This window comes from Streptomyces sp. NPDC001663 (assembly GCF_042893105.1).
Taxonomy (GTDB): domain Bacteria; phylum Actinomycetota; class Actinomycetes; order Streptomycetales; family Streptomycetaceae; genus Streptomyces.
In genome coordinates, this window is record NZ_JBIAUR010000018.1 from 113159 (window position 1) to 169755 (window position 56597).

The 56597-nt window shown below is 69.9% G+C and carries 52 protein-coding genes and 3 pseudogenes (2 of these 55 running past the window's edge); 36 read left to right on the plus strand and 19 right to left on the minus strand.

The features are described 5' to 3' along the window. Together ACFY1L_RS43500 and ACFY1L_RS43505 are read left to right on the plus strand one after the other, a co-directional pair. Positions 1–94, plus strand: partial view of a 5-dehydro-4-deoxyglucarate dehydratase gene (locus tag ACFY1L_RS43500; protein ID WP_388838077.1) — the 3' end only. It extends 848 nt beyond the left edge of the window; 94 of the gene's 942 nt are visible here — the last part of the coding sequence; its start codon lies beyond the left edge, outside the window; the stop codon is at positions 92–94. Next, positions 91–1254, plus strand: a complete 1164-nt coding sequence (locus ACFY1L_RS43505) for a hypothetical protein (RefSeq protein WP_388838080.1) — start codon at positions 91–93, stop codon at positions 1252–1254. Before ACFY1L_RS43500 ends, ACFY1L_RS43505 begins: the two co-directional genes overlap by 4 nt. On the opposite strand, the gene ACFY1L_RS43510 is transcribed toward ACFY1L_RS43505, so the two are convergent. Beyond that, positions 1191–2435, minus strand: coding sequence for an MFS transporter (locus ACFY1L_RS43510; RefSeq protein ID WP_388838083.1), 1245 nt, complete (start codon positions 2433–2435; stop codon positions 1191–1193). The genes ACFY1L_RS43505 and ACFY1L_RS43510 overlap by 64 nt on opposite strands. Before the next feature lie 145 nt (positions 2436–2580). Between ACFY1L_RS43510 and ACFY1L_RS43515 the strand changes: the two genes are divergently transcribed. The 22 genes and pseudogenes from ACFY1L_RS43515 to ACFY1L_RS43620 all read left to right on the plus strand — a co-directional run bounded on the left by ACFY1L_RS43515 (position 2581) and on the right by ACFY1L_RS43620 (position 25629). Then, positions 2581–2988 (plus strand): DUF6010 family protein, encoded by a 408-nt coding sequence (locus tag ACFY1L_RS43515; RefSeq protein ID WP_388838086.1) that lies wholly within the window; start codon positions 2581–2583, stop codon positions 2986–2988. Between the two features lie 55 nt (positions 2989–3043). Further along, positions 3044–3631: a TIGR03086 family metal-binding protein gene (locus tag ACFY1L_RS43520; RefSeq protein ID WP_388838090.1), complete on the plus strand. Its 588-nt coding sequence runs from the start codon at positions 3044–3046 to the stop codon at positions 3629–3631. Between the two features lie 40 nt (positions 3632–3671). Next, positions 3672–4043, plus strand: a pseudogene (locus ACFY1L_RS43525) (MBL fold metallo-hydrolase); the annotation flags it as partial. 148 nt (positions 4044–4191) lie between these two features. Continuing rightward, entirely contained in the window at positions 4192–4848 is a 657-nt protein-coding gene (locus ACFY1L_RS43530) for a GntR family transcriptional regulator (protein WP_388838093.1), read from the plus strand. After that, positions 4845–5756 carry a dihydrodipicolinate synthase family protein gene (locus ACFY1L_RS43535; protein ID WP_388838096.1) on the plus strand — a complete coding sequence of 304 codons (912 nt, stop codon included), beginning with the start codon at positions 4845–4847 and terminating at the stop codon, positions 5754–5756. Before ACFY1L_RS43530 ends, ACFY1L_RS43535 begins: the two co-directional genes overlap by 4 nt. Next, positions 5753–7474 (plus strand): L-arabinonate dehydratase, encoded by a 1722-nt coding sequence (gene araD, locus ACFY1L_RS43540; protein ID WP_388838099.1) that lies wholly within the window; start codon positions 5753–5755, stop codon positions 7472–7474. Before ACFY1L_RS43535 ends, araD begins: the two co-directional genes overlap by 4 nt. Before the next feature lie 111 nt (positions 7475–7585). After that, the gene (locus ACFY1L_RS43545; protein WP_388838102.1) at positions 7586–8521 is read left to right on the plus strand and encodes a carbohydrate ABC transporter permease; all 936 of its coding nucleotides are present in this window, start codon (positions 7586–7588) and stop codon (positions 8519–8521) included. Beyond that, positions 8518–9402, plus strand: coding sequence for a carbohydrate ABC transporter permease (locus ACFY1L_RS43550; protein ID WP_388838105.1), 885 nt, complete (start codon positions 8518–8520; stop codon positions 9400–9402). Before ACFY1L_RS43545 ends, ACFY1L_RS43550 begins: the two co-directional genes overlap by 4 nt. Before the next feature lie 26 nt (positions 9403–9428). Next, positions 9429–9626 (plus strand): hypothetical protein, encoded by a 198-nt coding sequence (locus tag ACFY1L_RS43555; RefSeq protein ID WP_388838108.1) that lies wholly within the window; start codon positions 9429–9431, stop codon positions 9624–9626. Continuing rightward, complete coding sequence (locus tag ACFY1L_RS43560) at positions 9623–10909, plus strand: polysaccharide lyase family 1 protein (protein WP_388838111.1); 1287 nt, start codon at positions 9623–9625, stop codon at positions 10907–10909. Before ACFY1L_RS43555 ends, ACFY1L_RS43560 begins: the two co-directional genes overlap by 4 nt. Next, positions 10906–12048, plus strand: a complete 1143-nt coding sequence (locus ACFY1L_RS43565) for a Gfo/Idh/MocA family protein (protein WP_388838114.1) — start codon at positions 10906–10908, stop codon at positions 12046–12048. Before ACFY1L_RS43560 ends, ACFY1L_RS43565 begins: the two co-directional genes overlap by 4 nt. After that, complete coding sequence (locus ACFY1L_RS43570; protein WP_388838473.1) at positions 12048–12893, plus strand: PmoA family protein; 846 nt, start codon at positions 12048–12050, stop codon at positions 12891–12893. The genes ACFY1L_RS43565 and ACFY1L_RS43570 overlap by 1 nt, the downstream gene beginning before the upstream one ends. Further along, positions 12890–14398 carry a family 43 glycosylhydrolase gene (locus ACFY1L_RS43575; protein ID WP_388838117.1) on the plus strand — a complete coding sequence of 503 codons (1509 nt, stop codon included), beginning with the start codon at positions 12890–12892 and terminating at the stop codon, positions 14396–14398. The genes ACFY1L_RS43570 and ACFY1L_RS43575 overlap by 4 nt, the downstream gene beginning before the upstream one ends. A gap of 50 nt (positions 14399–14448) precedes the next feature. Further along, positions 14449–16467 carry a pectinesterase family protein gene (locus tag ACFY1L_RS43580; protein ID WP_388838120.1) on the plus strand — a complete coding sequence of 673 codons (2019 nt, stop codon included), beginning with the start codon at positions 14449–14451 and terminating at the stop codon, positions 16465–16467. Positions 16468–16532: 65 nt separating this feature from the next. Further along, positions 16533–17870, plus strand: coding sequence for an ABC transporter substrate-binding protein (locus ACFY1L_RS43585; RefSeq protein ID WP_388838123.1), 1338 nt, complete (start codon positions 16533–16535; stop codon positions 17868–17870). A gap of 108 nt (positions 17871–17978) precedes the next feature. Next, positions 17979–18788, plus strand: coding sequence for a rhamnogalacturonan acetylesterase (locus ACFY1L_RS43590; protein WP_388838126.1), 810 nt, complete (start codon positions 17979–17981; stop codon positions 18786–18788). A 17-nt stretch (positions 18789–18805) separates the two neighbouring features. Next, entirely contained in the window at positions 18806–20137 is a 1332-nt protein-coding gene (locus tag ACFY1L_RS43595; protein ID WP_388838132.1) for a polysaccharide lyase family 1 protein, read from the plus strand. A 77-nt stretch (positions 20138–20214) separates the two neighbouring features. Further along, on the plus strand, positions 20215–21381 hold the full coding sequence (locus tag ACFY1L_RS43600; RefSeq protein WP_388838135.1) for a pectinesterase family protein: 1167 nt from the start codon (positions 20215–20217) through the stop codon (positions 21379–21381). Between the two features lies 1 nt (position 21382). Beyond that, a complete protein-coding gene (locus tag ACFY1L_RS43605) occupies positions 21383–22414 on the plus strand; it encodes a pectinesterase family protein (protein ID WP_388838138.1) in 1032 nt (343 codons plus the stop codon). Next, on the plus strand, positions 22401–23561 hold the full coding sequence (locus ACFY1L_RS43610) for a dienelactone hydrolase family protein (RefSeq protein ID WP_388838141.1): 1161 nt from the start codon (positions 22401–22403) through the stop codon (positions 23559–23561). The genes ACFY1L_RS43605 and ACFY1L_RS43610 overlap by 14 nt, the downstream gene beginning before the upstream one ends. A 37-nt stretch (positions 23562–23598) precedes the next feature. Next, positions 23599–24711: a chondroitinase-B domain-containing protein gene (locus ACFY1L_RS43615; RefSeq protein ID WP_388838144.1), complete on the plus strand. Its 1113-nt coding sequence runs from the start codon at positions 23599–23601 to the stop codon at positions 24709–24711. Positions 24712–24831: 120 nt separating this feature from the next. Then, entirely contained in the window at positions 24832–25629 is a 798-nt protein-coding gene (locus tag ACFY1L_RS43620) for an HAD family acid phosphatase (protein ID WP_388838147.1), read from the plus strand. On the opposite strand, the pseudogene ACFY1L_RS43625 reads toward ACFY1L_RS43620, so the two are convergent. Beyond that, positions 25630–27837 (minus strand): annotated as a pseudogene (locus ACFY1L_RS43625) (family 43 glycosylhydrolase). Between the two features lie 199 nt (positions 27838–28036). On the opposite strand from ACFY1L_RS43625, the gene ACFY1L_RS43630 reads away from it, so the two are divergent. Then, positions 28037–29191, plus strand: a complete 1155-nt coding sequence (locus ACFY1L_RS43630; RefSeq protein WP_388838150.1) for a right-handed parallel beta-helix repeat-containing protein — start codon at positions 28037–28039, stop codon at positions 29189–29191. Positions 29192–29286: 95 nt separating this feature from the next. Here the strand turns inward: ACFY1L_RS43630 and ACFY1L_RS43635 are convergent, their stop codons facing one another. The 4 genes from ACFY1L_RS43635 to ACFY1L_RS43650 all read right to left on the minus strand — a co-directional run bounded on the left by ACFY1L_RS43635 (position 29287) and on the right by ACFY1L_RS43650 (position 33338). Next, entirely contained in the window at positions 29287–30987 is a 1701-nt protein-coding gene (locus tag ACFY1L_RS43635; protein WP_388838154.1) for a rhamnogalacturonan lyase B N-terminal domain-containing protein, read from the minus strand. Between the two features lie 14 nt (positions 30988–31001). Beyond that, entirely contained in the window at positions 31002–31832 is an 831-nt protein-coding gene (locus ACFY1L_RS43640) for a pectate lyase (protein WP_388838157.1), read from the minus strand. Positions 31833–31938: 106 nt separating this feature from the next. Then, positions 31939–32775: a hypothetical protein gene (locus ACFY1L_RS43645; protein ID WP_388838160.1), complete on the minus strand. Its 837-nt coding sequence runs from the start codon at positions 32773–32775 to the stop codon at positions 31939–31941. Further along, entirely contained in the window at positions 32772–33338 is a 567-nt protein-coding gene (locus ACFY1L_RS43650) for a SigE family RNA polymerase sigma factor (RefSeq protein WP_388838163.1), read from the minus strand. Before ACFY1L_RS43650 ends, ACFY1L_RS43645 begins: the two co-directional genes overlap by 4 nt. A 232-nt stretch (positions 33339–33570) precedes the next feature. On the opposite strand from ACFY1L_RS43650, the gene ACFY1L_RS43655 reads away from it, so the two are divergent. Continuing rightward, a complete protein-coding gene (locus ACFY1L_RS43655; protein ID WP_388838166.1) occupies positions 33571–35022 on the plus strand; it encodes an NCS2 family permease in 1452 nt (483 codons plus the stop codon). A gap of 10 nt (positions 35023–35032) precedes the next feature. Here ACFY1L_RS43655 and ACFY1L_RS43660 read toward each other — a convergent pair whose 3' ends face one another. The 6 genes from ACFY1L_RS43660 to ACFY1L_RS43685 form a co-directional block, all read right to left on the minus strand. Then, positions 35033–36484: a peptidoglycan D,D-transpeptidase FtsI family protein gene (locus ACFY1L_RS43660; protein WP_388838477.1), complete on the minus strand. Its 1452-nt coding sequence runs from the start codon at positions 36482–36484 to the stop codon at positions 35033–35035. A 55-nt stretch (positions 36485–36539) separates the two neighbouring features. Continuing rightward, a complete protein-coding gene (locus ACFY1L_RS43665) occupies positions 36540–37199 on the minus strand; it encodes a response regulator (protein WP_388838169.1) in 660 nt (219 codons plus the stop codon). Positions 37200–37399: 200 nt separating this feature from the next. Next, positions 37400–38656: a sensor histidine kinase gene (locus ACFY1L_RS43670; protein ID WP_388838172.1), complete on the minus strand. Its 1257-nt coding sequence runs from the start codon at positions 38654–38656 to the stop codon at positions 37400–37402. Next, a complete protein-coding gene (locus ACFY1L_RS43675) occupies positions 38653–39666 on the minus strand; it encodes a hypothetical protein (protein ID WP_388838175.1) in 1014 nt (337 codons plus the stop codon). Before ACFY1L_RS43675 ends, ACFY1L_RS43670 begins: the two co-directional genes overlap by 4 nt. An 80-nt stretch (positions 39667–39746) precedes the next feature. After that, positions 39747–40217 carry a GNAT family N-acetyltransferase gene (locus ACFY1L_RS43680; protein ID WP_388838178.1) on the minus strand — a complete coding sequence of 157 codons (471 nt, stop codon included), beginning with the start codon at positions 40215–40217 and terminating at the stop codon, positions 39747–39749. An 18-nt stretch (positions 40218–40235) separates the two neighbouring features. Further along, entirely contained in the window at positions 40236–41009 is a 774-nt protein-coding gene (locus ACFY1L_RS43685; RefSeq protein ID WP_388838181.1) for an IclR family transcriptional regulator, read from the minus strand. A gap of 121 nt (positions 41010–41130) precedes the next feature. Here ACFY1L_RS43685 and ACFY1L_RS43690 point away from each other — a divergent pair, with 121 nt between their 5' ends. Further along, positions 41131–42660: an aldehyde dehydrogenase (NADP(+)) gene (locus ACFY1L_RS43690; protein WP_388838183.1), complete on the plus strand. Its 1530-nt coding sequence runs from the start codon at positions 41131–41133 to the stop codon at positions 42658–42660. 47 nt (positions 42661–42707) lie between these two features. After that, positions 42708–43316 carry a DUF1349 domain-containing protein gene (locus ACFY1L_RS43695; RefSeq protein WP_388838186.1) on the plus strand — a complete coding sequence of 203 codons (609 nt, stop codon included), beginning with the start codon at positions 42708–42710 and terminating at the stop codon, positions 43314–43316. A 33-nt stretch (positions 43317–43349) separates the two neighbouring features. On the opposite strand, the gene ACFY1L_RS43700 is transcribed toward ACFY1L_RS43695, so the two are convergent. After that, entirely contained in the window at positions 43350–44717 is a 1368-nt protein-coding gene (locus tag ACFY1L_RS43700) for an MFS transporter (protein WP_388838189.1), read from the minus strand. A 70-nt stretch (positions 44718–44787) separates the two neighbouring features. Here ACFY1L_RS43700 and ACFY1L_RS43705 point away from each other — a divergent pair, with 70 nt between their 5' ends. The 6 genes from ACFY1L_RS43705 (at position 44788) to ACFY1L_RS43730 (ending at position 49924) form a co-directional block, all read left to right on the plus strand. Beyond that, a complete protein-coding gene (locus ACFY1L_RS43705) occupies positions 44788–45783 on the plus strand; it encodes a GlxA family transcriptional regulator (RefSeq protein WP_388838192.1) in 996 nt (331 codons plus the stop codon). After that, on the plus strand, positions 45780–46286 hold the full coding sequence (locus tag ACFY1L_RS43710; protein ID WP_388838195.1) for a GNAT family N-acetyltransferase: 507 nt from the start codon (positions 45780–45782) through the stop codon (positions 46284–46286). The genes ACFY1L_RS43705 and ACFY1L_RS43710 overlap by 4 nt, the downstream gene beginning before the upstream one ends. A gap of 68 nt (positions 46287–46354) precedes the next feature. Further along, entirely contained in the window at positions 46355–47071 is a 717-nt protein-coding gene (locus tag ACFY1L_RS43715; RefSeq protein ID WP_388838198.1) for a DsbA family oxidoreductase, read from the plus strand. Between the two features lie 95 nt (positions 47072–47166). Continuing rightward, positions 47167–48222, plus strand: coding sequence for an aminotransferase class V-fold PLP-dependent enzyme (locus ACFY1L_RS43720; RefSeq protein ID WP_388838201.1), 1056 nt, complete (start codon positions 47167–47169; stop codon positions 48220–48222). A 45-nt stretch (positions 48223–48267) separates the two neighbouring features. After that, on the plus strand, positions 48268–48882 hold the full coding sequence (locus tag ACFY1L_RS43725) for an RNA polymerase sigma factor (protein WP_388838204.1): 615 nt from the start codon (positions 48268–48270) through the stop codon (positions 48880–48882). Between the two features lie 37 nt (positions 48883–48919). Continuing rightward, the gene (locus ACFY1L_RS43730) at positions 48920–49924 is read left to right on the plus strand and encodes a maleylpyruvate isomerase family mycothiol-dependent enzyme (RefSeq protein WP_388838207.1); all 1005 of its coding nucleotides are present in this window, start codon (positions 48920–48922) and stop codon (positions 49922–49924) included. Between the two features lie 42 nt (positions 49925–49966). Here ACFY1L_RS43730 and thpD read toward each other — a convergent pair whose 3' ends face one another. The 6 genes and pseudogenes from thpD to ACFY1L_RS43760 all read right to left on the minus strand — a co-directional run bounded on the left by thpD (position 49967) and on the right by ACFY1L_RS43760 (position 55113). Next, positions 49967–50863: an ectoine hydroxylase gene (gene thpD / locus ACFY1L_RS43735; protein WP_388838211.1), complete on the minus strand. Its 897-nt coding sequence runs from the start codon at positions 50861–50863 to the stop codon at positions 49967–49969. 6 nt (positions 50864–50869) lie between these two features. Beyond that, positions 50870–51274, minus strand: coding sequence for an ectoine synthase (locus ACFY1L_RS43740; protein ID WP_388838214.1), 405 nt, complete (start codon positions 51272–51274; stop codon positions 50870–50872). A gap of 52 nt (positions 51275–51326) precedes the next feature. Next, complete coding sequence (gene ectB / locus ACFY1L_RS43745) at positions 51327–52598, minus strand: diaminobutyrate--2-oxoglutarate transaminase (RefSeq protein WP_388838217.1); 1272 nt, start codon at positions 52596–52598, stop codon at positions 51327–51329. Between the two features lie 68 nt (positions 52599–52666). Further along, positions 52667–53173, minus strand: coding sequence for a diaminobutyrate acetyltransferase (gene ectA / locus ACFY1L_RS43750; protein ID WP_388838220.1), 507 nt, complete (start codon positions 53171–53173; stop codon positions 52667–52669). A 330-nt stretch (positions 53174–53503) separates the two neighbouring features. Beyond that, positions 53504–53927 (minus strand): annotated as a pseudogene (locus ACFY1L_RS43755) (DUF664 domain-containing protein). An 85-nt stretch (positions 53928–54012) separates the two neighbouring features. Beyond that, positions 54013–55113 (minus strand): pyridoxal-phosphate-dependent aminotransferase family protein, encoded by a 1101-nt coding sequence (locus tag ACFY1L_RS43760; protein ID WP_388838480.1) that lies wholly within the window; start codon positions 55111–55113, stop codon positions 54013–54015. A 186-nt stretch (positions 55114–55299) separates the two neighbouring features. Between ACFY1L_RS43760 and ACFY1L_RS43765 the strand changes: the two genes are divergently transcribed. Further along, positions 55300–56151, plus strand: coding sequence for an ABC transporter substrate-binding protein (locus ACFY1L_RS43765; protein WP_388838223.1), 852 nt, complete (start codon positions 55300–55302; stop codon positions 56149–56151). A 3-nt stretch (positions 56152–56154) separates the two neighbouring features. Then, a protein-coding gene (locus ACFY1L_RS43770; protein ID WP_388838226.1) for an amino acid ABC transporter permease crosses the window boundary here: on the plus strand, positions 56155–56597 show its 5' portion. 391 nt of this gene lie beyond the right edge of the window; 443 of the gene's 834 nt are visible here — the first part of the coding sequence; it begins with the start codon at positions 56155–56157; the stop codon falls past the right edge of the window.

Here is a 56597-nt window from a genome sequence, read left to right on the forward strand (position 1 = left end):
CCGGCCGCCGCTGCACGAACCCGCCGAGGACCATGTCAAACAGCTCGCCGAGCTGATCGAGCGCGGGTACGCACTACTGGAGGACGGCAAGTGAAGGCGTCGACTTTCGTCTACCCCTGGGACGTCAACGGGGACCCGGAGGCCGCGAGCCGTATCGCCGCGCTCGGCGTCCAGCAGGTGACGCTGGCCTCCGCGTACCACTCCACGCGCGCGCTCACACCCCGCCACCCGCGCCACCGCATCGTCACCGCCGAACACGCCGCCGTGCTGTACCCCACGGACGCGCGCTGGGAGGGCCGGGAGCTGCGCCCGTACGCGGCCGGCGACTGGGCGCCCGGAGACGCGTACGGCGAGGCCGCCGCGGCCCTCGCGGACGCCGGCCTCGAGGTGCACACCTGGGTGGTCCTCGCGCACAACTCCCGCCTGGGCGCCGAACATCCGGACACCTCCGTCGTCAACGCCTACGGCGACCGCTACCCGTGGGCGCCGTGCATCGCCCGGCCCGCCACGCGCGCGTACCTCGTCGACCTGGCTGCCGAGGCAGCCGTACGTCCCGGGGCGCGCGGCACCGAGCTGGAGTCCCTCGGCTGGTACGGGCTGCAGCATCTGCACGCCCACGACAAGACCGGCGGGGTCGGCCTCGGGGACGTCGGGATGTACCTCATGGCGCTCTGCTTCTGCACCGTCTGCCGGGCGGGCTACGGCGAACAGGGCCTGGACGCCGACGAGTTTGCGGCCGCCGTACGGGACGCGCTGGAGCCGCTGTGGCAGGGGGCGCCCGACGACGGGGGCTGGGCCGGGGTCGAGAAGCTGCTCGGCGAGGCGACGGCATCGGCCACGCGCGCGTGGCGTGACGAAACCGCCCGCACGCTCCAGGAGACGGCGGTCCGGGCGGTGCGCGAGGCGGCCCCCGAGGGCTTCCAGGTGCTGCTGCACGCCGACCCGGTGACGTACCACGTCGGCGCCAACCCGGGTGTCGACCCTGAGCACATCCTGTCCGTGGCGGACGGCGTGGTCGTGCCGTGCGCGGGCGGTGCGGAGCTGCTGACGCCGTTCGCCGAGCAGGGCCGCGAGGCGGCCGTCATCGCCGCCAACTTCCCCGTGGTCTCGGGCATGGGCGGCAGCCCGGCCACCCTGGCCGCGGACGCGGCGGCGGCCCGGGACCGGGGTGCCACCCAACTGCGGCTGTATCACGCCGGGTTGGCGTCGGACGGGGACCTGGAGGCGGTGCGCTCGGCGCTCGCCGGATTCTGAAGGAGCGAAGCCGCGGGTACCACCAGGACCGCTCCCAGGGCGATCAACACCAGCCGGTAGTCGGCCAGTTCTACCAGCGCGGCCCCTACGGCCAGCCCGAGCACGTTCGGCGTGAACAGGAGCGTGTTCGCCGTGGCGGCCGTACGGCCGAGCAGCGCGTCCGGGGTCTCGCGCTGCACGGCGGTCAGCGCGGCGATCAGGACGCAGGGCAGCCCCACGCCGCTCGCCGCGCTGCAGGCCAGGGCCACCGGGTCGGACGGGACCGCCCGCGTTGCTACCGCAACCGCCGTGAGGGCGATGCCGTACGTGGCGAACCGGCGTTCCCCCAGCCGCCGCAGCGCGGGCCCCGAGACCAGCCCGACCGCGACCGAGCCGGCGCCCTGGACGGCGTACAGGACACCGGCGTAGGCGGGGGAGTGCCCGAGGCCGTCGATGACGGCGTAGAGCAGCGCCCCGCCGATGCCCGCGCAGAGCATCGTCGTGCCGCCGGCCAGGACCAGCCGGCGCAGCCGGGGGTGCGCCCACAGGAACCGGGCGCCCTCGGCCGTCCGCTCCCACCAGCCGCTCGTGGGCGGCTCCGGCTTCTCCTCGCGGACGCGCAGCAGGGCGTACACGCCCGTGGCCAGGACGAACGTGACGGCGTCCAGCAGGGCGACGGCCGGGCCGCCGTACGCCGCGAAGAGGCCCGCGCCCGCGAGCGGGGCGACCAGCTTCATGCCCTCGGTCGCCGTCATGCGCAGCCCGTTGAAGTCGCCCAGCAGGGCACGGTCGACGGCGGCGGCGACGAGCGCCGACTCGGCCGCGTCGTGGACGACGCCTGCGGCGCCGTACACGAAAAGGACCGTGTAGAGCAGCCACAGGCGGCTCGGGGAGTCGACGGTGAAGAGGGTGAGCAGAAGGGCGGCCAGGAGGAGGTTCGCGCCGATGAGGAGCGGTTTGCGGCGGACGCGGTCGGCGAGCGTGCCGAGCAGGGGGCCGACGAGCGTGGGGGCCCACATGGCGAGCAGGCACAGCGCCGCCAGTCCGTCCGAGCCGGTCAGCTCCTTGACCCACACGCCCGAGGCGAGCCACAGCGCCGAGGTCCCGAAGCCGGAGACCACCACGCCCGCCAGATACAGCCCCGCGTTGCGGTCCCGCAGGACCCGCAGCACCGCCCATGTCGTCCCTGCCGATGTCGTCATGCCTGGCCATCGTGGGTCTAAGGACCCGGGCGGGGGATGGGGCAAGTGCCGTATCCGCGGCTGCGGAAGCGGCGGCGGGAACCCGTTGGAACCTGTCGGTAATCCCCATGGGAGGCGCACCGGGCCGGCCATAGCGTCGACGTCCATGAGCTACGTTGCCCCGATCCTCATCGGCATCGCCTACGTCCTGCTGATGTCCCTCGTCCGCGAACCGCACCGGCGCCGGCTGAACGCCCTCATGGTCGCCGGGGCCGGCGCCGCCTACCTCAGCGGCGGCGGTCTCGGCGGCTGGGAGTTCGCGTTCACCGCCCTGTCGACGTACGTCGCCTACCGGGGCCTCGACTCCTGGAGCTTCATCGGTATCGGCTGGCTGCTGCACACCGCGTGGGACGTCGTGCACCACCTCAAGGGCAACCCGATCGTGCCGTTCGCGCACAGCTCCTCGCTGGGGTGTGCGATCTGTGATCCGGTGATCGCGCTGTGGTGCCTGGGCGGGGGGCGGACGCCGGCCGAGCTTGTGCGGGTTGTGCGGGTCGAGCCCGGCGTGCGATGAGTTTCCGGGTCGTGGTCGGTCTACCTCTCACAGACACGACTGTGAGGAGCAGTGCATGACTGACACGACCCTCGACCTCGGACCGCAGACGCGCGTGATCGCACGGCTCGCGGAGGGGGTGCGCGAGGAGCAGCTGGCGGACGGGACGCCCTGTCCGGACTGCGCGGTGCGCAACATGCTGGGCCACCTGCTCGGCCTGTCCGCCGCCTTCCGGGACGCCGCCCGCAAGGACCTGGGCGCGACGACCGACACCAGTCCGGGAGACGTCACCCCGGACATCGGCCCCGGCTGGCGCGAGGAACTCCCCAAGGTGCTCGACGAGTTGGCCGACGCCTGGCGCGACCCGTCCGCCTGGACGGGCATGACCCGCGCGGGCGGCGTGGACCTGCCGGGCGAGGTCGCGGCCGCCGTGGCCGTCGACGAACTGGTCATCCACGGCTGGGACCTGGCCCGTGCGACCGGCCAGGACTACACCCCCGACCCGGCCGCACTCCAGACGTCCCACGACTTCCTGCTGGCCGCGGCCGAGGACCCGAGCCGGGGCGGCGGCATCTTCGGCCCGGTGGTGCCGGTACCGGCGGAGGCCTCGCTGCTCGACCGGGCGGTGGGGCTGAGCGGGCGCCACCCGGGCTGGACGCCGTAATCCCAGGGGCAGGGGGCTACGGCGGAACATACGCCGGTGCGCGGAGGTGTCGGTGGACGCCGGTCCCGGCACCTTCGCGGAGTTGCAGCGGCACACCGATCCGGCGCGGCTGACGGCGATCTGGACCTCGCACCTCCACGCGGACCACAACGCCGATCTGCTCGCCGCCGTCTACGGCCTCGCGTACGGCGGTCTGACCCCGCCCGCGCCCATCCCCGTCCACGCACCCGGCGACTGCGCCAGGCATCTCGCCGGGTTCTTCGGGCGCCCGGACGCCGGTTTCCTGAGCGGCATCCTCGACTTCCGTCCCCTGCACGACGGCCACACCGCCCGACACGGCGACCTGCTCCTCGCCTCCCGGCTCGCCCAACTCGCGGCCGACGCCGACCTGTTCCTCTGCGAAGCCGACATCTGACCAGGACCGTCTGACCCGTCCGCCCCCGCAACCCCAACTTCCTTTGTCAGAAGCATTGACGAAACATGCGGCCCCTCCTACCTTCAACGCGTCGTACTTCGTACGTCATATATGAGACGCGATACGCGAGATCCGAGAGGCGCGCATGACCTCTGTGCCCACGCCGATCCCCTCCCGCACGCAGTACGTGCTGGAGGAGATCAAACGCCGCATCCTCACCGGGCGGTTGACGCCGGGTCAGGCCCTGGTGGAGACCGAGCTCGCCGCGCAGTTCGGGGTGTCCAAGACCCCGGTGCGGGAGGCGCTCAAGACCCTGGCCGGCACCGGACTGGTCGTCATGAGCCAGTACAAGGGCGTCACGGTGCGCATGGTGGACGCGGACATGGCACGCGAGGTGTACGACGTGCGGCTGCTCCTCGAGCCCGAGGCGCTCAAGCGGGCGGTCAAGCGGGGCGCCTCCCTCGACGCCGCCCGCGACGCCCTCACCCGCGCCGACGACGCCACCGACACCGCCGAACGCTCCCTCGCCAACCGGGAGTTCCACCGCGCCCTCTACCTGCCGTGCGGCAACCCGCTGCTCGGCCGGATGCTCGACGAGGTCCGCGACCAGGCCGCCCTCGTCTCCGCCGTCGCCTGGGCCGCCGACCCCTCCTGGGAGCGGGAGGCGAACGAGCACCGGGAGATCCTGCGGCTCGCCCTGGACGGCGACGCCGGCGGCGCCGCACGCGCCCTCCACGACCACATCGCGTCCTTCGTGCAGCGAGCGTTCCCCCAGGCCATGGAAGAGGAAGGGCAGGCATGAGCAGCGCGACGTTCGAGACCCGACGGGCGGCCCTGGCCGACGTGGTGGCGATCCCGGTGACCCCGTTCGCCGAGGACGGCACCGTCGACCAGGACGCCCACCGGGCCCTGCTGCGTCGGCTGCTCGAGGGCGGGGTGCGGATCCTCACCCCCAACGGGAACACCGGCGAGTTCTATGCCCTCACCCCCGAAGAGCGCCGCCTCGTCACGGAGTTGACCATCGACGAGGCCGGCGAGCGGGCGGCCGTCCTCGTCGGGGTCGGCCACGACGTGCCCACCGCCGTCGCCTCCGCACGCCACGCCCGCGAGCTCGGCGCCCAGATGGTGATGGTCCACCAGCCCGTCCACCCGTACGTCTCCCAGGCCGGCTGGGTCGACTACCACCGCGCCGTCGCCGCGGCCGTCCCCGAGCTCGGCGTCGTCCCGTACATCCGCAACGCCCAGCTCTCCGGCTTCCGCCTCGCCGAACTCGCCGACTCCTGTCCGAACGTCATCGGGGTCAAGTACGCCGTCCCCGACGCCGCCAAGTTCGCAGCGTTCGCGCGCGACGCGGGGCTCGACCGCTTCGTCTGGGTCGCCGGTCTCGCCGAGCCGTACGCGCCCTCGTACTTCTCCGCGGGCGCCACCGGCTTCACCTCCGGACTCGTGAACGTCGCCCCGTCCGTTTCGCTGAATATGATCGAAGCGCTTCGATCCGGCGACTACCCGGCCGCCATGAAGGTCTGGGAACAGATCCGCCGCTTCGAGGAGCTGCGTGCCGCGAACGGCTCCGCCAACAACGTCACGGTCGTCAAGGAGGCCCTCGCCTCCCTCGGCCTGTGCCGCCGCGACGTCCGCCCGCCGAGCAGGACGCTGCCCGAGGACGAACGGGCCGAGGTCGCCGCGATAGCCGCCGGGTGGTCGATATGAAGTCACCGGAAGAGCTCAGAAGCCACCAGTGGTACGGCACGGACGGCCTTCGCTCCTTCAGTCACCGGGCACGGACCCGCCAGCTCGGCTACCTCCCCGAGGAACACCTCGGCAAGCCCGTCATCGCCGTCCTCAACACCTGGTCCGACATCAATCCCTGTCATGTGCATCTCAGGGATCGTGCCCAGGCCGTGAAGCGCGGAGTGTGGCAGGCCGGGGGCTTCCCGCTCGAGTTCCCGGTCTCCACCCTCTCCGAGACCTTCCAGAAGCCGACCCCGATGCTCTACCGCAACATGCTCGCGATGGAGACGGAGGAGCTGCTGCGCTCGTATCCGGTCGACGGGGCCGTGCTGATGGGCGGCTGCGACAAGTCCACGCCCGCGCTCCTCATGGGGGCCGCGTCGGTCGACCTGCCGACCGTCTTCGTGCCCGCCGGACCCATGCTGCCGGGCCACTGGCGCAACGAGGTCCTCGGCTCCGGCACCGACATGTGGAAGTACTGGGACGACAAGCGCGCCGGCCTCATCGGCGACTGTGAGATGACCGAGCTGGAGAGCGGCCTCGCCCGATCGCCCGGCCACTGCATGACGATGGGTACGGCGTCCACGCTCACCGCCGCCGCGGAAGCGCTCGGCGTCACTGTCCCCGGTGCCTCCAGCATCCCGGCCGTCGACTCCGGGCACGACCGGATGGCCGCCAAGGCAGGCCTCCGAATCGTCGAACTGGTCCACAGGGACCGGAAGTTGAGCGACATCCTCACCCAGGACGCCTTCGAGGACGCCGTCACCACCGTCCTCGGCCTCGGCGGCTCCACCAACGCCGTCATCCACCTGATCGCCATGGCCGGACGGGCCGGAGTCCGCCTCACCCTCGACGACTTCGACCGCATTGCCCGCACCGTGCCGGTGCTGGCCAACGTCCGGCCCGGCGGACAGACGTACCTCATGGAGGACTTCCACTTCGCCGGAGGCCTCCCCGGGTTCCTCTCCCGCATCCCCGACCTGCTCCACCTGGACCGGCCGACGGTCTCGTACGACACCCTGCGCGAGCAGATCGACGGCGCGCAGGTCCACAACGACGACGTCATCCGGCCCCGCGACAACCCGGTCGCGAACGAGGGCGGCGTCGCCGTCCTGCGCGGCAACCTCTGCCCCGACGGCGCCGTCATCAAGCACATCGCCGCCGAGCCGCACCTGCTCAAGCACACCGGTCCCGCGGTCGTCTTCGACGACTACAGGACCATGCAACGCACCATCAACGACCCGGAGTTGAGCATCACCGCCGACAGCGTGCTGGTGCTGCGCAACGCCGGACCCAAGGGCGGCCCGGGCATGCCCGAGTACGGCATGCTGCCCATCCCCGACCACCTGCTGAAGCAGGGTGTGCGGGACATGGTGCGGATCTCCGACGCCCGGATGAGCGGCACGAGTTACGGCGCGTGCGTGCTGCACGTGGCGCCCGAGTCGTACATCGGCGGCCCGCTGGCCCTCGTACGGACCGGGGACCTCATCACCCTCGACGTCGAGGCACGCACCCTCCATCTCCACGTGGGCGACGAGGAGTTGGAGTGCCGCAGGGCGGACTGGACGCCGCCGCCCACCCGTTACGAGCGCGGCTACGGCGCGCTCTACAACGAGCAGATCACCCAGGCCGACACCGGCTGCGACTTCGAGTTCCTCGCCCGTCCGGGCCGGGTCGCCGACCCGTACGCGGGCTGAACCACAGCACCACCCAGGCACGGCCAAGAACGCACCACGCACTACGAGAAAGCGCTTCCTGCGCGACGCATGCACGACGCAAGCACGACGTACCGAGAACGGAGACCAGTCATGGCCCAAGCCGCAGCCGTGGCGAAACCGCCCGCGCCACCCCGGCGGCGCCGTGCCTCCGCCACGCCGCGCAGGCTGCCGTACCTGCTGATCGCGCCGGCGGCCCTGCTGATGCTGGGTTTCATCGCCTACCCGGTCATCAGCGTCTTCTACTACAGCCTGCAGAACTACAACCCCACCAAGCCGTGGCGGAACGGCTTCGCGGGCTTCGACAACTTCGTCCAGGCCTTCACCAACGACCCGCAGTTCTGGGACACGCTGACCTTCAGCGCCAAGTGGGTCATAGTCGAGGTCGGTCTGCAGCTGCTCTTCGGTCTCGCCCTGGCGCTGATCGTCAACCAGACTTTCGTCGGGCGGGCGTTGGGCCGCGCGCTGGTCTTCTCCCCGTGGGCCGTCTCCGGTGTGCTGACCTCCGCGATCTGGGTGCTGCTCTACAACTCCCAGACGGGCATCACCCGTTACCTCGCGGACATGGGCATCGGTTCGTACGGCACGAGCTGGCTCTCGGACACCTCGACCGTCTTCCCCGCGGCGATAGTCGCCGACCTCTGGCGAGGCGTCCCCTTCTTCGCGATCCTCATCCTCGCCGACCTGCAGTCCGTCTCGAAGGACCTGTACGAGGCCGCCGAGGTCGACGGGGCGAGCCGCCTCAAGCAGTTCTGGCACATCACCCTGCCGCACCTGAAGGACGCGATCGTCCTGTCGACACTGCTGCGCGCGGTCTGGGAGTTCAACAACGTCGACCTGCTCTACACCCTCACGGGCGGCGGTCCGGCGGGAGAGACCACGACGCTCCCGCTCTACATCGCCAACACCAGCGTCGACGCCCACAACTTCGGCTACGCATCGGCCCTGACCACGGTGGCGTTCGTGATTCTGCTCTTCTGCTCGATGGTCTATCTGCGGCTGAGCAAGTTCGGAGGTGAGGAGAAGTGATCACCGAGATCGCACCCGCGCCGGAGCGCGTGGCGCCCGAGCCGGCCCGGCCGAGGAAGAAGCGCCGCGCCTGGGACGAGGCCCCGCGCTGGCAGATCTACGTCCCCCTGTCGATCTACCTCCTCTTCACCCTGATCCCCTTCTACTGGATCCTGCTCTTCGCTCTCCGTCCGGCCGGCTCGACCTCCCTCGTGCCCTGGCCGATGACCTTCGAGCACTTCGAGAAGGTCTGGAACGAGCGGGCGTTCGGCACCTACTTCCAGAACAGTGTGCTCGTCGGCGTCGCCACCCTGGTGATGACGACCCTGGTCGCGCTGGCCGGCGGTTACGCCCTCGCCCGGTTCAACTTCAAGGTCAAGCGGGCCTTCATGCTCGCCCTGCTCTGCACCCAGTTCGTGCCGGGGGCGCTGCTCCTGGTTCCGCTCTTCGAGATCTTCGCCAACCTGCGGATGATCAACTCGCTCGGCAGCGTCGTCATCGCCGAGACGGTCTTCCAGCTGCCGCTGTCGATGATCCTGATCAGCGGCTTCATCCGGAACGTGCCGTACTCGCTGGAAGAGGCCGCCTGGGTCGACGGCTGCAATCGCTTCACGGCCTTCCGCATCGTCGTGCTCCCGCTGCTGCGGCCCGGGTTGATCGCCGTCGGCTCCTTCGCCTTCGTGCACGCCTGGAACCACTTCCTGTTCGCCCTGATGTTCCTGAGCGACCAGAGCAAGCAGACCATCCCGGTCGGCCTCAACACCCTGATGAGCGCGGACAGCGTCGACCTCGGTGCGCTCGCCGCGGGCGGCATCATCGCGGCCGTACCCGTCGTGATCGTGTTCGCCTTCATCCAGAAGTGGCTGATCACCGGCTTCAGCGCGGGGGCGGTGAAGGGATGAGGCGCCGTCGGACGCAGGTGAGATGCGTGAGGGCGGACTCTCCGGCCGTCGTCGACCGGGCCGCTGCCCGGGATGCCGGCTGCCGCGTCCGGATCGCGGGTGACGGCCGACCGTCCGAAGAGGCCGGGGCGTTCGGCGGCGCTGCCGAAACGGCTGCCGACCGCGTCGCGGACGTACGGGAGCGGTTGCTCCTTCCTTCCCGCGCAAGGGCGGTGACGACATGAGGTTCCGTCAGATCGCCGTCACCACCGCCCTGTTGGGACTCTTCTGCCTCCCCGCCCACGCCGAGCCCCGCGACATCAGCCGCGACACCCTGCCCGCCGACGACGGCTGGGCCGCCTACGGCACCGGCACCACCGGTGGCTCGGCCGCCGACGACGCCCATGTCCACACCGTCACCGACCGCGCCGGCCTGGTCCGTGCGCTCGACGGCGGCAGCGACACCCCGAAGATCATCAGGATCGCGGGGACGATCGACGCCAACACCGACGACGACGGCCACCACCTGGACTGCGCCGACTACGCCACCGACGGCTACAGCCTGAAGAAGTACCTGGCCGCCTACGACCCCCGCACCTGGGGCTCCGCCAAGCCGAGCGGCGCGCAGGAGGAGGCCCGCCAGGCGTCCGCCGCCGAGCAGGCCGCGCGGGTCACGCTGCCCGTCGGCTCCAACACCACCATCGTCGGGCTCGGCAACGCGGTCCTGAAGGGCGCCAACCTCCAGGTCAAGAACGCGGACAACGTCATCGTCCGCAACCTCGACCTGCGCGACGCCTACGACTGCTTCCCCGTCTGGCAGCCCAACACCGGAGGCCTCGGCGACTGGAAGACGTCGTACGACAACATCTGGCTGACCGGCGCCACGCACGTGTGGATCGACCACGTCACGGCGAGCGACAAGGGTCACCCCGACGCGAAGGAGCCCACCTACTTCGCCCGCAACTACCTGCGCCACGACGGCCTGTTGGACATCACCAACGGCTCCGACCTGGTCACCGTCTCCTGGAGCCGGTTCGAGGACCACGACAAGGCGATGCTCATCGGCAACAGCGACTCGGCGACCGGCGACCGCGGCAAGCTGCGGGTCACGCTCCACCACAACCAGTTCGAGTCCGTCGTCCAGCGTGCGCCCCGCGTCCGCTTCGGGCAGGTGCACGTCTACGACAACCGGTACGTCGTCCCGGAGGGCGCCGAGTACCGCTACTCGCTCGGCGTGTCCACGGAGTCAGGCATCTACGCCGAGAACAACTCCTTCCGCACGCCGGGCCATGTCGAGGTCGCCGACCTCGTGAAGAGCTGGAACGGGACCGCCCTGCACCAGACCGGCACCCTCTTCAACGGCCGTCCGGTGGATCTTCTGGCGATCTACAACGCCTACAACTCCGGCAGCGAGCGCGACCTCACCGCCGACGTCGGCTGGACGCCTACCCTGCACGCACAGATCGACAGCGCCGCGGTGGCCGACCGAGAGGTGGCGCGCGGCGCGGGCGCAGGGAGGATCCCATGAGCACAGACATCGTCCTGGCGGGCGCGCGCGGCCACGGCCGCTGGCACCTGGACAACATCCGCCGGCTCCAGGACAAGGGGATCGTACGGCTGGCAGGCATCTGCGAGCTGACCCCGCTGGCCGCCGACGAGATCCCGGAGGGCCTCGGCACGCCCGAGCAGTCCGCCGACTTCGGCGCGCTCCTCGACTCCACCGGCGCCCGCATCGCGGTGATCTGCACGCCGATCCCCACCCACACGGACCTTGCGCTGACCGCCGCGCGCAAGGGCGTTCACCTCCTCCTGGAGAAGCCGCCCGCGCCGTCGTACGCCGAGTTCCGGCGGATGGCCGACGGGGTCGCCGAGGCGGGCGTGGTCTGCCAGATCGGCTTCCAGTCGCTGGGCTCGCACGCCGTGTCCGCGGTCCGGCAGATGGTCGCCGAGGGCGCGATCGGCGAGGTCGTCGGCATCGGCGGGGCCGGCGCCTGGGCGCGGCCGGAGTCGTACTACCGGCGTGCGCCCTGGGCCGGGAAGCGGCGCCTGAACGGCGTCGACGTGATCGACGGTGTGCTGACCAACCCCCTCGCGCACGCCGTCGCCACCGCCCTCGCGCTGGACGGCTCCACGCGCGCCGAGGACGTCACCGACATCGAGCTCGAGCTGCTGCGTGCCAACGACATCGAGTCCGACGACACCTCCTGCGTCCGCGTCACCACCGCCCAGGACCGCCCGATCACCGTCGCGGCGACCCTGTGCGCCGAGGACCCCGACGACCCGTATGTCGTCGTGCACGGCACCAGCGGGCGGATCACCTTCTGGTACAAGCAGGACCGCGTCCTGCTCCAGCGCGCCGACCACGGCCCTCAGGAGTACGAGTACGGCCGCACCGACCTGCTGGAGAACCTGGTCGACCACCTCACCGACGGCGCCGAGCTGCTGGTCACCCCGGACGCGACGGGCGCCTTCATGAGGGTTGTTGAAGCGATTCGACTGGCCCCGGACCCGAGCCCGCTGCCGGACGGGGCCTGGCACCTGATCCCCGGCGAGGACCGCAGAGTCGTGGACGGCATCGACGGACTCGTCGCGGCCGCCGCCGACACCCTCGCCCTCTACTCCGAACTCGGCGCCACCTGGGCCCTACCGAAAGAGGAGAGCACATGATGACGACGACCGACTCGCCCGTCCTGCGCGTCGCCGGCCGCCCGGTCGGCCGCTACGTCACCCGGCCCGAACTGCCGGCCAGGCTCTCCCCGCGCCCCTATCTGCACCCCGTCACCACCCTGGCCGGCACGGCGGTCACCGAGCTGAGCCCCGCCGACCACGTCCACCACCTCGGCGTCGGTGTCGCCGTTCCCGACGTCGAGGGGCACAACTTCTGGGGCGGGCGGACGTACGTCCGCGACCAGGGGCCGACCGAGCTGGACAACCACGGCGCCCAGCGCCACAGCTCCTTCCAGCTGCGCGATCCCGACGGCTTCGTGGAGGAGCTGCGCTGGGTGGCGTCGGGAGCGGAGCTGCTGCGCGAACGCCGTACGGTCGCAGCCACCGAACTCACGGACGCCGCCTGGGCGTTGGACTTCACCTTCTCCCTCACCAACGTCACCTCCGGCCCGCTCTCCATCGGCAGCCCGGCCACCAACGGGCGCCCGGGTGCCGCCTACGGCGGCTACTTCTGGCGCGCCCGCAAGGAGCAGGAAGCCCCCGACGTCTTCACCCCCGACCGCGAGGGCGAGCCGGAGGTGCACGGGTGCCGCGCCGACTGGCTCGCCCTCGCGGGCACCACCTGGACCCTCGTCTTCGCGGGCGCCACGGAGCAGACCCGCCGGGACCCGTGGTTCGTGCGCACCGCCGAATACCCGGGCGTGGGCTCGTCGTTGGCGTACGAGGAACGGCTGCCGATCGAGCCGGGCGACACCGTCGTACGGCGCATCGTGACCGTCGTCGCCGACGGCCGGCTGTCGCGGCACGAGGCGGCGGCGCTGGTTCGCAAGGCGGTGAGCCAGTGACGGACGACGTCTACACGAACCCGATCCTCGACGCCGACTGGTCCGACCCGGACGTCGTCCGCGTCGGCGACGACTTCTACCTCACCGCCTCCAGCTTCGGCCGCGCCCCCGGCCTGCCGCTGCTGCACTCCCGCGACCTCGTCAACTGGACCCTGGTCGGCCACGCCCTCCAACTCCTCGAACCGGCCGCCGAGTTCAGGACCCCGCGCCACGACTGCGGGGTCTGGGCACCCTCGCTGCGCCATCACGACGACCGCTTCTGGATCTTCTGGGGCGATCCCGACCAGGGCATCTTCCAGATCAATGCCCCCGGGATACGCGGCCCTTGGACCCGCCCGCACCTGGTGAAGGCGGGCAGGGGACTCATCGACCCCTGCCCCCTGTGGGACGACGAGACCGGCGAGGCCTATCTCGTGCACGCCTGGGCCAGGTCCCGCTCCGGCGTCAAGAACCGCCTCACCGGCCACCGTATGCGGCCCGACGGCACCGAACTCCTCGACGAGGGCAAGCTGATCGTCGACGGCGACCGCATCCCCGGCTGGTTCACCCTCGAAGGCCCCAAGCTCTACCAGCACGACGGCTGGTTCTGGATCCTCGCCCCCGCGGGGGGAGTCGAGACCGGCTGGCAGGGCGCCTTCCGCTCGCGCGGCTTCTTCGGGCCGTACGAGGAGAAGGTCATCCTTGAGCAGAAGGACACCACCGTCAACGGGCCCCACCAGGGCGGCTGGGTGCGCACCCCGGCCGGCGAGGACTGGTTCCTGCACTTCCAGCAGCGCGGCGCGTACGGCAGGGTCGTGCACCTCCAGCCGATGCGCTGGGGTGCGGACGGCTGGCCCGTCCTCGGCGACGAGGGCGCCCCCGTCGCCGTACACAAGAAGCCCGACCTGCCGCCGCAGCCGCCCGCCGCGCCCGCCACGGACGACGACTTCCCCGGCGGACGCTTCGGCCGCCAGTGGTCCTGGACCGCCAACCCGCGGGAGGGCTGGGCCACCCAGCACTCCGGCGACGGACTGCGCCTGTCCTGCGTCCGCTCGGCCGACGCCCAGGACCTGCGTAAACTCCCGAACGTCCTGACCCAGCGGCTGCCCGGCACGCCGTCCGCGGTCGAGGTGGAGCTCGCGCTGCACAGCGAGGAGCCGGGCGCCCGGGCCGGACTCGCCGTCCTCGGAGACGCGTTCGGCTGGATCGGGCTGCAGCGCGGGGCCGACGGAGCGGTGCATCTCGTGCACCGGTTCGCGGAGGCCGTCGCCGAGAAGGAACGGGACGCCGACCATCCGCGGCTCGCGCCGGAGGGGCGCGTACGGCTGCGGATCGAGATCCGGGCCGGGGCGCGCTGCCGGTTCCTGTACGACATCGGCGAGGGCCTGCAGCCGTCCGGTCCCGTCTTCGCCGCCACCCCCTGGCGCTGGGTCGGCGCGCTGCTCGGCCTGTTCGCGCTCACGCCCGCCGGCTCGGGTCACGCCGGCGCGGCAACCTTCACGCACTTCAGGATCGACTCCTTGTAACCACCGCACTCGTGCAACGCACCGCACCCGTACGCCTGTTGGGAGCCGCAATGACGCAGCACCTTCATAGCAAGCGCTTGCCAGGGCCGAGACCGGGGGCCGGCAAGGTACTGGCCGCCGTGATCGGCCTAGTGGCCGCGTTGAGCCTGGGGGCGATCGGGCAGGCCAAGGCCGCGAACCCGGTGGGGACTTCGGGCTCGGCGAGTTCTGTGGGGACCTCGGCCGCCGCCGATCGATGGACCGACAAGCCGCACGGCTTCGCCTCCCTCGCCGGCGGCACCACCGGCGGTGCGGGCGGCAAGGTCGTGACGGTCACCGACCAGGCCTCGCTGGCCAGGTATGCGGCGGCCGAGGAGCCGTACATCATTCGGGTCTCGGGATCGATTGCCGTCGAACCGTTCGGCTCGAACATCATCGTCGGCTCCGACAAGACCATCATCGGCGTCGGCGACACCGGCGAGATCGTCCACGGCGAGCTGCATCTCGACCCCGGCACGCACAACGTGATCATCCGCAATCTGACGATCCGGGACTCGTACGTCGAGGGCGACTGGGACGGCAAGACGCAGGACTTCGACGCGATCCAGATGGACACCGTCGACCACGTCTGGATCGACCACAACCGCCTCACGCACATGGGCGACGGACTGATCGACCTGCGCAAGGACAGTCAGTACATCACCGTCTCCTACAACCGGTTCAGCAACCACAACAAGGCGTTCGGGATCGGCTGGACGTCCAACGTGGTCACCCAGGTCACCATCGACCACAACTGGTTCACGGGCACGAAGCAGCGCAACCCGTCCGCCGACAACTGCGCCTACGCCCACCTCTACAACAACTACCTGTCGGCGCAGGTGTCCGACGGCGACCCGGTGTGGACGTACGGGAACTGGTCGCGGGGCCACACCAGGATGGTCATCGAGAACAGCTACTACGACGGTGTCCAGCATCCCTACCAGGCCGACGCCACCGCGGAGTTGGTGCAGCGCGGGTCGATCCTGAAGAACACCACCGGGCGGACCGACGAGTGGGGTGCCGCCTTCGATCCTCGGGAGTTCTACGACTACCGGCTGGATCCGGCGGCTGCGGTGCCGGCGCTGGTGACGAAGTTCTCCGGGCCGCAGAAGCGGATCGGGGTCGTGCTCCATGTCCCGGGCGACTACCCGACCGTGCAGGCCGCCGTCGATGCCGTGCCCGACGGGAACGCCGTGCCGGTGACCATCGCCGTCGCTCCCGGCACGTACCGCGCCAAGGTCTACATCCCCGCGACCAAGCCGGACATCACGCTGGCCGGGATCGGCCGGGACCGCTCGGACACCGTCATCGTCCACGACACGCCTGCCGCGTACGGCGGTTCGACGGGCAGCGCGACGGTGCGGATCGCCGCGAACGACGTCACCGCTCGCAACCTCACCTTCAGCAACGACTTCGACGAGGCTGCGGTCGAGCTGAATGGTGAGCAGGCGCTCGCGATGAAGACGACCGGTGACCGGATCGTCTTCGAGGACACCGCGTTCCTGGGCAATCAGGACACGCTCATGACCGACAGCCCCAAGCTGACCACCGTCAGCCGGGTCTACATCCGCGACTCGTACATCGAGGGCGATGTCGACTTCGTCTACGGGCGGGCCACGACCGTGATCGAGCGTTCGGTGATCCGGCTGCTGAGCCGGGGCTCGACCACCAACAACGGCTACATGACGGCCGCTTCGACGTGGACCGGCAACCCGTACGGGTTCCTGATCACGCGGTCGAAGGTCGTGAGCGACGCGCCCGAGCAGTCCTTCCACCTCGGGCGGCCGTGGCATCCCGGCGGTGAACCGGCAGCCGTGGCACAGGTGTTGATCCGGGACAGCGAACTGCCCGCCGCGGTCAAGTCCTCGCCGTGGACCGACATGAGCGGGTTCTCGTGGAAGGACGCGCGGTTCTCGGAGTACCGGAACCACGGGCCGGGAGCCGCGGTGACTGCGGACCGGCCGCAGATGAGCGACGCCGACGCGAAGACCCACACCGTCGCCGACTACCTCAAGGGCAACGACAACTGGGCTCCCCACAGCAGCCGTTGAGCTGTGCCCTGCATACCCCCCACAACTTCATGTCTCAGTTGGATCCAGAAGAAGAGAGCCGACCAATGAAGAGCAGCATCCGCAGAAGCAGGCGCGCGGCCGTCGCCGTCGCCCTGGGCTCCGTGCTCGCCCTGACCGCCACCGCCTGCGGCGACGACGGCAGCGGCAGCGCGGGGGACAAGGGCAACGAGGGCTCCGGCAAGGGCGAGATCACCTTCTGGGACAACAACGGCGGTGTCCGTACCGACATCTGGAAGGAGATCATCGCCGACTTCGAGAAGAAGAACCCGGACATCAAGGTCAACTACGTCGGCATCCCCGCCGCGAGCGCCCAGTCCAAGTACGACACCGCCATCCAGGGCGGCGGCCTGCCCGACGTCGGCGGCGTGGGCACCGCGATGCTCGCCGAGGTCGCGGTCCAGGGCGCCCTCGATCCGCTGGACAGCCGGCTCGAGAAGAGCTCGCTGAACGGCAAGCTGAGCCAGAACCTGCTGGACAGCAGCCGGGCCGCGGGCGGCGGCGACAAGCTGTACCAGATCCCGACCTCGTCCAACAACGGCACGCTGTGGTACCGGACCGACCTGTTCAAGAAGGCTGGTCTGGACGCGCCGACGACGTGGTCGAAGTTCTACGAGGCCGCCGACAAGCTCACCGACAAGAAGAAGAACCAGTTCGGGTTCACCATCCGTGGCGGCGAGGGTTCCATTGCGCCGGCTCTGGACGCGTCGTACAGCCAGAGCGGTATCACTTCGTTCTGGAACGGCGACAAGACCACGGTCAACGACCCGAAGATCGTGGCCGCGTTCGAGAAGTACGTCGCCCTGTACAAGAAGGACACTCCGTCCGCCGACGTCAACAACGACTTCACCAAGATGGTCGCGCAGTGGGACAGCGGCACGATCGGGATGCTGAGCCACAACCTCGGCTCGTACCAGGACCATCTGAAGGCGCTGGGCGCGGACAAGTTCCGTGGTCTGCCGAACCCGACGATGGACGACGGTACGCGGGTGCAGATCTCCAACCCCGTCGACGGGCTGAGTGTCTTCAAGTCAAGCAAGAACAAGGCGGCCGCGTGGAAGTTCGTCGAGTTCGCGGTCTCGCACGAGGAGAACTCGAAGTTCAACGAGTCCGCGGGGCAGATCCCTGCGAACACCGAGGCCGCGAAGGATGCGTGGATCCAGAAGGCCGAGCCCACGAAGCTGGCGGCGGAGGCGCTGAATGGTGACGGTACGAAGATTGTGCAGTTGCCGTACTACCTGCCGGACTGGAACACGATCTCCAAGGCGGACAACGAGCCGAACTTCCAGAAGGTGTTGCTCGGGAAGATGACGGCGAAGGAGTTCCTGGACACGCTTGCGGATCAGTTGAACAAGGCGCAGGCGGACTGGAAGAAGAACCACTGAGCTCGGGTGGTTTCGGTTGGTGGGGGACTGCCGGTCGGTCGTGGCTGGTCGCGCAGTTCCCCGCGCCCCTAAAGACATCCCAGTACCCCCTGTTTGAAAGGCACCGCTGTGTCTCTTACCCGCAGACAGGTTTCTCTGGCCGCCCTCGGCGCTGTTCCTCTCGCCTTTGCGGCTGCTGGCACCGCTCAGGCCGCCACCAGGCGGCAGCGCACCCTCTACATCGCCGGTGATTCCACCGCCGCGCAGAAATACGCCGACGCCGCTCCCGAGACCGGGTGGGGTATGGCCATTCCGTTCTTCCTCCGCAAGGAGTTGCCCGTATCCAATCACGCCGTGAACGGGCGCAGTTCGAAGCGTTTCTTCGACGAAGGCCGGCTCGACGCAATCCTCGCGGTGATCCGGCCCGGTGACTTCCTGCTCATCCAGTTCGCGCACAACGACGAGAAGAGCGAGGACCCCACCCGGTACACCGAGCCCTGGACGACGTATCAGGACTATCTGCGGCTGTACATCGAGGGTGCGCGCTCGCACGGTGCCCGGCCTGTTCTCGCCACCCCCGTCGAGCGCCGCAGGTTCGACGCCGACGGGAACGCCGTGCCGACCCACGGGGAGTATCCCGCTGCCATGCGCGCGCTCGCCGAACAGGAGCGGGTGGCGTTGCTCGACATCGAGGCGTTGTCGCTCGCGTTGTGGCAGGAGCTCGGGGTCGAGGAGACCAAGAAGTACTTCAACTGGACCGCCACCGAGCAGGACAACACGCACTTCAATCCGCCGGGCGCGATCGCCGTGGCGCGGCTCGTGGCGCGGGAGTTGCTGCGCACACGGGTGCTCGCACCGCGGGACGTCATCCGGTTGCACGACGACATTCCCACGTCCTGGATCACCTGGCCCGAGGCGACCGACGCCTCGGTTGCGTAACCAAGGAGAGCCGCACAGTGCGTACACAGAAATGTCATGGACGCGTCATAGCGTCCGTCGTGGGTTGCACCGCCCTCGTGCTCGGCGTCACGGGGACGTCCTCCGCACAGCCCCAGCCTCAGGCCCGGTCCCAGGCCGGGGATCTGGCGCGGCAGACGCTCGGGGCCGGTGACGGCTGGGGGGCGTACGGCACCGGTACCACCGGAGGCTCGGCCGCCGACGCCGCGCACGTCTACACCGTCACCGACTGGGCCGGGTTCAAGGCCGCCCTCGCCGACGGCGGCAGTGCGCCGAAGATCATCAAGGTGAAGGGCGTCATCGACGCCGACGGGCCCAGCTGCGACTCGTTTGCGGTGCCCGGGTACGACTTCGACGCCTATCTGAAGACGTACGATCCCGCCGTCTGGGGCCACGACAAGAACCTGGACAGTGAGCCCGACGACTCTCCCGAAGGCCTGCGCCGTGCCTCCGCCGCCAAGCAGGACGCCTACATCAAGGCCGCCGTGCCCGCCAACACCACCATCGTCGGCATCGGCAGGAACGCCGGCTTCAAGGGCGCCAGCCTGCAGATCAAGGCCGTCGACAACGTCATCGTCCGCAACCTGGGCTTCGAGAGCCCCCTCGACTGCTTCCCGCAGTGGGACCCGACCGACACGGCCGACGGCAACTGGAACTCCGAGTACGACAGCGCGGTGGTCTACGGCTCCACGCATGTGTGGATGGACCACGACACGTTCACCGACGGCGACCACCCGGACAGCACGCTGCCCTACTACTTCGGTCGGATCTACGAGCAGCACGACGGTGAGCTGGACATCGTCAAGGGCGCCGACTACGTGACGGCCTCCTGGAACGTCTTCGAGGACCACGACAAGACGATCCTGATCGGCAACAGCGACAGCGCCGCCACGGCCGCGGTGGACAGGGGCCATCTGAAGGTCACCTTCCATCACAACCTGTTCTCGAACCTGGTCGAGCGGGCGCCACGTGTCCGCTTCGGGCAGGTCGACTCCTACAACAACCACTTCGTGGCGGGCGACGGCTTCTCCTACAGCTACGGCATCGGCATGGAGTCCCAACTCGTCGCCGAGCACAACGCGTTCACGCTGCCGGACGGGGTCGGTGCCGGGAAGATCCTCAAGAAGTGGAAGGAGGCGCCGCTCACCGCCGCCGACAACTACGTGAACGGGGCCCTCACCGACCTGATCGCCGTGCACAACGCCGAAGTGCCCGGCGAGATCCTCCAGTCGGGCGCCGGCTGGACGCCGACCCTGCGCACGAAGGTCGATCCGGCGAAGGCCGTCCCCGGGATCGTCGACCACTGCGCGGGCGCCGGACACCTGGGCTGACCGCCACCCCCGAGTGGCCGGGGCCCGGAGGCCCCGGCCCTCGCCCCTCATGAGCCGCACTGCGAAGGAGCACCCGCATGCCCTCGCCCCACCACCGTCAACTGCCCCTGTCCAGAAGGGGATTCCTGCTCGCGAGCGCCGGGGCGGGCGCCGCGCTCGCCCTCGCGTCCGTCCCCGCACGGGCCGCCGGCGCACCCCGCCCGTTCGGCCGGTACGGTTCCCCGGCCGCCCGTCCGACCCCCAAGACGCTCTACGTCGACCAGGGCGGGCGCGGTGACTTCACCACCGTCCAGGCCGCCGTCGACGCCGCAACCTCCGCCGGACACACTCTGGTTCTCGCCCCCGGCGTCTACCGCGAGACCGTGGCCATCGGTGTCGTCGACCCGGCCACCGGCCAACGCACCGAAGCCGCCTCGGAGTTGACCCTGATCGGCGCGAGCGAGAACCCCCGCGACGTCGTCATCGTCCACGACAACGCGGCCGGCACCCAGAAGCCCGACGGCTCGGGCACCTACGGCACCTCCGGCTCGGCCACCACCCTCGTCCGCGCCGACGGGTTCACGGCCCGCTGGATCACCTTTGCCAACGACTGGCTGCGCGCCGATCACCCCGGCGTGTCCGGCACCCAGGCCGTCGCCATCAAGGTGCAGGGCGACCGTTCGGCCTTCCACCACTGCCGGTTCCTGGGTCACCAGGACACCCTCTACGCCGACTCCTTCGCGCTGACCGTCTTCGCCCGGCAGTACTTCTCCCACTGCTACGTCGAGGGTGACGTCGACTTCGTCTTCGGGCGGGCGACCGCCGTCTTCGACCAGTGCCACTTCCGTACGCTGAACCGGACCGACCTGCCGGCGGCGCCGTACGGCTTCGTCTTCGCGCCCTCGACGGCGGGCGCCAACCCGCTCGGCTATCTGGTGACCAGAAGCCGGGTCAGCAGCGAGGCCCCGGACGCCTACTACAAGCTGGCCCGCCCCTGGGTGCCCAGCTCCGACACCACGGCCCGGCCGTCGCTGACCGTACGGGACACCTGGCTGGGCCCCGGCATCGACGCGGTCGCGCCCTACGCCAACATGTCGGACTCCTTCCCCTGGCAGAACCAGCGGTTCGCCGAGTACCGCAACACCGGCCCCGGCGCCGCTGTCACCGTCCCCGAGAACCGGCCCCAACTCACCGCCGCCCAGGCCGAGTCGGCGACCCGCGAGGCCTACCTCGGCGACTGGACGTCGTGGAAGGAGGACTGCTGACATGCTGTCCCGGCGCACTCTCCTCACGAGCGCGGTCGGCGGCCTGATCGCCGCCGGTGCCGCTCCCGCATTCGCCGGCGCCCGCCGCGTCCTGCACGTCCGCCCCGGCGACTCCGTCCAGGCGGCCGTGGACACGGTGGACGGACCCGGCTGGACGATCGTCGTGCACCCGGGGACGTATCGCGAGGTCGTCAACGTCCCCGCCGAGAAGGGCGAGTTGACGATCCGCGGCGCCACCCGCGACCCGCGCGCCGCCGTCATCGTCTACGACAACGCCAACGGCACCAAGAAGCCCGACGGCACGACGTACGGCACGGCGGGCTCGGCGACCTTCACCTCGGCGGCGGCCGGGCTGACCGTCCGTGATCTGACGCTCGCCAACGACTGGCTGCGCGCCGACCACCCCGACATCACCGGCACCCAGGCCGTGGCCGCCTACACCTACGGCGACCGCACCCGCTTCGAGAACGTCCGGCTGCTGGCCCACCAGGACACCCTCTTCGTCGACACGACCGCGCTGGACCTCTTCGACCGGCAGTACTTCCGGCACTGCTACATCGAGGGCGACGTCGACTTCGTCTTCGGGCGGGCCACGGCCGTCTTCGAGGACTGCCACTTCCACACCCTCCAACGGGACGTGACCTTCACTCCCAAGGGCATGGTCTTCGCCCCCTCCACCGCCCGCACCAACCCGCACGGCATCCTCGCCGTCCGCTCCCGGATCACCTCGGGCGCGGAGGACGGCGCGTACAAGCTGGCGCGGCCCTGGGTGCCGTCGTACGAGACGACCGCCTGGCCGTCGCTGGTCGTGCGGGACTCCTGGATCGGCTCCGGGATCGACCCGGTGGCGCCGTACACCAACATGCGGGACGCCTACCCCTGGCAGACCATGCGCTTCCACGAGTACGCCAACTCCGGTCCGGGCGCGGTGATTTCGGTTCCGGAGAACCGGCCGCAGCTGACCGTCGAGGAGGCGGCCGGGCACACCCCGCGCACGTACCTCGGGGACTGGAGGCCCTATGGGCGTCCGTGATCCGGTCGGGCGGCGGGCGTTCGTGGCGGGAGCAGGGGCCGCGCTGATGGCCGGGGGAGTGGCCGCGGGCGACGCGGAGGCGGCGGTGGTCGACGGGCCGCTGCCCGACTTCCACCAGGCCCTCAAGGACGAGCTGAACTTCCCCCTCGCCTGGGGGACTTCAGCCATCCGCGACTTCCGGGCCTGGCGCCGGGCCGCCCGCGCCAAGGTCGAGGAGCACCTTCTCGTCGACCGGCAGGACGGGACGCCGTACGCACCGGAGTTCACCGACGGCCCCCAAGGCGACGGCTGCACAAGGGAGTTGGTCACCCTCTCCCTCACCCGCCACGACCGCGTCCGCGCCGCCCTGCTCACCCCGCACGGAAGCGGACCCTTCCCCGCCGTACTGCTCCTCCACGACCACGGAGCCAAGTTCGACATCGGGAAGGAGAAACTCGTCCGGCCCTGGTACGACGACACACGGCTCGCCTCCGCGCAGGCCTGGGCGGACAGGTACTTCAGCGGACGGTTCGTCGGCGACGAGCTGGCCCGGCGCGGATACGTCGTGCTGTGCGCGGACGCGCTCGGCTGGGGCGACCGCGGCCCGGTCGCCTACGACCAGCAGCAGGCCCTGGCCTCCAACTTCTACAACCTCGGCTCCTCGCTCGCCGGACTCATGGCCCGCGAGGACGCCCGCGCCGCCGGATTCCTGGCCGGCCTCGACCGGGTGGACGCGCGCCGGGTCGCGGCCGTCGGCTTCTCCATGGGCGCGTACCGCGCCTGGCAGACGGCCGCGCTCACCGACGACATCGCGGCCACGGCCTCCGTCTGCTGGATGACCGGCCTGAAGGAAATGATGGTGCCCGGCAACAACACGCTGCGCGGGCAGTCGTCGTACTACATGCTCCACCCCGGGCTCGCCCGGCACCTCGACATCCCCGACGTGGCGAGCATCGGCGCCCCCAAGCCGATGTACTTCCTCGACGGCGAGCAGGACGCCCTGTTCACCGCCGAAGGCGTCCGGGCCGCGTACGCCAAGATGCGCGCCGTCTGGAGTTCCCGCCGCGCCGGGGAGCGGCTTCGTACCGAGACCTGGCCGGGGCTCGGCCATGTCTTCACGCAGCCGATGCAGGACGAGGTCTTCGCCTGGCTCGAAACCGTCCTGTGAACCGTCCCCCCACCCGCACGAGAAAGGACCGCACTCCATGTCTCGTCGTACCGCTCTTACCGCTCTCGCCGCCCTGTCCCTGGGCGCCGGACTCGCCGTCCTCCCCACCCAGGCGCAGGCCGCGACGGTGGTGGTCAGCAACTCGACCGACCTCTCCAACGCCATCAAGAACGCCACCGCCGGCACCGTCATCCAGGTCCGCGGCGGCACCTACTACCCGACGGCCACGCTCCAGTCGACGGCCAACGGCACGTCCTCGTCCCCGGTCACGCTCACCGCGTACGGCTCGGAGACGGTGAAGATCGACGGGTCCTCGCTGCCGTCCGGCTCCTGGATCTTCAAGCTGACCGCCGACTACTGGAACGTCTCCAACATCACCTTCCAGAACTCCCCGGACAGCGCGGTCGTCTGCCAGTCCTGCACCGGCACCAACTGGAACAACGTCAAGACCATCAACGGCGGCGACTCCGGCTTCACGCTCACCGGGGACGGCACGGTGAACAACACCGTGAAGAACCTGGACAGTTACGGCAACTACGACGCCGCCACCCACGGCCAGAACGCCGACGGGGTCGCCATCAAGTTCGGCTCCGGCACCGGCAACCTCGTCACCGGAGCGCGCCTCTACAACAACTCGGACGACGGCATCGACCTCTGGTCGTTCTCGTCACCGGTCACCATCGAGCACACCTGGTCCTTCGGCAACGGCGTCAACCGCTGGGGCGACTCCGCCTTCGAGGGCAACGGCAACGGCTACAAGCTGGGCGGCAACGGCGTGACCGTCGCCCACGTCATCAACAACTCCGCCGCCTGGGGCAACGCCGGCAACGGCTTCACCGAGAACTCCAACACCGGCTCGATCGTCATCAACCGCACCACCGCCTACGCCAACAGCAAGTGGGGCTACTACTTCGCCACCAGCTCCGCCAGGCTCGGCAAGAACCTCGCCGTCAGCAACGGCAGCGGCTCGGTCAGCAAGGGCTCCTCGGTCGTCTCGGCCGGCAACAACTGGGACAGCGGCATAAGCACACCCGCCTTCAAGTCGACGGACGCGAGCAGCACGTACAACGCCCGCAGCTCGAGCGGCACGCTGCCCGCGACGACGTTCCTGACCACGGGGAGCACGACCATCGGGGCGACGATGGACTGATCCGGAACAGAACCGGAATCACCCCGTCCAGGGCGCTTGACCCGTTTTTTGCCTGTGATTGAGGTATCGATCGGGCAACGGGTCTCGCGCCCGCAGGGGTGACGCGCGTAGAAACCTGTCATGCATAAGCCACTGCGTATCGCGGCGATCGCCGCAGCGTGTGCCGTCACCGGTGCCGCTCTCTACGGCGCCGGTGCCGCCACGGCCGGACAGTCCACGGCCAACTCCACCCACGAGCCGTACAACATCGGGCTCCTGGTGAAGGACATCGACACCTACTACGGCACCACGGCCGACGCCAACGGCGTGTACCAGGCGTCCCCGGACAGCCCGTACGCCAAGGACCTGGCGCGGATCGACTCGGCCGCCCGCAAGTACATAGACCAGGCCGCCCGCAAGGCGCACCACCGGGGCGAGAAGGCCGCGGTCGTCTTCGACATCGACGACACGCTGCTGCTCAGCCTCGACTACGAGAAGCGCTACAACTACACGTACAACGCCACCACTTGGGCCGACTACGTGAACAAGGCCGACCGCCCCGGCGTCTTCGGCAGCGCCGAGCTGGTCCAGTACGCCGAGTCCAAGGGCGTCGAGGTCTTCTACAACTCCGGTCTCAGCGAGGCGCAGCGCACCGCCGCCGTTGCCAACCTGAAGAAGATCGGCGCCGATGTGAACCTCGACGCCGACCACATGTTCCTCAAGGACAAGGCCAACCCGCCGGCCTACCTGAGCTCGTGTGCCACCCCGGGCACCTGGACCTGCACGACCGTGCAGTACAAGTCCGGCACGCGCAAGCACATCGAGGACGACCTGGGGTACGAGGTCGTCGCCAACTTCGGCGACCAGTACTCGGACCTGGACGGCGGTTACGCCGACCGCACCTACAAGCTGCCGAACCCGACGTACTTCGTCAGCTGATCACTTCCCGACCGGCCTGACCGACTCCAGGGTCGGTACGACCGGCTGAAGGGTACCGTCCGCGGCGAACCACAGCCGGTCGACGGTCGTCTACCGGTGCATGCCGTCGCCGCCGGGCCTCCCCGGCCCGTTCAGGGCGAACCGGTGGTAGACGATGTACCAGTCGTCGGTGCCGGGGACGTTCACCACGGAGTGGTGGCCGGTGCCGAGGATTCCGTACTCGGGACGCTTGGACAGGATCGTCCCCCGCTTGGTCCACGGGCCGAGCGGGGACGGTCCGGTCGCGTAGGCGACGTGGTAGTTCTCGCTGCGGGTGTCGTCCTCGGACCACATGAAGTAGTAGGTCCCCTTGCGCTTGATCACGAAGGAACCCTCGCGGAAGTTGTCCGGGGTGATGTCCTTCACCTTCGATGCGTCGTACGAGGTCATGTCGTCGTTCAGCGGGACCACGTACCCGTGGCCGTTGCCCCAGTAGAGATACGACGTCCCGTCGTCGTCCGTGAAGACCGCCGGGTCGATCATCTGGCCGCTCAGCGAACCGCCCTTCGCCACAAGGGGTTTGCCCAGCGCGTCCTTGAAGGGGCCGGCCGGGGAGTCGGCGACCGCGACTCCTATCTGCTGCTCGGCGCAGAAGTAGAAGTAGTACTTGCCGTTCCGCTCGGCGACCGCCGGTGCCCACGCGTACTTGTCCGCCCAGGAGACGTCCGGGCCGAGGTCGAGGATCACCCCGTGGTCCTTCCAGTGGACCAGGTCCCTCGACGAGTACGCCTTGAAACTCGTGCTGCCCCAGCCCTGGTTGCCGTCCGTCGTCGGGTAGATCCAGTACTGGCCGTCCAGATAGTGCACGTCCGGGTCGGCGTTGAGCCCGGGCAGGATCGGGCTGCGGGTGGGCACCGCCTCGACGCTCCAGGTGCGGCTCGTGCCGTCGGCCGCCGTGACGGTGTACGTCTGCGGTTTGCGGAAGTCGCGCCGCGTACCGGACTTGGGACTCAGGATCGCGCCCGCACCCACGGCGAACTCCGGCGCGAGGTCCGTGAGGTCGGCGCCCGGCTGCATCGGCAGGACGACCTTCGACGCGGCCTCCGTTACGACGGCGTACCCCTTCTGGTCCTTGGCCGTCGCGTCCACGACCGACGTGGCGGTGGCGGGATACGCGGCCAGCAGCCGGTCGTACTCGGCCTGTGTCACCGGAAGTACCGTGCCGTGCCTCGGACTTGCCGGCAGCTGGTAGTTCTTCGACATCGTCCACTTGCCGGAGTCGAGGTCGGTGGTCTCGAAGGGGACGTAGCCGCGCTCGCCGTACTCGTCGATGAACAGGTACCACTTCTTCTCGGTGTTGGACTTGAAGACCGTGGGCCCCTCACCGCGGTCGATCGAGCCGCTGCCGATGCAGTCGGAGACGAAGTCGTACGTGGTCGACGTGAGGGTCTTCGACTTCTCGCCGGTGATGAACTTCGAGCAGGGGGAGTCGGAGGACTGGTTCCGCTCGTCCTTGGTGTAGCGGTAGTAGGTGTCCTTGTACTTCACGACCGTTGAGTCGATCACCGAGTAGCCGGGGTCGTCCCAGACCTTGGGCTCGCTGAAGGTGCGGAAGTCCTTCGTCGTCGCGTACAGCATCTTGTTGTACGTCGATCCCGTGTGGTCGGGGTCGTCGTCGGCGTACAGCTTCGACGCCCAGAAGACGACGTACTCTCCGAGCGAGTCGTCCCAGTAGGCCTCCGGCGCCCAGGTGTTGCCCGCGTTGTCGGGGGCCACCTTCACCAGGCGCCGGTCGGTCCAGTGGACCAGGTCGGTGGACTCCCAGATCATGATCGACTTGCTGCCGTGCCGCTGGACGTGGTCCCAGCTGCCGCTGCTGTTCTTGTACATCCTGAGGTCGGTGGCGATGAGATAGAACTTGTCGCCCTTGGGGGAGCGGATCACGAACGGGTCCCGCAGGCCCTTCTCGCCGATCGTCGACGTCAGGACCGGCCTGCCCTGGTTCAGCTCGCGCCAGTGCAGCGGGTCGTTGCCGCGGCTGAGGGCGTAGCGGATCTGCTCGCCGTCCGCGGTGCCCTCGCCGGTGAAGTAGGCGAAGAGATAGCCGGCGTACTTGGGGTGGTTCACGGGCGGGGCTCCTGAGTGGGCGGCACGGGCGGTGCTGGGTGGCGCGGTGAACAGAGCGAGGAGGACGGCGAGGCAGACGACGAGCACGGCTCTGGGGCGCATGAGTAGTCCTGTAGAAGTGTGGGGGATTCTGTTGGATGGTGCGCGCCCTCGGAGTGTTGCGAGTGGGAAACAGCACGTCAACCGGTTGGAGCAGGACGGGAGGCGGCGAAAATTTCGAGGGTTTTCGAGGGGAGCGGCAACCTTTTCCCGCCACGGAGGCGACTGGTCTGCGTAGCTTCCCCAAGGAAAGGAACGCCCCGTGCGACTGAGCACCGGACGCCACCGCAGGACGCGCACGCTCTCGATCGCCGCGGCGGTGGCCGTTTCCGCCGGGGCCGGCGGCGTCTACCTCGGCCTCTCGGGCGGCGGCGCCCAGGCCGCCACGACGACGGTCACCGTCTCCACCACGGCCCAGCTGGAGTCGGCCGTGAAGAGCGCCGCCGCGGGCACCGTGATCCAGGTCCGCGCCGGCACGTACTATCCGACGGCCACCCTCAAGTCCACGGCCAGCGGCAGCAGTTCGAACCGGATCACGCTGCAGGCGTACGGCAGCGAGAAGGTGAGGATCGACGGCTCCAAGCTGCCCGCCGGCTCCTGGCTCACCGGCATCTACGGCAGCTACTGGACCGTCCAGAACCTCACCTTCCAGAACTCCCCGGCCCAGGGCTTCGTCGTCACCTCCTCGACGGGCGGTGTCTTCAAGAGCCTGGTCACGGCCGACAACGGCGACTCCGGGTTCACGCTGCGCGGCGACAACACGGTCAACAACCTCGTGCAGAACCTGGACAGTTACGGCAACTACGACCCCTCCGGGCACGGTCAGAACGCCGACGGCATCGCCATCAAGTTCGGCTCCGGGACCGGCAACAAGGTCAGCGGCGCCCGCCTCTACAACAACTCCGACGACGGCCTCGACCTCTGGCAGTTCTCCTCGCCGGTCACCATCGAGCACAGCTGGGCCTTCGGCAACGGCAAGAACCGCTGGGGCGACTCGGCGTTCGAAGGGAACGGCAATGGATTCAAGCTGGGCGGCGGGGGCGTGGCGGTCGCGCATGTCGTGAACAACAACGCGGCCTGGGACAACACGCTGAACGGGTTCACCGAGAACTCCAACACCGGGGCGATCGTCCTGAACCGCAACACCGCGTACGCCAACGCGCAGACCGGCTTCTACTTCGCCACGGGCAAGGCCCGACTCGCGCGGAACCTCGCCGTGAGCAACAAGGGCGGTCTGGACAAGCTGGGTTCGAAGACGGTCTCCGCGGCGAACAACTGGGACAGCGGGGTGTCGACGCCGGCGTTCAAGTCGACGGACGCGACGACGGCCTACGGGGCGCGGAAGTCGGACGGGTCGCTGCCGGCGACCACCTTCCTCACCACGGGGTCCACGACCATCGGTTCGACCATGAACTGACCGGGCAGATGAACGCCCCGCCAGTCGTCACTGGCGGGGCGTTCTTCGTGCCGGCCGAGGGGGGCTCTGACCGGCGGCTGCTGACCGAGGGGGGCTCAGGTCAGCAGGTCCAGGCAGTCGAACGACGTGCCGGCGCTGAGAAACGCCGTGCCGCCCGAACCGCTCACGATGTTGATCTTCAGGACGTTGTACTGCGAGGTGTCCGTCTTCCACGCACTACTAGGGACGTTGAAAGCGAACGTGTGGTTGTTCCCCCGGTACGAACCCGTGGTGAGGGAGCGCGTCTCGGGCTGTGTGATGGCCGAGGGGATGGCCGAAACCCAATCGTTGACGGTCACCCGCGGCCGCCCGCCCGCGAACGCGTCGGTCACCCCGACCCGCAGCGTGTGCGCGGCCGCCGCCTGTGCCTTGGTCAGCTTGAAGTAGACCAGGATGCCGTCGTTGACGTCCTTCCAGACGTACGCCGGGAAGGACGCGGCCTCGCTGCCGCTGCCGATGGTGACGTTGCCGGTCCACTTGGCCGCGCGGCCGTCGGAGGGATGCGCGTACGTCATCAGCTTGGCGTTCTTGAACTCGCCGGGCGTGCCGTCCCAGTCGCCGAGCCGCCAGACCGTCGCGGCGGCGGACGGGTCACCGGTGATGCTCAGGGTGTGCAGGGACGTCGTACCGCCCGCCGTGACCTTCACCGACTCGGTGTGGACGGCGAGTTCGTTCTTGAAGACGGTCAGTGTGTACGTCCCCGGGAGCATCCCCTTGCAGGAGAACGCACCCGTGCCGGCCGCCGCCTTCGCCCAGTACTGCGCGTCCGCGTTGGCGAAGCCCACCGTGTAGGCGTACTTGGCGTCCATGCCCTTGAGGCCGACGCCCGCCACCTTGCCTCGGCCGGCCTTGCCGACCCAGCCGGTGATGCCGAGGCCGTCCACCCACGAGGTGTCGAGGTTCGCCTGGAAGAGCGAGGTCGAAGGTGCGCCGCCGTCCGTGAGGGCGATGACGTACGGGCCCTGGAGGCCGAAGCGCTCGGCCTCCGTCTGGGCCTCGTTGTAGTGCAGGATCTCGTAGAGACCCGCCCCGCCCTCGTTCGAGTGCCGCAGCAGTGAGCGGTAGAAGGGGCCGCCGGAGGCCTTCTCGTGGTTGGAGCGGACCAGCCACAGACCGACCGAACCCGTCGTGAAGCCGACGTAGTCGTAGTCGATGGTCCGCCTGCCCGAGTAGTGCTTGGAGTGGGTCGTGCCGTCCGGGCGCTTCCAGACGTCACCCGCCTCGATGATCTTGTCGGTCGTCGAGTCCCAGGCGTCCGAGCCCGTGTTGGGGAACATTCCGGGCTTGAGGCGGACGATGTAGCGGGTCGCCGTGAAGGACGCGTCCGCCTTGTTGGTCCACAGATAGACGTTGTTCTGGCCGCTGCGGGCCGCGTACCACTGGGTGATCGCCCCGTGCACGACCTTGATCAGGATCGTCGAGCCGGACTGCTTGATCGTGACAGTGGAGGCGCCGAGCCCCGACTCGACGTGCGAGTGCTTGCCGCCGTAGCCCTCGTACTCCTTGCCCTTGTAGGCGAGGGAGGTGATGTCGCCGGTCGTCTTGGAGACCTTGAAGACGAGCGCGGCGCCGGTGTCGACGACGTAGTTCCTGCCGTCGTCCTGGTAGCCGAAGCCCGCGGCGGACGCCGACGAGAGGAGGCCGGTGCCGCCCGCGACAGCGGCGCCGGTGGCGGCGACGCCGATCGCCGAGGCCCCGAGCACACGTCGGCGCGTGAGGTGTCTCCTGTGCGTGCTCAAGGATCGCTTTCCCGTCATGGTTGAAAGTTCACTCAGTTGTGCGTGATGTCAGATGACGAGAACTTGCAGGCGGTTCCGTCGGCGCCGGTGCCGATCTCGGTCGGCTCCTTGCCGGTGTGGTTGCCCTTGAAGCGGACACAGGTCTTGATCTTCTTCTTGCTGTCGCCGTGGATGCGGATCTTCGACAGCGTGGCGGTGTCGCCGTAGTTCGCGTTGACGCCCACGATCGCCTTGCCCGGCGCCGTCACGTCGATGTCGCTGAGCACGATCGTCCGCTTGAACTGCGTCTTGCAGTTGCCGCAACTGCGCACCAGCTTGCCGAAGTTCCGCACCTGGAAGCCGGTCACGGTGAGCTTTCCGGCGCCGTTGAACTGCAGCACCTTGTCGTCGGCGTTCTTCGCACCGCCGCCGATCACCTTGTACGTCGCCGACGACGACTTGCCCTTGAAGCTGGCGGCGTCCTCGCCGACGTCCAGCCACCACACGTTCTGCAGCGTGCACGAGCCCTTGCAGTGGACGCCGTCCGCGGCCGGGGTGCCGATGATCACGTTCTTCAGGGTCGCGCCGTCGGCCAGCTCGAAGATCGGGCCCTGATCCTCGGACTGGTCGTCCGTGCCCAGGTCGCCCGAGCCGTAGAACTTCTTCAGCTTGCCGTCGTAGGTGCCCGACACCTTGATCGTGGACGAGACGGCCTTGCTGCCGGTGGCGGTCGGCCAGGCCGGGGCGGCGCCGGCGGTGGACAGCAGCGTCGTCGTGACGATCGCCGCACCCGTGATGCCGAGTGCGGCGGCGCCGCCGATCACCGCCCGTCGCCTCGTGACCCGGCGACGGTGGCGGACGCGCTGTTCTGCTCGTGCAGTCATGCCCATTCCTTGCGTGGGAGGGGAACCTTGCGCTTCCTGGTCGCCCCCGGTGAGGAAAGGGTTGCCGCGTCTTCAGATTTTTTTCACGAGCCGCCGTCAGGGGGCCTTACGAATCGCCCTCGTCGTCCGCGTGAGCTGCGAAGTCGCCGCCCACCGCACGCTGTTGGCCGTCCGCCGTCGCCGTGATGGTGTACGTGTCGTCCTTCGCGTCCCGGCCGCCGCGCTGGTGGTTGTACTGCCCGGCGAACACCCACTCGCCCTTGGCGACCGTACGGCCCTCCTTGAGCGTCCAGGTGTAGACGAGGAAGCCGTTCTGCTCGCCGACCGTGAGGTCGAAGTCCTGCTCCGGCAGCGAGCGCCAGGCACCGGCGTTGCCGACTCCACCGGTCTGCGCGACCTTCAACTGCACGGTCAGGGCGGTGAGTTGCTCGCTCGTCTTGAGCGTGATGTTGCTCTGCGCCCAGAAGTCGTTGCTGTGCGGGTCCACCGAGCCGTCCGACCACAGCGGGCCGTCCTTCTCGCCGTCGGCGGGCGGCAGCACGGAGGCGGAGGGCTTCGTCGACGGGGTGCTGCTCGGCCGTTGCGTCTTCGGCGGGGTGCTCGGCGTGGTGTCCACCGGCGGCACCGGCGCACGGCTGGTCGCGTCCGGCGACGGGGTGGGCGTCGGCGAGACCGCGACCGTCTGCTGCTGGGGCTTGTCGTCCTTCACCGCGGACGCGACCGCGTAGCCGCCGACCGCGAGCATGCCCGCCACCGCCGCCGTCGCACTCACGACCCGGGCCCAGCCCCACACCGGCGGGCGCGTCGCCCGGTGGTCGGCGCGGTCCTGCTGGGCCATGCCCCGCTCGATCCGCGCCAGGATCCTCGCCCGGTCCGGCTCGTGCGTCTCGGCCGCCTCGTGCAGCCGGGCGCGCAGCTCGTTGTGCACGTCCTGCTGCCTCATCGGTCCGTTCCTCCGGTCTCGCCGCCACGCGCCATCGCCGCGTGCACCTTCTGCGCCACGCCCTGGGAGCCGAGCTGCTTCTGCAGTTCGGCCATCCCCTTGGACGTCTGGGACTTAACCGTACCCACGGAAACACCCAGGGCGAGAGCGGTGTCCTTCTCCGACAGGTCGAACGCGTGCCGCAGCACCACACACGCCCGTTTCCGGAACGGCAGCCTGCGCAGCGCCTCCTGAACGTCGACCACGCCCGCTATGTCCGGGTTCTCGGTCTTCTCCTCGCGCTGTGACCAGAACAGCGAGATCCGCCGGCGTTCGCGTACGGCGCTGCGGATGCGGGTGCGGGCCAGGTTGGCGACGACTCCGCGGGCGTAGGCGGCCGGGTGGTCGGCGGCGCGCACCCGGTCCCAGCGGTGCCACAGGGCGAGCAGCGCGTCCGCCGCCAGATCGTCGGCGGCGTCCGCCTCGCCGGTCAACAGGTGTGCGAAACGCGACAGTTCGGCATAGTGCCGTTCGAAGAAGGCATGGAACTCCACGGAGGCTGCGTCGTCGACGACAGTGCCCACGGGCCAACCTCTCTGTGCGTGTCATGTAGATGACATGTGATCATCCGGAGGAGGCCCGGACGAGATCCGGAAGCGTAGCAGTGATCAACCGCATGGTTCGTACGGGGCTTCGAACGCAGTCTGACGGGTCGGCCCTGATTCCGTAACACGAGGAAAACCTGAAACGCGTTCAACGCGGGAACAATCCAGCCAGCATCCGCACACGATCAATCAGGCACCAAGGAGTACCCGCATGTCCGACACCAAGACGGTGACCGACCGGTCAAGTAGCCCGCCACCGGCGGCGAACGGCGTCGACCGGTTCTTCAAGATCTCCGAGCGGGGGTCCACCTTCGGCCGGGAGATACGCGGCGGCTTCGCCACGTTCTTCACCATGGCCTACATCCTTGTCCTGAATCCCATCATCCTCGGCAGCGCGAAGGACAAGTTCGGCCACAGCCTCGACACCGGCCAACTCGTCACCGCGACCGCCCTGGTGGCCTGTGTGATGACGATCATCATGGGCGTCGGCGGCAACCTGCCGCTCGCCATCGCCGCGGGCCTCGGTCTCAACGCCGTGGTCGCCTTCCAGTTGGCGCCGCTGATGAGCTGGGCCGACGCGATGGGGCTCGTCGTCCTCGAGGGCATCCTGATCTGCGTCCTGGTCGTCACCGGGCTGCGGAAAGCGATCATGGACGCCATTCCGCACCAGCTCAAGCAGGCCATCGGCGTCGGCATCGGGCTGTTCATCGCCTTCATCGGCTTCGTCGACGCCGGGTTCGTCAGTCGTATACCGGACGCCGCCAACACCACCGTGCCGGTGCAGTTGGGCGCCGTCGGCAGGCTCACCGGCTGGCCCGTCCTGGTCTTCTGTCTCGGTGTGCTGCTCACCATCGCGCTGATCGCGCGCAAGGTGAAGGGCGCGATCCTGATCAGCATCGTGACCATGACGATCGTCGCGATCATCATCAACGCCATTGCCGACATCAAGAGTTGGGGCCTTACGACCCCGAAGGTGCCGGACAAGATCGTCGACACCCCGGACTTCGGGCTCATCGGTCACTTCAGCCTCTTCGGCGGCTTCGCGAAGGCCGGCATCCTCACCGCGGTGCTGCTGGTGTTCACGCTGATCCTGTCGGACTTCTTTGACGCGATGGGGACCATCGTCGGTATCAGCGCGGAGGCCGGGCTGCTCGACGAGCAGGGGCAGGTGCCGGGGATCGGGCGCGTGCTGTTCATCGACGGGGCGGCTGCGGTGGCCGGCGGACTGGGGTCCGCCTCCTCCAACACGGCGTACATCGAGTCGGCGGCCGGTGTGGGAGAGGGTGCCCGGACCGGGTTCGCGAACCTGATCACCGGCGGTCTCTTCGGGCTCGCGCTCTTCCTGACCCCGCTCCTGACCATCGTCCCGCTTCAGGCCGCGGCTCCGGCCCTCATCGCCGTGGGCTTCCTGATGATGACCCACGTCAAGCACATCGACTGGGACAAGTACGAGATCGCGATCCCGGCGTTCCTGACCATCGCCGCGATGCCGTTCACCTACTCGATCACCGACGGCATCGGCGCCGGGTTCCTGGCCTACGTCGTCATCAAGGCGGTGCTGGGCAAGGCGAAGGAGGTGCACTGGCTGCTCTGGGGTGTGTCCGCGCTGTTCCTGGTGTACTTCGCGATCGACCCGGTGGAGCAGATCCTGGGCGTGAAGTAGGCGACAGGACTCAGTTCTTGAGAGCCGCCTCCATCATGGCCTTGGCCACGGGGGCGGCCAGTCCGTTGCCGCTGACCTCCGAGCGGGCCGCGTTCGACTGCTCCACGACCACCGCCACGGCGACCTCCTTGCCGTCCGCCTTGCCGTAGGACGTGAACCAGGCGTACGGGGTCTGGCTGTTGTTCTCGCCGTGCTGGGCCGTGCCCGTCTTGCCGCCGACCGTCGCGCCGTCGATCTTTGCGTTCGTGCCCGTGCCCTGCTCGACGACCGTCTGCATCGCCGACTGCAACTGCTCGGCGGTGTCGGAGTCGACGATCTCCTTGGCGCCCGCGCTGTCGTCGTAGTTCTTCAGGACGTCGCCGCCGCTGTCGGTGATCTGCGAGACCATGTGCGGCGAGACCAGCTTGCCGCCGTTGGCTATGGCAGCCGACACCATCGCCATCTGCAACGGCGTCGCGGTGACGTCGTACTGGCCGATGCCCGTCAGGGCCGTCGACGACCTGTCCATGTCGGAGGGGTAGACGCTGGTGTACGCCCGCACCGGCACGTCCTGCTCGTCGTCGTTGAAGCCGAACTTCTCGGCCATCGCCTTCACCTTGTCCTGGCCCAGGTCGACGGCCATCTTCGCGAAGACGTTATTGCACGAGTACTGCAGCGCGGTACGGATCGTGGCGTTCTCGCAGGGCGCCGACCGGTTCTCGTTCGCCAGCTCCCTGGTCGTGCCCGGCAGGGTGTACGGGTCCGGGCTCTTCGTCTTCTCGTCCACCGACGAGTACAGCCCGTCCTCCAACGCGGCCGCCGCGACGACCAGCTTGAACGTCGAACCCGGCGGCAGCGGCTGGCGCAGGGCGCGGTTGGTGAGCGGCTTGTCGGAGTCGGCGTTCAGCTTCTTCCAGGCCGTGCCCGCCGTGTTGGCGTCGGTCAGCGACGTCGGGTCGTACGACGGCGTCGACACGACCGCGAGGATCTTGCCGGTCTTCGGGTCGATCGCGACCGCCGCGCCCTTCTTGTCGCCGAGCGCGTCGTACGCCGCCTTCTGCACGTCCGGGTCGATCGTCGTGACCACGTCGCCCGGGTCGGCTCGCTTGTCGGTGACGGTGTCCATCACGGTCTTCAGCCGGTTGTCCGTGCCGTTGAGGACGTCCTGGTAGATGCCCTCGAGCTGGGTCGGGGCGTAGGCCTGCGAGGCGTAGCCCGTCACCGCCGCGTACAACTTGCCGTCCTTGTACGTGCGCTTGTACTTGAGGTCGCTGTTCTTCGTCGCCGAGGAACCGGTGATCGAATTCCCGGCCACGATGATGTTCCCGAGCGGCTCCGCGTACGTCTCGATCGCGTTGCGCCGGTTGTCCTTGTCGTCCGCGAGGGCCTTGCCGTCGTAGAACTGCACCCACGTCGCCCTGACCAGCAGAGCGAACACGAGCAGCAGCGCGAAGACGGAGGCTCGCCTGATCGTCTTGTTCATCCCGCCCAGAAGGACGAACAGGAAGGAGGGAATCGTTCCCATCCGCCCGGATTTCTCATCGGGTGTTCATGAAGCCCGCCTCGTACGCGGCGATCACCGCCTGGGTACGGTCCCGGGTGCCGGTCTTCGCCAGCACCGCCGCCACGTGCGACTTCACGGTGGCCGGTCCGACCTCCATACGGCGTGCGATCTCGGCGTTCGTCAGGCCGGCCGCCATGTGCCGCAGCACCTCGCGCTCCCGGCCCGTCAGCCTCGCCACCCAGGCCGGAGGCGTCGCGTACGCGCGCGCGTGCTCGACGGCCAGCGCCCGCACGGCCGACGGGAACAGCAGGCTGTCGCTGTGCGCGACCAGCCGTACGGCCTGCACGAGGGCGTCGGCATCGGCCCGTTTGAGCAGGAACCCGGCGGCTCCGGCGCGCAGGGCGTCGTACACGTAGGAGTCGTTCTCGAAGGTGGTGACGACGACGATCCGGGGCGGTACGTCGAGCGTGGCGAGGATCTGCTCGGTGGCGCGGATGCCGTCGACGTCAGGCATACGGACGTCCATGAGCACGACGTCGGGCCGCACTTCCCGCACCACGGACACCGCCTCGGCGCCGGTGGCCGCTTCCCCGACGACCTCCAGGTCCGGCTCGGCGGAGAGGATGGCGCGCAGCGCGGTGCGCACCATGCGCTCGTCGTCGGCGATGACGACGCGGAGGGGCGGGTGGGCCATACGGTGTCCCTTCGGCGGGGCCAGTGCGGTTCGTGCCCGGCGCTCTCGGCGGCCGCGGTGGCTCGTGCGAGGGGCCATTGCGGGCCGCACCGGTGTGCGCGGGCCGTCATCGGCTGCGGCTGGGCGTGCGGGTACTTCGTCGGCGGTGGTCGTGCGGGGTGGCACTCGGGCGGCGGTCATGAGGGCCGCCGCGGCGGCTGTCATGCCGGGCCCTTCATCGGCAGCCGTACCTGCACACGCCACGTCCCGTCGGCCTCCCGCTGCCCCGCCTCCGCCGTGCCGCCCAGCAGCCGGGCCCGATCAGCGATGCCGCGCAGACCGTGGCCACCGCCCGGACGGTGCACGGGGTTTGGGGTGAAGGGATTCTCCACGGCGATCTCCAGGTGGCCCCCGGCGACCGTGATCCGCAGCGTCACCCGCACCCCGTCCCCGGCGTGCTTGAGGGCGTTGCTCAGCCCTTCCTGCACGATGCGGTAGGCCTCGCGGGAGAGCACGGGCGGCAGGGCCGCGGGGTCGGTCTCGACGGCGGCCGTCACGCGCAGCCCGCCCGCGCGGACGCGGCGCAGGAGGCCTTCGAGGTCGGCCGCGAGGGTGGGTGCCGGGCCCGTGCCAGGAGCATCGCCGTCCCTCAACACGCCCAGGACGGCGTCGAGTTCGCCCACCGTACGGCGGGTGGTGTCCTCGATCGCGGCGAGCGCCTCGCGGGCGAACTCCGGGTCGGTGTCGAGGACGCGGCGGGCCGCGCCCGCCTGGAGGATGACGGCGCTGAGGGCGTGGCCGACCGAGTCGTGCAGCTCGCGCGCGAGCCGGTTGCGGACGGCGAGGTCGGCCGCCCGGGCCTCGGCGGCCGCGAGCCGGTCCTCCGGGGCGGGCCCGAGCAGCCGGGGCGCCCAGTGGGCGAGGAGCGCGCCGGACGCGGCCGCGCAGCCCGCCAGCGCCACGAGGCACCCGGCACCCGCGACCGGCGCGAGGGCCAACGCCCAGGTGTGGTCGAGGACTTCGGGGAGGCCCAGGCGGGTGTCGCGCAGGCCCGCGACCGCCGGCAGCGCGATCAGCACGGCGGCGAACGGCGGTACGGCCAGCGACATCCCGGCGATGATCCCGCCGAACCCCAGATGCAGCGTGAACCACGCCGCCGTGCGCCCCTTCGCGGCGCGGGTGCGGGCGGGGCCGTAGACGAGCAGGCCCGCGTCCACACCGCACAGCCAGCGCACCGCGCCGGCCTCCAGCGGCCGGGTCAGCGGGAACAGGGAGGTGACCGCCGCCAGGGGCAACCCGACGGCGAAGGAGAGGAGTTGGAGGGGGAACTGCTCGAAGACGTGCTGCGAGCCGGTGACCGGGCCGACGAAGACCTCGCCGACGAGGACGTACGGCATGGCGAGCGCACCGCCGAGGATCAGATGGATCCACCGCAGCCGCGCCCGCCGCCCGAACAGCAGCGCCGCGAACGCCTTCACACCGGCCGCTTCGAAGCCGCCCCGGACGACCGCTCGGCGAAGTAGTAGGCGCCGACGGTGGCCACGAGGATGCCGACGGTCATCTGGCCAGCGTAGGCGAGGTTCATCAGCTGGGTCGGGCGGTCCGCGATGTCGTCCACCCCGGTCAGGGAGGCGAGCGACAGCCAGCCGCCCCAGCAGGCCGTGGCGCCGGAGCCGACCCAGCCGAGGGCGAGCGGGAGCCTGACGGGCAGGGCGCGCCCCCGCCGGAAGGCGAGCAGACAGGCGCCGACCACGGCCGCCGCGAGGAAGGCGACGAACACGGCCTCCAGGACATAGAAGTCACCGGTCCGGTCGTCGGCCCGCCCCTCGCTGAGCCCGGCCGTGCTCCCGCAGGCCCACAGGACGTGGACGGTGAGGGGGAACAGGGCGAGCACGGCGGCCGCGGCGGCGGTGGCGCGCTGGGCCGCCCCGACGACGCCGACCGGCAGCTCCCACACCCGGCCCCGCCACAGATACCCCCAGCGGTCCCGCGCGTACAGCACGAACAGCGCCCCGAGCGACAGCCCCTGCACGATGAACCCGGTGTACACGACCCCGAACACCCACTCGTCGAGGAACGGCTCACCACCGTCGCTCCTGTGCACGCTCCCCCCGAACACCCTCACCAGGAGCTGCAGCGGAAACCCGGCCATGATCGGCGCGAGCAGCCCGGAGGCGACCCACACCGGAAACGCGAGCAGCCACGCGGGCACCCTGAGCCCCCACGGCCGGGTGAGCACCAGCGCGAGCACGATGACGGCACTGTCGAGCACGACGGAGAGGCTGTTGGCGACGGCCATCGAGGTCCGGTGCTCCAGCAGCGAACTGCCCTCGGGAATCCCGAGATGACTCCCGGCGACCCAGGCGACCTTGATCCCCAGATACGGAACACAGGCGAGGACGGCGACGCCCCGCAGCAGCCGACGGGCACGACTGAGCGCGGGAACCTCGGTGACCGGAGCGGCGGCGGGTGCGAGTGACGGTGACATGCGTCCACGCTCCCGCGGGGGCGGCGGGGCGCACGTCGTGCACGGTGACGATCTCCCTCCGCCGCGCGGGGGAGATGTCCTCACCCTTCCAGCGTGAGCACGACCTCGGCGATCTCCTCGCCGCGCGCGTTGGCGTACCCCGACGCATGCGCGGAGAACCGGAAGCCGCACTTCTCCAGCACGCGCCGTGAACCGGCGTTGTCCGCCGCGGCACGCGCGTACAGCGGGCGTTCGGACACCTCGTCCAGCAGCCCCCGAAGTGCCGCCGTGGCCACACCCCGCCCCCAGTAGGCGCGGTCCACCCAGTACGTGACCTCGCGCTCGCCCGGCTCGCCGTACACCGCCGCGTTGCCCACCACGTCACCGTCGGCCAGGATCGTCCGGGTCAGGGCGTCCGAGGCCCGGATCCGTTTCCAGCGGGCTTCGAAGGCGTCCCAGTCGGCCGGGTTCTCGGGGGTGAAGGCCGCCATGTGAGCGGCCTCCGGATCGTTCATCTGCCGGTAGAAGACCGGCAGATCGCTGTCGTGGACTTCGCGCAGAACGATGTTCATGAAGTCAGAGCCTAGGAGTCACAGCCTGCGGGTCGCCAGCGTCAGGCGGTCCCGGGCATCGAACAGCGCGTCCTTCACCATCTGTTCGTGTGCGGGCGTGAGGCGGGCCACCGGCACCGAGCAGCTGATCGCGTCGCGCGCCGGGGTGCGGTACGGGATCGCCACGCCGAAGCAGCGCAGGCCCAGCGTGTTCTCCTCGCGGTCCACCGCGAAGCCCTGCTCACGCACCTGGTGCAGCTCCTCGATGAGCTTCTCCCGGTCGATGATCGTGTTCTCGGTCAGGGCGGGGAGGGTCTCGGGCAGCATCTTGCGGACCTGCTCGTCCGAGTAAGTACTGAGCAGCGCCTTGCCGAGCGAGGTGGAGTGGGCCGGGAGGCGGCGGCCGACGCGGGTGAAGGGGCGCAGATAGTGCTGCGACTGGCGGGTGGCCAGGTAGACCACGTTGGTGCCGTCCAGACGCGCCAGGTGGATGGTCTCCGTGGTGTCGTCCGAGAGACGGTCCAGGGTCGGGCGGGCCGCCGCGACCACCTCGTCGCCGTCGATGTACGACGTGCCGACCAGCAGCGCCCGTACGCCGATGCCGTACCGCGTGCCCGTCGCGTCCGTCTCCACCCAGCCCAGCTCCACCAGCGTGCGCAGCAGCATGTACAGGCTGGACTTGGGGTAACCGACGGCCTCCTGGACCGACGCCAGGGAGTGCATACCGGGGCGACCGGCGAAGTACTCCAGCAATTCAACGGTCCGCACCGCGGACTTGACCTGAGCCCCGCCGCCTGTCTCGGCTGCCGACATCGCCCTTGACCCCTTCGTTCGACGGGAAATAGTCTCCAACAGCATATTCATCATCAGAGACAGCGTTCAGCATATCGAACAACCCTGGTGAATGACCCAGATACACCTGGAGGGACCCGCGGTGGCAGCAGCACCAGTCTGGAGTGTCGACCCCCGAACCGGGAAGCAGCGTGAACAGGTTGCGGTGGAGGCCACAGCCCAGGAGGTGGACACCGCCGTCCGCGCCGCGCACGCAGCGCGCGGCTCCCTCGCCGACCGCGCCGTCCGCTCGGCGTTCCTGCGCACCGCCGCGGAGCAGCTCGAGGCCGCCAAGGACGGGCTGGTCGAGACCGCTGACGCCGAGACCGCGCTCGGCCCGGTCCGCCTCACCGGCGAACTCGCCCGCACCTGCTACCAGTTGCGGGCCTTCGCGGACATCGTCGACGAGGGCGCCTTCCTCGACGTGATCATCAACCACCCCGACGACACCGCGACCCCGCCGATCCCGGACCTGCGCCGCTACAAGGTGCCCCTCGGCGTGGTCGCCGTCTACTCGGCCTCGAACTTCCCCTTCGCCTTCTCGGTCGCCGGCGGCGACACCGCGAGCGCGCTCGGTGCCGGCTGCCCGGTCGTCGTCAAGGCCCACCCCGACCACCCGGCCCTGTCCGAGCTGGTCGCCAAGGTCCTGCGCCGGGCGGCCGCCGCGCACGGCATCCCCGAGGGCGTCGTCGGCCTGGTCCACGGCTTCGAGGCGGGCGTCGAGCTGGTCAAGCACCCGCTGGTCACGGCGGCCGGCTTCACCGGTTCCGTACGAGGCGGTCGTGCCCTCTTCGACGCGGCCGCCGCCCGCCCGGCTCCGATCCCCTTCCACGGCGAGCTGGGCTCCCTGAACCCCGTCGTCGTGACCGAGGCCGCGGCGGCCGAGCGTGCCGAGGCGATCGGTACCGGTCTCGCCGGTTCCATGACGCTGGGCGTCGGACAGTTCTGCGTGAAGCCGGGCCTGGTGCTCGCGCCGTCCGGCGCCGCGGGCGACCGCCTCCTGAAGTCCCTGACCGACGCGGTCAGCGACACGGACGCGGGCGTTCTGCTGGACCACCGCATGCGGGACAACTTCATCGCCGGTGTCGCCGAGCGCGCGGAGCTCCCCGAGGTCGAGTCGCCGGTGACGCCGGGCGCCGGCAGCGAGCACACGGTGAGCGCGGGCTTCCTGACGGTGGCGGCGGACAAGCTGGCCGAGGAGGGGGCGTACGACCTGCTCCTCGAGGAGTGCTTCGGGCCGGTCACCGTGGTGGCCCGCTACGAGGACGAGGCCGAGGTCCAGGGCGTGCTGTCCCGGCTGCCGGGCAACCTGACCGCGACGGTGCACCTGTCGACGGAGGAGGCGGCCGGCGAAGGCCGTGGCGCGGAGATCCTGGCGGAGCTGACGCCGCTGGCGGGGCGTGTCCTCGTCAACGGCTGGCCGACGGGTGTGGCGGTCGCCCCGGCCCAGCACCACGGCGGCCCGTACCCGGCGACGACCTCCACGTCGACCTCCGTCGGCGGTACGGCGATCGAGCGCTGGATGCGGCCGGTCGTCTACCAGGGCGCGCCCGAGGCTCTGCTGCCGCCCGAGCTCCGGGACGACAACCCGCTGGGGCTGCCGCGCCGCTTCGACGGCCGCCTCGAGCGCTGAACAACCCCGGGCCCGCATCGAACACCCGTAGCTGACACACTCACTGGATGGACGTGGAACTTCCCGAACTGCCCTTCGCCCTCCGTACCTACGGACCCGACGGGCACTGGTCCTACGAGGACGGTGTGCTCACCGGATGGGCCGGGCCCCGGCAGGATCGGTTCGTACCGCCCACCGGGGAGGCGTTGGACCCTGCGTCCGATGCGCCGCGGCTGCTGGGGGCGCCCGAAGGGGACTTCCAGCTGATCGCCCGGGTCACAGTCGGGTTCGCCGGGGCCTTCGACGCCGGAGTGCTCTACGTCCATGTCAACGACCGGGCCTGGGCCAAATTGTGCCTGGAGTACTCCCCGGACGTGCCCACCGTCTGCACGGTGGTCACCCGGGGGCACTCCGACGACGCCAACTCCTTCACTGTGGAGGGCAGTTCGGTCTGGCTCCGGGTGAGCCGCACCGGCCGCGCCTTCGCCTTCCACGCCTCCCGCGACGGCGAACACTGGACCTTCGTCCGCCTCTTCACCCTGGCCGGCGAGAAGGAGTCCGACGCGGCCCTGGTCGGCTTCATGACGCAGTCCCCGATGGGGGAGGGCTGCGTGGTGACGTACGACCACATGGAGTTCCGCGACAGCTGGCCTGCCGATCTAAGAGACGGAAGCTGATTTCAGCCCGTCTGGGGGCAGAGCCCCCAGCACTCACCGCAACCGAGACGTGGCCGCACCTGTCACCACCAACAACCCCGCGCTGATCGCCAACGCCATCCGCATCCCACCCGCAAAACCGTCGGAGACCAACGCCCCGAACACCGCGATCCCCAACCCCCCGGCCACCTGCCGCGCAGCGTTCAACACTCCCGCCGCCACCCCCGCCCGCTCCACCGGCACCGCATCCATCATCGCGGCCGTCAGCGGCGGCACCGTCAACGCACACCCCAGCGCCAACGGCACCAGCAGCACGGCCACCAGCACAGAAGACGTGCCGGCAGAGACGTACAACAGAACCAGCAGTCCCACGACGGCCAGCGCCTGCCCCACCAGCATCGGCACCTTCGCCCCGTACCGCCCCGCGAGCTTGCCCGCCACGACATTCGTCACCGCGATCAGACCCGTCATGGGCAGGAACGCCAGCCCGGCCCGCAGCGCCGACAGCCCCTGGACCTGCTGGAAGAACAGCGAGAAGACGAACACCACGCTGTAGAAGGCCACACTCACCGCCGCCCCCGCGGCGACCGCGACCGCCACCGTCCGGTTGCGGAACAGCCCGAGCGGGACGACCGGGTGGGGACTGCGCGCCTCGATCCGGAAGAACGCGACGGCCGCGAGGACGGCGACTCCCGCCGCCACCCATCCCGCCGTACCGCCCTCGATCACCGCGAAGGTCAGGGCAGTCAGAGCCACCACGGCGGCAACCTGCCCCGGCACATCCAGCGGCGCCGGCCGCCGCTTCGACCGCGGCGCCCGTACGAGCAGCGCCAGGATCAGCGCCCCCACCGGCAGATTGACGAAGAAGATCCCCCGCCAGTCCCAGGCGGTCGTCAGCAGACCGCCCGCCACCGGCCCCAGCGCCACCGCCGCCGAACCCCCGGCGGCCCAGGTCGCCACCGCCCGCGCCCGCCGCGCCGGTTCCGGGAACGCCTGCCGCACCAGCGCCAGCGAAGCCGGGAGGACGACGGCCGCCGCCATGCCCTGCGCCACCCGTGCCCCGATCAGGAACGGCAGGTTCGGCGCCAGTCCGCAGGCCGCCGAGGCGAGCGCGAAGACCGAGGTGCCGAGCGCGAACGCGCGGCTCGCCCCCGCACGGTCCGAGAAGGCACCGGTGGAGAGCATCAGCGCGGCGAAGGGCAGGGTGTACGCGTCCACCACCCACTGCAGACCGGACATCCCGGCGCCGAGGGAGTGGCCGATCGCGGGCAGGGCCACGTTCACCACGGACGCGTCGAGGCAGATCAGCGCGAAGCCGAGGAGAGCGGCGGTGAGGGTGAGCGCGGGGGAGGACCGATCGGGTCCCAACTCCCGCCCGTGGGTGGCGAGTTCATCGCCGGTGACCGTCTGGTTCGTCGTCATGCGTCCATGCTGCGGATCCACGGCGCCGTACAGTAGTGGCCTGAATGCCATACTCCCGGAGGTTCTGGCCATGCCGAGGAAGCGGACACCGCACCGCATCGCCGTCATCGCGCCCTCGCCCGTCTCGATGTTCAACCTGGCCATTCCGGAGCTGCTCTTCGGCAAGGTCGAGGTGGACGGGCGGCCGGGGTACGAGGTGGTCGTCTGTGCCGCCGAGCCGGGGCCGGTGCCCACCTCCGGCGGTCTCGACCTGTATGTGCGCGACGGCCTCGACGCCCTGCGCGGGGCGGATACCGTGGTCGTCGCCGGCACCGGTGCGCCCTATGAACCGGACCCGCGGATCGTGGCCGCCGTCAAGGAGGCGGCCGCCGACGGCAAGCGCATCGCCTCCCTGTGCACCGGCGCCTTCCAGCTCGCCGAGGCGGGCCTGCTCGAGGGCCGCAGGGCCACGACCTACTGGGCGCACGCAGAGGAGCTGCGCAGGCGGTACCCGCAGGTCGACCTGCGCGGAGACGTGCTGTACGTGCAGGACGGCCCGTTCGTGACCGCGTCCGGGTACGCCGCCGGCATCGACCTGTGCCTGCACATCATCCGCACCGACTACGGCGCCGCCGTCGCCAACGAGGTCGCCCGCCTCACCCTGGTCGCGCCCGTACGGCCGGGCGGCCAGACCCAGTTCACGCACACCCCGCTGCCGCCCGAGCGCGGCACCGCCTGCGCCGACACCCGCGGCTGGGCCATGCGCAACCTCGACAAGCCCCTCACCCTCACCGACCTGGCCCGCCACGCGGGCGTCTCCGTGCGCACCCTCACCCGCCGCTTCCACGCCGAGAGCGGGGTCAGCCCCCTGCAGTGGCTGCTCCACCAGCGCATCGAGCGCGCCAGGGAACTCCTGGAGACCACCACCCTCCCCATGGACCGGCTGGCCCGCGCCTGCGGCCTGGGTACGGCCGACTCCCTGCGGACCCATGTGGTGCGCCGGACCGGTCTGACGCCGAGCGCCTACCGGGCGCAGTTCAGCCGGCTGGGAACCACGGCCCCGGCGGACTCGTCCTCCGCTGCATGATCAGAACGAACCGGACCGTCGACACGGTGGTGATCAGAACCGCCCTGCCCGTGGAGGCCGAGGCCGTCGCCCAACTGCACGCACGCGCCCGGTCCACCTACTACCCCGACGGCCTCCCGGACGACGGCCACGACTGGCGGGCCCGCTGGCGCGAGGCCATCGAGCGCCCCGACGGCCACGTCCTGTGCGCCGTCCGCGACTCCCGCCTGGTCGGCATCGCCTCCTTCCGCACCCCTGAGGACGCCTCCGGGGAAACGGTCAAGCTCTTCCAGTTCCACGTCGACCCCGACCAGTGGCGCTCCGGCATCGGTACGGCCCTGCACTCCGCCTGCGTCGAGCAGTGGCGCGCCGACGGCAGGCGTACGGCCGTCCTCGACGTGCACGTCGACAACGAGCGCGCCCAGGCCTTCTACGCCGGCCGGGGCTGGGTCCCGGACCCGGAGAACCCGCCGGCCGAGGGCGACCACCACCTCTTCCTGCGCTACTCCGTGCCGGGGGAATGATCGTCCCTGCTTGAACGTTCATCCACTTGGCGGAGGGTGTCTCCGTACCCGTACGAGCTGGAGAGAACATGAAGGTCGAGATCTGGTCGGACATAGCGTGCCCGTGGTGCTACGTAGGCAAGGCCCGCTTCGAGAAGGCCCTCGACGCCTTCCCGCACCGCGACCAGGTCGAGGTGGTGCACCGCTCCTTCGAGCTGGACCCGGGCCGCGCCAAGGGCGACATCCAGCCGGTGATCACCATGCTCACCAAGAAGTACGGCATGAGCGAGGCCCAGGCGCAGGCCGGCGAGGAGAACCTGGGCGCGCAGGCCGCCGCCGAGGGCCTGGAGTACCGCACCCGCGGCCGTGACCACGGCAACACCTTCGACATGCACCGTCTGCTGCACCTCGCCAAGGAGCAGGGCCGGCAGGACGAGCTGATCCAGAGCCTCTACAAGGCGAACTTCGCCGAGGAGCGGTCCCTCTTCAGCGAGGGCGACGAGCGGCTGGTGGAGCTCGCCGTCGCCGCCGGGCTGGACGCGGACGACGTCCGCAAGGTCCTCGCCGACCCCACCGCCTACGCCGACGAGGTCCGCGCCGACGAGCGCGAGGCCGCCCAGCTCGGCGCGAACGGCGTGCCCTTCTTCGTCCTCGACCGCAAGTACGGCGTCTCCGGCGCCCAGCCCGCCGAGGTGTTCACCCAGGCTCTGGCCCAGGCGTGGGGCGAGCGTTCCCCGCTCAAGCTCATCGACGAGGGTGGCGCGGAGGCGTGCGGTCCCGACGGGTGCGCGGTGCCGCAGCAGTAAAGCAGCAGGTGGGGGCAGATCTATAAGCGCTGCTTAGTGAAACCACGTAAAAATCGGCAATGGACTATGAGGTCCCCCGGGCCCACAGTGGAGCCATGGAGACGACCTTCGAGAGCCTCGTCCGTGCCGAGTTCGCCCCGAAGAACACCTACCTGAACACCGCGAGCTGCGGGCTGCTGCCGGCCCGTACCGTGGCCGCCCTGCACGAAGCCGTGCGCATCCAGGCCGAGGGCCGGCCGCTCGACCCGCTCTTCGCGGACGTGGAGGCCGCCCGCGCCTCCTTCGCCCGGCTGGCCGGCGTCCCGGTGACCCGGGTGGCGGCGGGCTCCTCCGCCGCCACGTACTCCGGGGTGGTGGCCGCCTCGCTGCCCGCCGGTGCCGAAGTCCTCACCGCCGAGGGCGACTTCACCTCCGTCGTGAACCCCTTCCACGCCCGCGGCGACCTCAAGGTGCGGGCCGTGCCGCTGGAGCGGATCGCCGACGCCGTCCGGCCGGAGACCGCAGTCGTCGCGGTCAGCGCCGCCCAGTCCGCGGACGGCCGGATCGCCGACCTCCCCGCGCTCAAGGAGGCGGCCCGGGCGCACGGGGCGCGCACCTACGTCGACTTCTCCCAGGCCGCCGGCTGGCTGGAGATGGACGGCGACGCGTACGACTTCACCGTCTCCACCGGCTTCAAGTGGCTGATCGGCCCGCACGGTGCGACCTTCCTCGTCGTCCCGGAGGACCTCGGCGGGCTGACGCCGATCCTGGCGGGCTGGTTCGCCGGCGAGAACCCCTGGGAGAGCTGCTACGGCCCGATCCAGGAACTCGCCCACTCCGCACGGCGGTTCGACATCAGCCCGGGCCTTTTCGCGTACGCCGGAGTGCGCCACTCCCTCGCGCTGATCGAGGAACTCGGCGTGGACGCCGTACGCACCCACGACCTCGCCCTCGCCGACCGCTTCCGCACCGGCCTGCGCGACCTCGGCCACGAACCCCTGCCCGCACCCGGCTCGGCGATCGTCTCGGTGCCCGGGCTCGGCCACCGCCAGCCTGACCTGAGCAGGGCGGGCATCGAGCTCTCCGACCGCGCGGGCAACCTGCGGGCTTCCTTCCACCTGTACAACACATCCGCCGACGTCGAACGCCTGCTCGACGTCCTGTCTTCCTGAACCACTGGCGCGGGCCGTTCCGGGACGCTAGGAAGGGCACCAGGGGTGGTGGTGCCGGTGGAGTCCACGGGCGATACGTCCGTACAGCTTTCCGACGCGGAGCTGCACAGGCGGCTGGTCTACGGGGACGAGTCCGCGCTGGCCGAGGCGTACGCGGCGTACGGCGGGCTGGTGCGGGCGGTCGCCGTGCGGGTCACGCACAGCCCGGCCGCCGCCGAGGACGTGGCGCAGGAGGTCTTCGCCCAGCTGTGGAGCAGGCCGTACGCCTTCGACGCGGACCGGGGCAGCCTGCGCACCTGGCTGTCCATGCTCGCCCACCGGCGGGCCGTGGACTGGGTGCGCAGCGAGGCCCGGCACCGCAAGGACGCCCGCGCCGACGACTTGGCACTGCACGCCATCCCGGACGCGGCACCCGGCCCCGACGAGACGGTCGTCGACCGCGAACGCTCCCTCCTGCTGCACAGCGCCCTCGCCGAACTCCCGCAGCCCCAGCGGGAGGTGGTGCACCTGGCCTACTTCGCGGGTCGCACCTACCGGCAGGCCGCCGTGGAACTCGGCATCCCGGAGGGCACCGCCAAGACCCGCTTGCGCACGGCTTTACGCACCTTGGCCGAGTCTTTGGCCGACCCACCCGACCCGGCGCTGGAAAGGGGCGCATGATGGCGGCAGGGTGTGCGGCAGGGAAGCGAGGTGTGCGGTGACCGACGACCACGACGGCGTGCGCGACCTGCTGGCCGCATGGGCCTTCGGCGCGCTCCCGCCGGCCGAGGGGCGGACGGTCCCGGGGCACCTCGCCGAGTGCGAGGCCTGCGCGGCGGAGGCGGAACGGCTCCGGGAGACCGTACGGCTCCTGGACGGACCGGGGCCGAACGGTGCGCACGCGCGCCCCACGCCCGACATCGTGTCCTTCGCCCTGCGCGCCCGCCCGGCCGTGCCCGGTGTCGCCGCGCATGCCGCACCCTACGCCGCCGCCGTCGCCGGGCTCAAGGCGCTGCTGCCCGAGGCCGACGGCCGCTGGGGCACCCCGGTCGTGCACGACTGGGACGTCCACGCGACCCTCGCCCACCTGCTCGCCGCCGACGAGCCCCTCGCCGGGCGGCTCGGCATCGCGGCGCGGCTGCCGGCCTCCCCGGTGCCGGAGGGCGCGAACTGGGAGGACGCCTGGAACCGCCGTAGTGCCGACGTCATCGAGCACGAGCACGGCCGCACTCCCGAGGAGACGGTCGCCGACTGGTCCGCGCAGGCCGCCGACCTGCTCGCCTCACCCGAGGCCCGCGACCCCCAACTGGCGGCCACGGCAACGACCTTGATGGGCGTACGGCTGCCCGTCGCCGACCACTTCGTGGTGCGGGCCTTCGAGGCGTGGATCCACACCGACGACATCGGCCGCGCCCTGGGCCTCGCCGTCCCGCCGCCGCCCGCCGAGCACCTGGGCCAGCTGGTCCGCCTGGCCGTCCGCATCCTCGGCCTCGCGCTCGGCCCCACCGCACCGCCGGTGCTGTTCGCGATCGACGGCGGTCCGCAGTGGGTGCTGGGGTCCGAGGACGAACCCGTACGGGCCGAACTCGCCCTGGATCCGGTCGACTTCTGCCTCCTCGTCGGCGGCCGGTACACACCCGAGGAGGTGCCGCGCGGCGCCTCGGGCGACGAGGGCGCCGTCAGGAACGTACTGGAAAGGGCGGCGTCACTGGCCTGGCTGTGAAGCCTTGAGGCCTGTGCCGCCGCCCTTTCCCTCAGCGCCTGTTCACTTCACCGGCGTGAAGTCCCTCGCGCCAATGAACTCCGGCCGCCGGATGGGCGCCGCGAACGGCTCCACGGCCTTGTTCTCCACGCTGTTGAACACGATGAAGACGTTGCTGCGCGGGAACGGTGTGATGTTGTCGCCGGAGCCGTGCATGCAGTTGCAGTCGAACCAGGTCGCCGAACCGGCCCTGCCCGTGAAGAGCTTGATGCCGTACTCGCCCGCCATCTTGGTCAGCGCCTCGTCCGAGGGCGTGCCCGCGTCCTGCATCTGCAGCGACTTCTTGTAGTTGTCCTCGGGCGTGGCGCCGGCGCAGCCCAGGAACGTGCGGTGCGACCCCGGCATGATCATGAGGCCGCCGTTGGTGTCGTAGTTCTCGGTCAGCGCGATCGAGACGGACACCGTGCGCATGTTGGGCAGGCCGTCCTCGGCGTGCCAGGTCTCGAAGTCCGAGTGCCAGTAGAAGCCGCTGGCCCCGAAGCCCGGCTTGACGTTGATCCGCGACTGGTGGACGTACACGTCCGAGCCGAGGATCTGCCGGGCCCGGCCGACGACCCGCTCGTCGCGCACGAGGTTCGCGAACACCTCGCTGATCCTGTGCACCTCGAAGACGGAGCGGATCTCCTTGGACTTCGGCTCGACGATCGAGCGCTCGTCGGCCCGGATCGCCGGATCGGTGACCAGGCGCTCCAACTCCCGGTGGTAGACGGCGACCTCGTCCGGAGCGATGAGCTGGTCGATGGCCAGGAAGCCGTCGCGCTCGAACGACTGGAGGTCGCCGGCCGGGATCGGACCCGGCGTGTCGGGGGAACCCCACACGACGGGGTCCTGGCGAGGGACGGACACCTCGGTGGCGCCGCGGCTGGGATAGAGATCAGTGATGCCGGTGGTGGCAGTCATGTGATGTCACACCTCCTCGGGCTCGGTGAGCAGCGGGTAGACGCCGTTGGCGTCGTGGTCCTCCCGACCGGTCACGGGCGGGTTGAACACGCAGATGCAGCGGAAGTCCTCCTTGATCCGCATCGTGTGCCGCTCGTGCCCGTCGAGGAGGTACATGGTCCCGGGCGTGATCGTGTACTTCTGCCCGGTCTCGTCGTCGGTGAGCTCGGCCTCGCCCTCGACGCACACGACGGCCTCGATGTGGTTCGCGTACCACATCGACGTCTCCGTACCCGCGTACAGGATCGTCTCGTGCAGGGAGAAGCCGACCCTCTCCTTGGCGAGGACGATGCGTTTGCTCTCCCAGGTGCCGGACGCCGATTTCACGTGCCGGTCGGTGCCTTCGATCTCCTTGAACGAACGGACGATCACGGTGCTGCGATGCCTCCTAGGTGGTGCCAACTACGTGTGTTGAGGGGGTGGTTCAGGCCGTCTCGCGTACGGAGCGGGCGAGGACGCTCAGCCCCTCGTCGAGCTCGTCGGCGGTGACGGTGAGCGCCGGAAGCAGCTTCACGACCTCGCTCTCGGGGCCCGACGTCTCGATGAGCAGACCGAGTTCGAAGGCGCGCGACGCGATCCGCCCGGCCCGCTCCTTGTCGTGGAACTCCATGCCCCACACGAGCCCGCGGCCGCGGTACTCCTTGACGTCGGCGCGGTTCTCCTCGGCGATGGCGGCGAGCGCCTCTTCGATCTGCTCACCGCGCGCACGGGTCTGCTTCTCCATCGCGGACCCGTCCGCCCAGTACGCCTCCAGGGCGGCGGTGGCCGTGACGAAGGCGGGGTTGTTGCCGCGGAAGGTGCCGTTGTGCTCGCCCGGCTCCCAGATGTCCAGCTCCGGCTTGAACAGGCAGAGGGACATGGGCAGTCCGTAGCCGCTGATGGACTTCGACACGGTGACGATGTCCGGGGTGATGCCCGCCTCCTCGAAGGAGAAGAAGGCACCGGTCCGCCCGCAGCCCATCTGGATGTCGTCGACGATCAGCAGCATGTCCTGCCGCTCGCACAGCTCGGCCAGCGCCCGCAGCCACTCGGGCCGCGCGACATTGATGCCGCCCTCGCCCTGCACGGTCTCCACGATCACGGCGGCCGGCTTGTTGAGCCCGGAGCCCTGGTCCTCCAGGAGCCGCTCGAACCACAGGAAGTCGGGGACCGTGCCCTCGAAGTAGTTGTCGAACGGCATGGGCGTGCCGTGCACGAGCGGAATCCCGGCGCCGGCCCGCTTGAAGGCGTTGCCGGTGACGGCCAGCGAGCCGAGCGACATCCCGTGGAAGGCGTTGGTGAACGACACGATGGCCTCGCGCCCCTTCACCTTCCGCGCCAGCTTCAGCGCGGACTCCACGGCGTTGGTGCCGGTCGGCCCCGGGAACATGACCTTGTACGGCAGGTCGCGCGGCCGCAGCACCAGGTCCTGGAAGGTCTGCAGGAAGGAACGCTTGGCGGTGGTCGACATGTCGAGCCCGTGCGTGACGCCGTCCCGCTCCAGGTAGTCGATCAACGCCCGTTTCAGGACGGGGTTGTTGTGCCCGTAGTTCAGCGAGCCGGCCCCGGCGAAGAAGTCCAGGTACTCATGGCCGTCCTCGTCGTACATGCGGCTGCCGTGCGCACGGTCGAAGACGGTGGGCCAGCCGCGGCAGTAGCTGCGCACCTCGGACTCGAGGGTCTCGAAGACGCTGAGGTCGGGCTGGGTGATGGTCACGACGAATCGCTCCTCGTTGCGTGGGGGAGTGCGGGGGGTCGTCAGTGGAGGTGGTCCGTGGGGGGTGGTCAGAAGGAGAGGGGACCGATGCGGTACAGGACTTCGGGGTCGTGCGGCCCGTCCGGGAACAGGCCCGTGTCGAACAGCACCTCGCGCTCCACGAGGGCGCCGTGCCGCTCGGCGAACGAGGTGAACAGGCGCTCGGAGCCGGTGTTGCCCGGCGTGATGGTGGTCTCGACGGCGGTGATCCGGTGCGCGGTGCCGGCCCGCGCGACCACTCCGTCGAGCAGCGCGCCGGCGAGCCCGCGTCCGCGGAACGCCTCGTCCACCGCCACCTGCCAGACGAGCAGGGTGCGCGGACGGTCCGGCCGCACGTACCCGGTGACGAAGCCGACCGGTTCCCCGTGCCCGTCGCGGGCCACGGCCGAGGTGGCGGCGAAGTCGCGACACCACAGCAGATAGCTGTACGACGAGTTCAGGTCGAGGGCCTTCGAGTCCTTGGCAATCCGCCACAACGCGGCTCCGTCCGCGACCTGCGGACGGTCGATGTGCAGATCTGCTTGTGCGGCAGTCATGCGGATTGAATTTACCGAGGGAAATTCGAAATTGCATCGCCGTTAGGGGTTACGAACGGCTGGGGCGTGTGTTATCACGCGGGCGCGGGTGATCGCGCAAGGGAAGGTGGTTATGGCATTGATTGTCCGGAAAATCCGTGGCAAATAGACAGCGATGTGTAACGCGTCACAGGCATGTAACCCCCACGAGATCTGCCCGAATTCCTCCGGTTGGCGTTCGCAGAATCTTTGCGTTTAGGTCGGGGAAAAGCGGGCAGAAGAATACGGGAAGCTGCGCCGAATTGAATTACAAATTTACACCTGAAGTTACACTCCGAGTAGCCCTTTTAATTAGGCGCCGGTAACTCCGTCGATGCGCTCCCGGAGGATGTCCGCGTGGCCGTTGTGCCGGGCGTACTCCTCGATCATGTGAATCAGCACCCACCGGAGACTGACCTCCAGCCCGGCCATGTTCCCGTCGGCGATCCGCCCGGTGCAGTCCAGCGACCGCCCGGCGCACAGCTCCCGCCCGCGCGCGATCTCCCGCTGCCACACGTCCAGCGCCTGGTCGAGTCCCCGGGCGGGGTCGAGCAAGCGTGAGCGCCGACGGCTCGGCGGCCGCGGCCCGCACCTGCGCGTCGTCCAGCTCCGCACACTTCAGGGCCAGGGTGGCCCGATGAAAGTCCAGCCAACTGTCGAGCATGGGCCGCTCGTCCCCGGTGAGAAGCGGGATGGGGCGACCGTCGGGAAGGGTCTGGGGCACGTTGGTGGTCATGGGGCGAGCATGGCACGGGAGTTGAGGGGCAGCGCGGGATCATGTCATCGGGCGCGCGGTGGGGTCAGAGGGCCCGAGTCGATGACTACCGCCGGCTGTTCTCCACGGCCTGCCGCGCCGCCTCCAGATCCACCGTCAGCCCCTTCTCCGCAAGGGCGGCCCCCAGCGCCGCCAGGCAGCGCTGCACGACCTCCGCCGTCGCGTCCACCCCGTAGTGATTGACCCGAATCATCTCCTTGGCCAGCGCACCCCCACCAGCGGCCAGCGGCAACGAGGGGTCCGACTCCAGGGCCCGGGCCACCAGTTCCGACGCGACCACCCCCGCCGGCGCCCTCAGCGTCGTGGCGACAGGCGCCGCCTCCGAGGCCTCGTACACATACGGCTCCAGACCTCCGCCCAGAGCCACCGCCCCCGCCCGAGTCGCCGCCGCGGCCGACGCGTGCCGGGCCATCACGGCGTCCAGGCCCACCGCCTCGATCCGCTCCACACACGCCTCCAACGCCAGCATCTCCAGCTGCGCCGGCGCATGCAGCAGCGCCTTCCGGCCGCCGTCGACCCACCGCTCCTTCCAGTCGAGGAGCGAGAGATACGACCGCCGCGGTGCCCCCGGATTCGCCGCCATCCGCGCCCACGCCCGCTCGCTCACCGACACCGCCGACACCCCGGCGGGCCCGCCCATCGCCTTCTGCGCCCCGATGACGCACAGGTCCACACCCCACGCGTCCGGCAGCACCGGCTCGGCCCCGATCGACGCCACCGCGTCCAGGTAGAACAGTGCCCCGTGCGACCGCACCACCTCACCGATCTCCGCGACCGGATTCGTGTTGCCGGTCGCCGCTTCCGCATGCACCAGCGACACGAAGTCGATCCCGGGGTGCTCGGCGAAGGCCTCCCGGATCTGCTCGGCGGTGACCGCCGTGTGGAAGGGCACGGCAAGGTCGATCACCGTCGCCCCGCAGTCCCGCAGCCAGTTCCCGAAGGTCTGCCCGTACGGACCGGTGATGACGTTCAGCGCCACGGTCCCCGGCCCGGCGGCCGAGCGGATCGCCCCCTCCAGCGGCAGCAGCGCCTCGCCCTGCATGATCACGACGTCCTGCCCGGTACCGAGCAACCGCCCCACACGGTCCTCGATCGAGGCGAAGTGCGCGGCGCTCAGCGGGGGCAGATCGAGGAAGGCGTGGGTCACGGCGGTGCTCTCTTCGCTCTCTTCACTCACGAGTGGTCGACTCGCTCGAGGGTATCCGCCCCCTGTGCCCCACCTTCCACTTGTGACTTCTTAGGCCGGGCAGCCCCGCAACCATCGGTTTGATTTGAGAGACCCAAACTTCTCCTTATAATCGGAACCCACAGTTCCCACACAGGAGGCCACCCCGTGAAGACGATCTCCGGGCGCCGGACCCGCATCCTGGCCGCCACCGCAGCGACGGCCGGGCTGGCGCTCGTAGCCGCCTGCACTTCCACCGACAACGGCGGCAGCGGAAGCAAGACCGCCGCCGGCGGGGTCGAGCTCGTCAAGGCCGGACAGCTCACCACCTGCACCCACCTGCCGTATCCGCCCTTCCAGTCGGAGATCGACGGCAAGGTGCAGGGCTTCGACGTCTCGCTGATCGACCTGGTCGCGGGGGACCTCGGCGTGAAGCAGCAGATCCTGGACACGCCCTTCGAGAACTTCAAGACCGGCGCCTTCCTCAACTCCGGAGAGTGCGATCTGGCCGCGGCCGGCATGACCATCACCGCCGAGCGCAAGAAGAACGTCGACTTCTCCGATCCCTACTTCGACGCCACGCAGGCCCTCCTGGTCGACAAGAACGCCGGCATCACCTCCCTCGCCGACGCGAAGGCCAAGAAGGTCAAGCTCGGCGCCCAGGCGCAGACCACCGGCGAGGACTACGCCAAGAAGCAGGGCTTCGACCCGGTCTCCTTCGAGTCCTCCGACGCGGTCCTCAACGGCCTGCGCACGGGCCAGGTCAAGGCCGTCGTCATCGACTACCCGGTCGTCCAGGGCTGGTTGAAGGACAAGGCCAACGCCGCCGCCTTCGAGCTCGCCGACAACATCAACACCGGTGAGCAGTACGGCTTCACGGTCAGGAAGGGCAACACCAAGCTCCTCGCCGCCATCAACAAGGCGATCAAGGACGCGAAGGCCGACGGCACGTACAAGAAGCTGTACGAGAAGTGGATCGGCCCCTACGACCAGTCCGCCGCCTCCCCGTCCGCCTCCTGACCCATGGCCGACACAGACGTACAACTCCAGCCTCGCAAAAAGGGCCTGACCCGGCGTCAGAAGCGCAGTCTGTCCCGCGGCGTCCAGTACGTCGTCTTCGTCGCCGCCGTGATCGCGTTCGCGGTCGGGGCCGACTGGGGGCGGCTGAAGAACCAGTTCGCGCAGTGGAGCATCGCCAAGCAGATGTTCCCCGACGTCATCACGCTGGCGCTGAAGAACACCGTGCTCTACACCGTGTCCGGGTTCGTCTTCGCCCTGGTGCTGGGCCTGGTGGTCGCGCTGATGCGGCTGTCGTCCGTCGCCCCGTACCGCTGGGTGGCCGGCGTCTACATCGAGATCTTCCGCGGCCTGCCCGCCCTGCTGATCTTCATCTTCATCGGCGTGGCGGTCCCGCTGGCCTTCCCAGGCACGGAGATCGTCGGCGGCACGTACGGCAAGGCCGCCAT

Excerpts from the sequence above, each read along its gene's own strand:
- ACFY1L_RS43510 (WP_388838083.1), bottom strand. The coding sequence starts at position 2,435 with ATGACGACATCGGCAGGGACGACATGGGCGGTGCTGCGGGTCCTGCGG.
- ACFY1L_RS43515 (WP_388838086.1), top strand. The coding sequence starts at position 2,581 with ATGAGCTACGTTGCCCCGATCCTCATCGGCATCGCCTACGTCCTGCTG.
- ACFY1L_RS43520 (WP_388838090.1), top strand. The coding sequence starts at position 3,044 with ATGACTGACACGACCCTCGACCTCGGACCGCAGACGCGCGTGATCGCA.
- ACFY1L_RS43530 (WP_388838093.1), top strand. The coding sequence starts at position 4,192 with ATGACCTCTGTGCCCACGCCGATCCCCTCCCGCACGCAGTACGTGCTG.
- ACFY1L_RS43535 (WP_388838096.1), top strand. The coding sequence starts at position 4,845 with ATGAGCAGCGCGACGTTCGAGACCCGACGGGCGGCCCTGGCCGACGTG.
- araD (WP_388838099.1), top strand. The coding sequence starts at position 5,753 with ATGAAGTCACCGGAAGAGCTCAGAAGCCACCAGTGGTACGGCACGGAC.
- ACFY1L_RS43545 (WP_388838102.1), top strand. The coding sequence starts at position 7,586 with ATGGCCCAAGCCGCAGCCGTGGCGAAACCGCCCGCGCCACCCCGGCGG.
- ACFY1L_RS43560 (WP_388838111.1), top strand. The coding sequence starts at position 9,623 with ATGAGGTTCCGTCAGATCGCCGTCACCACCGCCCTGTTGGGACTCTTC.
- ACFY1L_RS43565 (WP_388838114.1), top strand. The coding sequence starts at position 10,906 with ATGAGCACAGACATCGTCCTGGCGGGCGCGCGCGGCCACGGCCGCTGG.
- ACFY1L_RS43570 (WP_388838473.1), top strand. The coding sequence starts at position 12,048 with ATGACGACGACCGACTCGCCCGTCCTGCGCGTCGCCGGCCGCCCGGTC.
- ACFY1L_RS43580 (WP_388838120.1), top strand. The coding sequence starts at position 14,449 with ATGACGCAGCACCTTCATAGCAAGCGCTTGCCAGGGCCGAGACCGGGG.
- ACFY1L_RS43585 (WP_388838123.1), top strand. The coding sequence starts at position 16,533 with ATGAAGAGCAGCATCCGCAGAAGCAGGCGCGCGGCCGTCGCCGTCGCC.
- ACFY1L_RS43600 (WP_388838135.1), top strand. The coding sequence starts at position 20,215 with ATGCCCTCGCCCCACCACCGTCAACTGCCCCTGTCCAGAAGGGGATTC.
- ACFY1L_RS43605 (WP_388838138.1), top strand. The coding sequence starts at position 21,383 with ATGCTGTCCCGGCGCACTCTCCTCACGAGCGCGGTCGGCGGCCTGATC.
- ACFY1L_RS43610 (WP_388838141.1), top strand. The coding sequence starts at position 22,401 with ATGGGCGTCCGTGATCCGGTCGGGCGGCGGGCGTTCGTGGCGGGAGCA.
- ACFY1L_RS43615 (WP_388838144.1), top strand. The coding sequence starts at position 23,599 with ATGTCTCGTCGTACCGCTCTTACCGCTCTCGCCGCCCTGTCCCTGGGC.
- ACFY1L_RS43620 (WP_388838147.1), top strand. The coding sequence starts at position 24,832 with ATGCATAAGCCACTGCGTATCGCGGCGATCGCCGCAGCGTGTGCCGTC.
- ACFY1L_RS43635 (WP_388838154.1), bottom strand. The coding sequence starts at position 30,987 with ATGACGGGAAAGCGATCCTTGAGCACGCACAGGAGACACCTCACGCGC.
- ACFY1L_RS43640 (WP_388838157.1), bottom strand. The coding sequence starts at position 31,832 with ATGACTGCACGAGCAGAACAGCGCGTCCGCCACCGTCGCCGGGTCACG.
- ACFY1L_RS43645 (WP_388838160.1), bottom strand. The coding sequence starts at position 32,775 with ATGAGGCAGCAGGACGTGCACAACGAGCTGCGCGCCCGGCTGCACGAG.
- ACFY1L_RS43655 (WP_388838166.1), top strand. The coding sequence starts at position 33,571 with ATGTCCGACACCAAGACGGTGACCGACCGGTCAAGTAGCCCGCCACCG.
- ACFY1L_RS43660 (WP_388838477.1), bottom strand. The coding sequence starts at position 36,484 with ATGAACAAGACGATCAGGCGAGCCTCCGTCTTCGCGCTGCTGCTCGTG.
- ACFY1L_RS43665 (WP_388838169.1), bottom strand. The coding sequence starts at position 37,199 with ATGGCCCACCCGCCCCTCCGCGTCGTCATCGCCGACGACGAGCGCATG.
- ACFY1L_RS43675 (WP_388838175.1), bottom strand. The coding sequence starts at position 39,666 with ATGTCACCGTCACTCGCACCCGCCGCCGCTCCGGTCACCGAGGTTCCC.
- ACFY1L_RS43680 (WP_388838178.1), bottom strand. The coding sequence starts at position 40,217 with ATGAACATCGTTCTGCGCGAAGTCCACGACAGCGATCTGCCGGTCTTC.
- ACFY1L_RS43685 (WP_388838181.1), bottom strand. The coding sequence starts at position 41,009 with ATGTCGGCAGCCGAGACAGGCGGCGGGGCTCAGGTCAAGTCCGCGGTG.
- ACFY1L_RS43695 (WP_388838186.1), top strand. The coding sequence starts at position 42,708 with ATGGACGTGGAACTTCCCGAACTGCCCTTCGCCCTCCGTACCTACGGA.
- ACFY1L_RS43700 (WP_388838189.1), bottom strand. The coding sequence starts at position 44,717 with ATGACGACGAACCAGACGGTCACCGGCGATGAACTCGCCACCCACGGG.
- ACFY1L_RS43705 (WP_388838192.1), top strand. The coding sequence starts at position 44,788 with ATGCCGAGGAAGCGGACACCGCACCGCATCGCCGTCATCGCGCCCTCG.
- ACFY1L_RS43710 (WP_388838195.1), top strand. The coding sequence starts at position 45,780 with ATGATCAGAACGAACCGGACCGTCGACACGGTGGTGATCAGAACCGCC.
- ACFY1L_RS43715 (WP_388838198.1), top strand. The coding sequence starts at position 46,355 with ATGAAGGTCGAGATCTGGTCGGACATAGCGTGCCCGTGGTGCTACGTA.
- ACFY1L_RS43720 (WP_388838201.1), top strand. The coding sequence starts at position 47,167 with ATGGAGACGACCTTCGAGAGCCTCGTCCGTGCCGAGTTCGCCCCGAAG.
- thpD (WP_388838211.1), bottom strand. The coding sequence starts at position 50,863 with ATGACTGCCACCACCGGCATCACTGATCTCTATCCCAGCCGCGGCGCC.
- ectA (WP_388838220.1), bottom strand. The coding sequence starts at position 53,173 with ATGACTGCCGCACAAGCAGATCTGCACATCGACCGTCCGCAGGTCGCG.